This is a genomic window from Streptomyces sp. NPDC090119, assembly GCF_044747085.1.
Lineage (GTDB): Bacteria > Actinomycetota > Actinomycetes > Streptomycetales > Streptomycetaceae > Streptomyces.
The window spans coordinates 452,011-506,261 of record NZ_JBIVDK010000003.1; the positions used below are offsets into that span (position 1 = coordinate 452,011).

The window sequence follows — 54,251 nt, forward strand, 5'->3', positions numbered from 1 at the left end:
GCGCAGTTGACGACGACGCCGGGGTGCACGGCGTCCAGGAACCTGGTGAGCGCGCCGGGGCTGCCGGTGGCGAGGTCGAAGCGGACGTCTGCGTCGTCGCCCCGGCCGAGCACGGTGAGCTGCACGGCGGGGTCGGCGAGGAGGCGGTCGGCGACGAAGCGGCCGATGTACCCGTTGGCTCCGATCAGCAGGACCCTCATAGAGCGGCTCCCGAGGTGTGCGCCGCGGCTGCTCCCACGGGCCCGGCCACTGCGGTGACTCCGTGTCGGGAGGTGGTCATCTGGTGTTCTCCTTCTCAGGGATGAAGGTCTCAGGGATGAGGGGGGAGTGGGCGGGGCGGCGGTGGGGCGCCGGTGCCGTGGGGGAAGAGCGGGGCGCGCTGTGCCTCACTCCGGGCCCCCTACGGGCGCGTGGGCCGAGGCTCGGGTGAGGGTGCGCAGGGCGTGGGCCAGGAGGACCAGGGCCGCGCAGCCGCAGGTCAGGGTGGGGATCGCGGCCGCTCCCAGGGGGTCGACCAGGGTCGTCACCGGGACGGCGAGGAAGCCGCAGTCCGGGAGGCGTCCGCTCAGGACCAGCGCCGGGGCGGCCAGTTCGGCGGCCGCCGCCGCGCCCAGGACCACGGCCGGGGCGTGCCGGTGCCGGTGGGCGGTGAGGAGGCGGGCGAGGAACAGCAGGGCGCCCAGGGTGAGGGCCTGCGGGTAGGCGGGGTTCTCGCCCAGTACGGCGCCGGTCAGGGCGAGCAGGCCGGTCAGGGCGGCCAGGTACAGCGCGAGGACGCCGAGCAGCAGGGGGCGCGCGCCGGAGGTGAAGTCCTCCAGGCCCCGGCTGCCCGCGAGCCGTCGGCGGGCGCCGAGGTCGAGCAGGTGGGCGCACCAGGCGGCGGGGGCGCAGGCCAGCGCGAGGGCCAGTACGGGCGCGGTGGCGGCGGGCCAGGGGCCGTCCGGGGCGCCGGTGGGCAGCGCATCGGGGCCGCCGCTGACCACGGCGTCCAGGAGGCCGTCGCCGAGCAGGGCGTACCCGAGGAGGCAGACGGTCCACACGGGGGCGGAGGGCCTCGGGGCGGCGCCGGGGCGGGCCGCGAGGGGGCCCCGGGCGAGGGCGGCGCGTACGGCGAGGGCCAGGGCGAGCAGTCCGCCGAGGGCCACCAGGGGGCGGGCGGTGCCGTGGCCGAACCGCAGCCCCACCGCGGTGCCCGAGGCGACCGCGCCGGGCAGCAGGGTGAGCAGCACCCACCCGGTACGGATACGGGGGCCGGGGCCGGGCGTGGGCTCGGGGGACGGGTCCGCGTCGCGGGGCACGCGCGCGTACAGCTCCTCGGCGAGCGAGAACACGTCCCGGTGCCGGTACCGGGCGGCGGAGCGGTCGGTGAAGCCGTGCGACTCCAGCCCGGCCGCGATCTCCAGCGGGTCCACGGCCCGCTCGCACAGCTCCCGGTGCTGGTGCAGCAGTGCCTTCACGGGGTCGACGGCACCCCGGCGGGGGGCGCTGCCACGGGCGTCGCCCTCGGCTTCCGGGGTCCCGTCAGCACCGGGAGCGGTCCCCGGCGTCACCGTGCCGTTCACCGGCCCCGGCCCGGTTCTCTCCACGCCCCTCATCGCGCCCCCTCCGCACCGGCCCGGACCGGCGCCGGTGAGCCTCGCAGCAGGGTGGGGACGGTCCAGCGGCCGGGCACGTGGGCCTCGGCGGGGACGGCGAACGGCAGTGGCTCGCCCGCCTCGTCGACATCGACCCGGCGCACCGGACAGTGCGACATGATCTCCAGGTAAATGCCGTGAAATGCCGTGATGTTCTGTTCGACGCCGAACAGCTCCAGCGCGCGGGCCCGCGCCGCCGCCCCCAGGCGCGCGCGGCGCTCGGGGTCGCGCAGCAGCGTCACGCACGCCTCCGCGAGCGCCCGCGGGTTGCGCGGCGGTACGACGAGCCCGGTGCCGCCGATGACCTCGACCACCGCGCCCACGTCGGTGGACACCGTGGCCCGGCCGCAGAACATGGCCTCGGCCAGGCTGACCGGGAACCCCTCGACCACGCTGGACAGCACCACCACGGCCCCGGCGGCGTACGCGTCGGGCAGCGTCGGCGCCTCGGGCGCCCCCACCTCGGTGAACGACACGGGGTTGTCCCCCACGGCGTGCAGCCCCTCCGCCTCGTCCGGGAAGAGCTGGGCGGCCAGCGCCCGGCACTGCGCGAGGTACGCCTCCCCCTCGGCGCCCACGGGCCCGCCTACGATGCGCAGCCGCGCGTGCGGCTCCTCCTTGCGGACCTCGGTGAAGGCGTGCAGCAGCGAGACCAGGTCCCGGCCGGGCTCGATCCGGCCGACCCACACCAGCGTGTCCTCGTCGGCGCGGTCGGGTGCCTCGCCGACCTCGGCGAACCGGTCGGCGTCCATGCCCGGATGGACGGTGCGGATGCGCGCCCGGTCGGCGCCGCACCGCTCCTGCCAGCGGCGGGCGTGGCTGCTGCCAGGGGTGAGGAGCTCGGCGCGCCGGTAGACCTCGGCGGCGAGCCGCCCGTGGAAGGCGGCGAGGAGCGCGCGGACGGCAGGGGCGGCGGTGTCGGGGCCGAGCGCGAGGTAGTGGGCGCGGAGCTGGACGCCGTACTCGGTGACCAGCAGGGGGACGCCGGAGAAGTGCCGAGCGAGCAGGCCGGGCAGGGCGGCGGCGCCGCCGGAGGTGGCGTGACAGAGGTCGACGGCACCGAGGGCGTCCTCGCCGTACCAGTCGAGGGAGAGGGGGCGCAGGGCGCGGGCGAGGTGGTCGGTGACGGCCAGCAGGTCGGGGACGCGGGCCTCGTGCGCCGTGCGCGGCGCGCCGGGGGCGCGGCAGGCGCGCTCCAGGGCGGTCACGGCGTGGTCGGAGCGGAGCGCTCCGGTCAGCGCGCCGGTGTCGCGGGCGAGTTCGGCGAGGTTGTACAGCGCGTTGCCGAAACGGTCCGCCACTTCGGCGGCGGAGCCCTCCGGCGGGGCACAGACCGCGCCGAGCAGCTCGCCGTAGTACTCGGCGAACCGCTTGCGGGCGCGGCGGCCCAGCGTGCCGCCGTCCTCCCCGGCCGTCCACAGCCGGGCCGTGCGCACCCGCCTGACCTGCGGCGGAATCGGCACCCAGCCGTCGTCCTCCTGCTGTGGGCCGCGGCTGAGCGCGTAGACGTCGAACTCGTGCTGCCCGAGCCCGCGCACGAGCCGGTCGCACCAGAGCCCGGTGTCACCGCCGGCGTACGGATAACCACCCTCGGTAAGCAGTCCGATGCGCACGCGTGCACCCCCGATCTCCCGTGTGTGGGAGCCGCCGTCGTCCCGGCGGCTCGCAGCGGGACGAACGTACGCGGAGAGGGCGGTGGCGCGACGGACGGTTGTCCGTCGCACCACCAAAAGGGGTGAACGGTCGTAACTTTCGCGGGCGAGCCGCGTTCCGACACGCTAAGAGATCGCCTGGTGACGGTCCGCACGCGAAACGTTACGCCGGAGCGGGCTCCCGCCGCGCCGCCCGGCGCCGGGCGGCGACCTCGGGGTCCAGGGCCGGTACGGCGGCCAGGAGTTGGCGGGTGTAGGGGTCGCGCGGGTTCTCGTACACCTCGTCGGCGGGTCCGGTCTCGACGATCCGCCCGCCGCGCATGACGGCGACCCGGTCGCTGACCTGGCGGACCACGGCGAGGTCGTGCGCGACGAAGACGAGCGCGAGCCCGAGTTCCCGGCGCAACTCGTCGAGCAGGGCGACCACTTGGGCCTGAGTGGTGACGTCGAGGGCGGAGACGGGTTCGTCGCAGACGATGACGCGCGGGTCTGCGGCGAGGGCCCGTGCGATGCCGACGCGCTGGCGCTGTCCACCGCTGAACTCGTGCGGGTAGCGGTCGTGGTGGGCCGCTTCGAGGCCGACCCGCTCCAGCAGCCCGGTCACCCGTTCCCGTACGGCCTTGTCGTCCTTCATCCCCTTGGCGCGCAGCGGGTCGGCGATCGATTCGCCGATCGTGCGGCGGGGGTTGAGGGAGGAGGCGGGGTCCTGGAACACCATCTGCACGGACGGGTCGACCCCGCGGTGCACGCGTCCGGCGTACCGGATGACGCCCGAGGTGGGCTCCAGCAGGCCGACCAGCATGCGGCCCAGCGTGGTCTTGCCGCTGCCGCTCTCCCCCACGATCCCCAGGGTCTCGCCCCGGCACAGGGTCAGCGAGACGTCGTCCACGGCGGTGAACGCCCGCCTCCCGCGCCCGAACTCCTTCCGCAGCCCGGCTGCTTCGAGCACGGTCTCCCCCGCCTGCTCGGCGGACGCGGCACGGGATGCCTCCACGCGCGGTACGGCGGCGAGGAGTTCACGGGTGTACGGCTGCTCCGGCGCGGTCAACACCTGGCGCAGGGGCCCGTGTTCGACTGCGCGGCCGTGCCGCATCACCAGCACGTCCTCGGCGCTCTCGGCGGCAACGCCCACGTCGTGGGTGACGAGCAGCAGGCCGAGCCCGTTCTCCTGGCGCAGGGTGTGCAGCAGGTCGAGGATCTGGGCCTGCACGGTGACGTCGAGCGCGGTGGTCGGCTCGTCCGCGATGAGCAGCTCCGGTTCACACGCCAACGCCATGGCGATCAGCGCGCGTTGACGCATCCCCCCGCTGAACTCGTGCGGCCGGGACCGGGCGCGCCGGGCGGCGTCCGGGATGCCGACCCGGTCCAGCACCTCGACGGCACGCGCCCGTGCGGCGCGCCTGGAGGCACGGGTGTGGACGCGGTACACCTCGGCGATCTGGTCGCCCACCGCGTAGTACGGGTCGAGCGAGGACAGCGGGTCCTGGAACACCATGGCGGCCTTGGCCCCGCGCAGCTTCCGCAGCTCGGCGTCGGAGGCGGCGGCCACGTCGGTGCCCGCGACCAGCACCGAGCCGCCGAGCCGGGCCCCGGTGTCCCGGTGCAGCCCCAGCAGGGCACCGGCGACGGTGGACTTGCCGGAGCCGGACTCCCCCACGAGCGCCAGCGCGGCCCCCTTCTCCAGCGTGAAGGAGAGTCCGTCCACGGCGCGCAGGGCGCCGAACTCGACGGTGAGGTCGGTGACTTCGACCAGGCTCATGCGAGGACCACCCGGCGGTCGGCCAGCGCGTACAGGATGTCCGCGACGGCGTTGGCGATGACGACGAAGAAGGCGACGACCAGGACCATGCCGACGACCACGGGCAGGTCCACGACCTTGACCGCGTGCACCAGCTCCTGGCCGATGCCGGGCAGTCCGAACAGGGTCTCGGTGAGGACCGCGCCGCCGATGGAGGAGCCGACGTTGTTGGCGTTGAGGGCGATGACGGGGGCGAGCGCGCCGCGCAGGGCGTGCCGTCCGACGATGGCCCGCTCGCCGACGCCGTAGGCGCGGAAGGTGCGGATGTGGTCCTCGGCGAGGGTCTCCAGCATGGCCGAGCGGGTGAGCCGGGCGAACGCGGCCGCCTCGATCAGGGCCAGCGACAGCCAGGGCAGCACCAGGTTCCACGCCCACTGTTCGGGATCGTCGCCGAAGTCCACGTACTGCGGGAAGGGCAGCAGTTGCAGTTCGCCGCAGACCACGATCATCAGCACCAGGCCGAGCACGAACACGGGCGTGGCCCAGCCCGCGAGGGTGAGCACGGTCAGCACCCGCTCGGAGAACCGGCCGCGCCGCCAGGCGGAGAGGACGCCGGTGCCGACGCCGATGACCAGCCAGAGCACCATCGCGCCGACGACCAGCGAGAGGCTGACCGGCAGCTTGGCCAGCAGCAGGGTCATCACCTGCTGGTCGCTCTGGTAGGAGAGCCCGAGGCAGGGTGCCGCGCAGTGCTCGACCGAGGTGCCGGTGGAGTAGTCCTGGCCGGTGAACAGCCCCTGGAGGAAGTGGAAGTAGCGCAGGTAGAGCGGGTCGTCCAGGCGGAGCTGGGCCGCGACCTGGTGCACCTGTTCCGGGGAGCAGCGCGGGCCGCAGGTGATCTGGGCGACGTTGCCGGGGGTGGCGTAGAAGATCACGTAGACGAGGACCGAGATGGCGAGCAGGGTGAGGGCCGTGCCCGCCGCGCGGCGCAGCAGGAAGCCGCCGAAGCCGTTCACGCGGCGTCCTCCTTCCGGGTGCGGCCGGTGCCGACGCGCAGCCGGGAGGCGGCGCGGGGGTCGAGTGCGGTGCGGACGCCGTCGCCGAGGACGGTGAGGGCGAGCACGGTGGTGAACAGGGCGCCGGCCGGGAACAGCAGGTACTGCGGCGCGGCCTGGTACCAGACGTCGGCGGCGGTGATCATCTGTCCCCAGGAGGGCGTGGGCGGCTTCACCCCGACGCCGAGGAAAGACAGGGCGGCCTCGGCGGAGATGTTGGTGGGCACCAGCAGGGCGGCGTAGGTGATGACGGGCGCGGCGAGGCCGGGCAGCAGTTCGCGGCGGGCCACGCGCACGGCGCCCCACCCGCTGAGCCGGGCGGCGGCCACGTGGTCGAGCCCCTTGAGGGTGAGCGTCTGGGCGCGCACGATCTTGGCGACGTTGCCCCAGGCGATCAGCCCGATGACGAGCGCGACCAGGACCGGGCGGGGGAAGCTCGCGGGCACGATGGCCAGCAGCGCCAGCGCCATGATCATCAGCGGCAGGGCGACGATGATGTCGGTGATCCGGCTGAGGACCTGGTCCAGCCATCGGCTGCCCATGGCGGCGGCCACGCCGACGGTGACGCCGATGAGGACCTGGACGAGGGTGGCCGCGAAGGCGACGCCGAGCGAGACGCGGGCGCCCTCCACCAGCCGGGCGAACAGGTCGCGGCCGGTCTGCGGTTCGACGCCCAGCCAGTGTTCGGCGCTGATCCCGCCGAGCGAGCCGATGGGCACGCCGCCGCGCGCGGAGTCGACGAGGCCGGGGTGGTACGTGGTGGGGTCCTGCCCCTCGATCGCGGTGAGCAGCGGCGCGGCGAGCGCGACCAGGACGAGGAGCGCGACGACGGCCGCGGCGACCAGGGCGGCCCGCTGCGCGCGCAGCCGCCGCCAGAACTGACGGGCCCCCGAGGCCGCCGGGGCGGTGATGTCCGCCCCGGCGGCCTCGACGGCGACAAGTGCTTCGCTCACCGGGTCACTTCACCGCGACCTGGGAGATGTCCAGCACGCCGGTCCAGTCGCTGATCACGATGTTCTTGACGTCCGAGCCGTACAGGCGCTTGTAGACGGGGTGGAACAGCGGGACGACGAGGGCCTGTCCGGCGATCTTCTTGTCCAGCGCGCCCCAGCGGGCGGCGGCGGCGTTCAGGTCGGTCAGCTTGTTGATGGCGTCGATCTCGGTGTTGACGGACGTGTCGTCCAGCAGGCCGGTGTTGAAGTTCGCGCCGTCCTTGACGATCTGGCGGCCGTCGAAGATCGGGGCGAGGAAGGGGCCGCCGGAGGGCCAGTCGGCACCCCAGTGGGCGAGGAAGAAGCCGGGCTCGGTCTTGATGCCGTGGATCTTGTCCCGGTAGTCGTTGTCCTCCAAACCCTGGAGCTTGACCGTGATCCCGGCCTTCTTCAGGGCGTCCTGGAGGGCGGTGGCGATCTCCGGGCTGGTCTCGAAGTCCTTGCTGTTGGAGTGGGTGAGGGTGATGGTCAGGCCGTTCGGGTGCCCGGCCTCCTTCAGCAGTTCCTTCGCCTTGGCCGCGTTGCCGGACTTGCCCGCCGGGAACGGGTCGTGCGGGGTGTACCCGAAGGACTTCTGGTCGGGCAGGAAGGTGGTGGCCGCCTCGGCGAGCGCGGAACCGCCGGCCGCGTTGATCACCGAGGAGCGGTCGACGGCGTACGAGATCGCCTGGCGCACCTTGGGGTCGTCGAACGGCTTCACCTTCGGGTTGAAGGCGATGTAGTTCGTGTAGCCGAAGTGGCCGGTGCCGACGCGGGCGGCGAGGCCCTTGTCCCCGCTGACCCGGGCGAGTTCGGCCGGACCGAGGTTGGTGTCGGTGGTGACGGCCGCCTTGTCGGCACCCTGGGACGCGGCGAGCCGCTGGTTGATGACGGAGGAGTCCAGCCCGGAGCGCACGTCGACCTTGTCCGGGTACGCCTTGCGCTCGTCGTCACCGCTCCAGTGCGGGTTGCGCTCCAGCAGGACGCGCTCGCCGTCGTTCTGGTTGCTGACCACCTTGTACGGGCCCGAGGAGACCGGGTGCTGCTCGTACTTGGTGCCGGTGTCCTTGCCCTTCGGCACCGGCGCGAACTGCGTCTGGGTGGCGAGGAACGGGAACTCGCCCTCGGGCTTGTTCAGGTGGAAGACGATCGTGCGCGCGTCCGGCGTCGTGATCGCGGAGAGGCCCTTCTTGTCCTTGTAGGGCCCCTGGTAGTCGGCGGCACCGCTCAGCCAGTCCCGCAAGTAGGGTGCGCCACCGGAGAGTTCGGGGGCGAAGGACCGCTCGATGCCGTACTTGATGTCGGCCGACGTGATCGGCGTGCCGTCCTCGTACTTCAGCCCCTCCTTGAGGGTGTACGTCCACACGGTCGCGTCCTTGTTGGGGCGGCCGGTGTCGGTGGCGAGGTCGGGGACCACCTTGGCGCCCTCGGCGCCGTTCTCGCGGTTGCGCGTGGTGAGGGTGCGGAAGACCAGCGAGGGCACGTTGCCGCCGCCGGAGGTGTAGAGGCGGGCCGGGTCGAAGTCGGTCTGGGCCTCGGCGTTCAGCACCGTGAGCGTGCCGCCCTTGTGGGGCGTGGCGTCGGCGCCGGCGCTCTTGGCATCGTTGTCCTCGGGACCGCAGGCGGCGGCGCCCGCTGCCACGGCCAGGCTGACGGATGCCGCTGCCACGCGGCGCGCTATGACGGACGGTTGACGCATCGGAGATGACGACCTCTCGGGGAACCCGCCGGGATTTCCCGAGGGGTGAGACAGATGGACGAGGAGTGAGACACCTGCGGACAGGTGTCGGCCCCGGCGTCAGTCGTCGAGAGGGCGGCCCGCGACAGAGGTCACGGGCGGCAGGAGGAAAAGGGCACGCATCGACGCGGACGCCAGGGAGGCGGCGTCAGCGACAGTCGATGTCGGCCACGCAGAGAGCGGTCACGCCGATGAGCGCCAGCTCGATGGCGGCGCTGCGGAAGACGGCGTGACGGGACCACATGCGCAGAAATATGAACGAACTTGCGACTCATGTCAATGTGACGTGAGTGCGCTTCCGGCTACTGGTGCCTCAACTCTTCGGATAGGGCCAGGCGTTGGGCAGGCAGTGGATTCCGTCGTGGTCGAGGAACTTGGTCTGCTGCTGCATCACCGGAGCGATCGCGCCGTTCTTCTGGCAGGTGACGTGCCCGTGCCCGAGCCGGTGGCCGACCTCGTGGTTGATGAGCATCTGGCGGTAGGGGTAGATCTTGGCGTTCCCGTAGGTGACGCTGCCCTGGGCCCAGCGGTAGGCGTTGATCATCACGCGCTCGGTGGCCGCCGAGTCGCAGGAGACGTTGTCCTCGGTGGTGTCCAGGCCCGACTTGGCGCACCACTCGGCGGTGGTGCCGGGGCTGGCCAGCGTGATCACGAAGTCCGGCTTGCCGGAGGAGACCCGCTCGAAGGTGCGCTCCCCGCCGTGGGCCCAGCTCCGGTCGTCGTTGAGGGTGCGCTGCACGGCGTCGGCGAACAGCTGGCCGTCCAGGCCGAGTCCCTGCTCGACGTCGACCCGGTAGGTCATCCTGGTGCCCTTGCCGGGCGCCTTGGCCGAGCCGGGCACCGTGTCGAACTTCCCGGAACCCTTGAGGGTCGCCCCCAGGGGATAGAGACGGCCCATCTTCTGCGCGTACGTCAGCGGGACGGCGCTCGGCGCGCTGGAGGGGACGGCCTGGGCGCCGGCCGGCAGCCCGCCGGTGGCGGCCTGGGCCCGTGACTCGCCCTGGGCGCGACCGTCGGCCACCTGCCCGGCGACGACGATGGCGAGCACGGTGGTCACGGCGGCGGCCGCGACCCCGGTGAAGGCGCGCCCCTTGCCGCCGTGCCGGGGCGCGGGGTCGGCCGCCGGAGGCGTTCCGTCCTCGCCCGGCGCGGTCCTCGGCTCCGGCACCGCGGTGCGCGGGGGCGCCTCGGACGCGGCGCCCTCGGCGAACGCGTCCAGGTACTCCCGGCGGGGGCCCGGACCCACGTCCACGGGCTCCGCGCGCCGCTGCCGCGGGAAGGGGGCCGGTGCGGTGCGCCGGGCCGTGCCCTTGTCCTCGAACTCCCCCCAGCCGCCGCCCGCTTCACGCTGCTCGGGGTGACCGCCACGCGCCTGACCGGACCGCTCGGCGGCGGGGCGCCCGGCGCCCTCGCTCCGGTCCCGGCCCGGCGGGACATGCCGCCCGGCACCGCTCACGGTCGTGCCGAAGGCGCCCGGACCATGATGTCCGGCGCTCCACGACTCACCGCCCCGCGGACCCCGGCCACCCGGCCCGGTGCCCGAGGCGTCCTGACCGTCGCCCCGGGTGCGCCCCCGGACGGCGAAGTCACCCGTCCCGGTGACGCCCTCGGCGGTCCCGGTCGCCGGGTTCGTGCCCTCCCTGGCCGAGGCGTCCCCCTTGGGAGCCGGTCCTCGGCGGCTGTGTCGTCCCACCCCTGCCCTCAGTTCTCCGCGTTCGTGGCGCCCGACGCGGCGCTCTCCGCGAGAAGTTCGCGGAACGCCCTGGCCACCAGCTCCGGATATTCCATCATCGCCACGTGCCCGGCGTCCGGCAGGGACAGCAGACGTGAGTCCCTGAAGGAGCGGGCGGCCTTGGCGGCCATACGGAAGCCGACGAGTTGGTCACGGCCACCGTAGACCAGCAGGGTCGGCGCGAGTACCCGCTCGGCCTGCCGCCACAGCCCCTGCTGCCCGCCCAGGGTGTACGCGTCGACGATGCCGCGCGCCGAGCGGGTCATCGCGTCCCAGAAGTACGGCAGCCTCAGGCGCCGTTCCAGTTCCTCCACCGCGTACTGGACCGCCTCCGGCGACACGCTCGCGGGATCGCCGTAACAGAGGGCCATCACCCCGTGCACCCGCTGCTCGGCGGTCCACTCCCGGGTGAACCGGTTGAACAGCGCGGCCACGCCGGGCACGCCCAGCAGGGCGGTGGGGGCCGCGCTGCGCTGGATGCGCAGCTCCGGCAGGGCGGGCGAGACCAGCGTCAGGGTGCGGACGAGGTCCGGGCGCACGGCGGCCAGGCGCGTGGAGACCGCGCCGCCGAGGGAGTTGCCGAAGAGATGGACCGGGCCGCGTCCGGCCGCGTCGAGATACCGGATGACGGCGCGCGCGTGCCCGGTGACGGAGTAGTCGCCGTCGTCCGGCGGCGGGGAGTCGCCGAAGCCCGGCAGATCGACGGCCTCGCCGTCGACGACGCCGTCCAACTCGGCCATCAGCGCGGACCAGTTCTGCGAGGAACCGCCGAGGCCGTGCACGTACAGCGCGGGCTCCAGGCCGTCCCGCGCGGGCGGCCGGGACCGGACCGACAGGGTGACCCCCGGCAGCCGCACCGACCTCATCCGCTCGCCGTCGCCCACCCTTACGGGCGCGACCCGGGGGAGCACGCTCGCGGCCGGGACGGAAGGTGACTCGGTCGAAGACATGCGCCAATGTTACGAGACGATCACACCACAGCTCATGTGTTCGCCCTCACAGGACCTCACAGGGAACCGCACAGGGAGGGGACGGCGGGAACGGGGCCGCCCATGTCGCCGATGGCGTGGCGTCGCCCTGGGCAGTCTCCTAGGCTCGTATGACAGCGCACCCGCGGGGTACCCGCCCGAGCCAGAGGTTCCTGGACGGATGCTGGAAGGAAGGGAGGCCGTCATGGCCCACTACCCCACCGAGCCGGACGAGATCGAGAGCCCCGGCGACGGCGACGAGCCGCAGATCGCCGTGGAGGCCCCCGAGCACGACGCCGTCGAGCAGCGCGCCACCCTCACGGAGGAGCGGGACGAGCCGCTGAGCGAGGTGGACCCGGACCGGGGCAGCGAGGGCGATCTCATCGAACAGGCACGCGTGGTCACGACCGACGAGGACGATTACCGCTGACCGGTCGGGCACCGGGCCGAGGGCCATGGCTTTCGCCGTCGTCCGGTACGTGAAATTCTGCGCTCGCACCGCGCACACCGGGGTTACCGAAAAGTACGATGGCCGCGCGGCCGACACCGCACGAGTGGGACGACATTGGGAGGCGGCGTGACAGCCATCGAGCAAACAGAGGCAGCACGCCCGCGCGGCACCCGTCTGCCGCGCCGAGCCCGGCGCAACCAGTTGCTGGGCGCTGCCCAGGAGGTCTTCGTCGCCCAGGGCTATCACGCGGCCGCGATGGACGACATCGCCGAGCGCGCCGGAGTCAGCAAGCCGGTGCTCTACCAGCACTTCCCCGGCAAGCTCGACCTCTACCTCGCCCTGCTGGACCAGCACTGCGAGGCGCTGATCCAGGCCGTGCGCGCCGCGCTCGCCTCGACGACCGACAACAAGCAGCGCGTACGGGCGACCATGGACGCCTATTTCGCGTACATCGAGGACGACGGTGGTGCCTTCCGCCTGGTCTTCGAGTCGGACCTGACGAACGAGCCGGCCGTGCGCGAGCGCGTGGACAAGGTGACCACCGAGTGCGCCGAGGCGATCTGCGAGGTCATCGCGGAGGACACCGGCCTGTCCCGCGCGGAGTCCATGCTGCTCGCCTCCGGCCTCGGCGGACTCGCCCAGGTGGTGGCCCGTTCCTGGCTGCACAGCGACCGCAGCGTGCCCCGCGACCAGGCGGTGCGGCTGCTCGCCTCGCTGGCGTGGCGCGGCATCGCCGGTTTCCCGCTCCACGGCACCGACCACCACTGACGTCCGGCGCGCCGGAGGGGCGTGTTCGCTGATGGCGTTCCCGCCGGAGGCATGCGCGTCCCCTCACCGGGCTAATGTGTGCAGCGTACGGCGCGGCACATCGCGCACATCACTGACCGTCGGAGGGACATAGCCGTGGAGGTCAAGATCGGCGTGCAGCACGCGCCCCGCGAGATCGTTCTGGAGAGCGGTCAGAGCGCCGAGGAGGTCGAGCGCGTCGTCGCCGACGCCCTGGCCGGAAAGTCGCCGCTGCTGAGCCTCGAGGACGAGCGCGGCCGCAAGATCGTGGTCCCCGCCGACCGTCTGGCGTACGTCGAGATCGGCGCGCCGACCGCTCGCAAGGTGGGCTTCGGCACGCTGTAGGCGCGACACCCGTGAAGGGCCCGGTGGCATCGTGCCGCCGGGCCCTTCGGCGTGCCCGCCGCCGCACAGCTCGCGCACACACCGGGCACAGGGGAGGATTGCGACGCGCAGGTCACGGGTATGTCGGGCTGTGACCGATCGAGCACGCACACGTGGGAGGGACCCCTCGATGATCCTGGAAGTGCTCGGCTCGGCCGCGCTCGGCCTCGTCCTCGCCTTCGCGGCCGCGCGGCGCCTGCCGCACCGGCTGCCCACCCGCCCGCTGGTCTTCGCCACCGCGGTCGCGGGCGCCCTCTTCGGGGACTTCGTCACGCACAGCGCCCTGGGCCCGGCCCCGGTCCTGCTCACCCTGCTCGGCGCGGCCGTCGTGTCCGCCGCGTCCCTGTCGCTGCTGTTGCGCCCGGCCGGGCGGCTCCACAGGCGATCCGCGCCCGCGTAGCCGCCGCTGACCGGTAGTCAGGCCGCGAGGCCCAGTGCGGCCATCCGCTTGGTGTGCGCCTCGGTGATCCGGGTGAACATCCGGCCGACCTCCGCCAGATCGAAGCCGTCCGCGACCCCGCCGACCAGCATGGTGGAGAGCGCGTCCCGGTCCGCGACGACCCGCTGCGACTGCGACAGCGCCTCGCCCATCAGCCGCCGCGCCCACAGCGCGAGCCGTCCGCCCACGCGCGGGTCGGCGTCGATGGCCGCGCGGACCTTCTCCACCGCGAACTCCGCGTGCCCGGTGTCGTCCAGGACGGCGAGGACCAGCTCGCGGGTGTCGGTGTCGAGGCGGGCGGCGACCTCCCGGTAGAAGTCGCTGGCGATCGAGTCGCCGACGTACGCCTTCACCAGGCCCTCCAGCCAGTCCGAGGGCGCCGTCTGCTTGTGGAAGCTCTCCAGCGCGGCGACGAACGGGTCCATCGCGGCGGTGGGCTCGGCGCCGATCTCGGTCAGCCGGTCGCGCAGCCGCTCGAAGTGGTGGAACTCCGCCGACGCCATCTTGGCCAGCTCCGCCTTGTCCGCGAGGGTCGGCGCCAGCTTGGCGTCCTCGGCGAGCCGCTCGAACGCCGCCAGCTCGCCGTACGCGAGCGCGCCGAGCAGGTCCACGACAGCCGCGCGGTACTGCGGGTCCGCCGCGGCCTGCGCCCAGTCCTGGGCGGCGACACCGGTGGGGCCGTCGGTGGCGCCCGCGTTCTCGGGGTTCTCAGGCTTGTCAGAGCTAGTCATGAGGCGCACAATAGCCCGCTCACCCTGTCCCGGAAGCCCCTGGTCAACCACTGTGACCACGACTACGTGACCAATTCGGCCATCGCGTGTGCGCCGATCCGGGGTATGGTGGTATTGCGCCTGCTGAGTGCGCCGACGGTGTTCGGTGCGCTCAATGCCTTCTGGTAGCGGCGCACGCATGAGGATGCCCGGTCGGTGGCCCGATCGGCTCCGACCTGACAGCCCTTCCCGTCCGTACGGCACCACGCGTACGGCGAGCGGAGGGACATCCTTAGCGGTTCGAGCGCTAGAGCGTCGGCAGAGGTCCCGTGTCATACGGCTTGCCCCAGTTGGTTCGCCCGTACGGCGACCGACGTCCCCGGCACGGTCAGACATGATCCCCGCGCTCGCCTCGTGCCGCGCACACAGAAGAGGCAAAAACCCTGACTACGACATTTCGTGACCTCGGCATCCTTTCCGAGACCGCCGAGGCGCTGGAAGCCGTCGGCATCATCAACCCGTTCCCGATCCAGGAGCTGACCCTTCCGGTCGCCCTGTCGGGCAGCGACGTCATCGGCCAGGCCAAGACCGGCACGGGCAAGACCCTCGGTTTCGGCCTGCCGCTGCTGGAGCGCGTCGTCGTCCCCGCCGACGTCGAGGCCGGCCGTGCCGCCCCGGAGGCGCTGACCAGCGCGCCGCAGGCGCTCATCGTCGTGCCCACCCGCGAGCTGTGCACCCAGGTCACCAACGACCTGCTGACCGCGGGCAAGGTGCGCAACGTACGCGTACTCGCCATCTACGGCGGCCGCGCCTACGAGCCGCAGGTGGAGGCCCTGAACAAGGGCGTCGACGTCGTCGTCGGCACCCCCGGCCGACTGCTCGACCTCGCGGGCCAGAAGAAGCTGGACCTCAGCCACGTCAAGTGCCTGGTGCTGGACGAGGCCGACGAGATGCTCGACCTGGGCTTCCTGCCCGACGTCGAGAAGATCGTCAACATGCTGCCGGTCAAGCGCCAGACCATGCTGTTCTCGGCCACCATGCCGGGCGCGGTCATCGGTCTCGCCCGCCGCTACATGAACCGTCCCACCCACATCCGCGCCACCGCGCCGGACGACCAGGGCGCGACGGTCGCCAACATCAAGCAGTTCGTCTACCGCGGCCACTCCATGGACAAGCCGGAGATGATCGCGCGCATACTGCAGGCCGAGGGCCGCGGTCTGGCGATGATCTTCTGCCGTACCAAGCGCACCGCCGCCGACATCGCCGAGCAGCTCGAGCGCCGCGGCTTCGCCTCCGGCGCCGTGCACGGCGACCTCGGCCAGGGCGCCCGCGAGCAGGCGCTGCGCGCCTTCCGCAACGGCAAGGTCGACGTGCTGGTCTGCACCGACGTGGCCGCGCGCGGCATCGACGTCGGCGGCGTGACCCACGTCATCAACTACCAGTCCCCCGAGGACGAGAAGACGTACCTGCACCGCGTCGGCCGCACCGGCCGCGCGGGCAACAAGGGCACGGCGATCACGTTCGTCGACTGGGACGACATCCCGCGCTGGCAGCTCATCAACAAGGCGCTGGAGCTGGGCTTCAACGACCCGGTGGAGACGTACTCGACGTCCCCGCACCTGTTCTCCGACCTCAACATCCCGGCGGGCACCAAGGGTGTCCTGCCGCGCTCGGAGCGCACCCGCGCCGGGCTCGGCGCGGAGATGGTGGAGGACCTGGGCGAGACCGGGGGCCGTGGTGCGCGCGGCGGCCGGTCCGGCCGTGGCGGCCGTCCCGAGGCCGCGCCCGAGCGGGAGCGTTCGGAGCGCTCGGAGCGTTCTGAGCGCACCCCGCGCCGTCGTCGTCGCATGCGCGGCGGTGCCGCGGTGGAGGCCGGTGCCGCTCCCGCCGCCGCACCGGCGGAGACCACGTCCGTGGAGGAGCCGCAGGCGCCCCGCACCCCGCGCCGCCGTCGCCGTACGCGCTCCGGGGCGTCGGGCGAGCCGGCGGCTGCCGCGGTCGCCGCGGTGGAGACGGTGACGGCGCCGGAGGCCCCGGTGGTCGCGGACGCCCCGAAGCAGCCGCGTCGCCGTACCCGGAGCGGTGCGTCGGCCGAGGCCGCCGCCGTCACGCCGGAGGTCACCGAGGCCGTCGCCGAGGCTCCGGCCCAGCCGCGCCGTCGTACCCGTAAGCGCGCGGAGGCGGCTCCGGTCGTGGCCGAGGCCGTCGTCGAGGCGCCGGTCGCGGAGCCGGTCGTGGAGCCGGTCGCCGAGGCGCCCGCGCCGAAGCGCCGCACCCGCAAGGCGGCTGCCGCCGTCGAGGCGGTCGTGGACACCGTGGAGGCCGTCGTGGCCGAGACGAAGCCCCGCCGCACGCGGAAGACCGCCGCCGTCGAGACGGCCGAGGCGACGGAGACCAAGCCGCGCCGCACCCGCAAGGCCGCCGTCGCGGCGGAGCCGGTCGAGGCCCCCGAGGCCGAGGCCAAGCCGCGTCGCACCCGGAAGACCGCCGCCGCTGTCGTCGAGACGGCCGAGGTGGCGGAGGCCAAGCCGCGTCGTACGCGCAAGACGGCAGCCGTCGCCGAGGACGCCGCGGAGGCCAAGCCGCGCCGCACCCGCAAGGCCGCCGTGGCGACGGAGGCGGCCGACGCCCCCGAGGCCGAGGCCAAGCCCCGCCGCACCCGGAAGACGGCGGCCGCGAAGGCCGTGGCGACGGAGATCCCGGCGCAGGCCAGCGAGGAGCCGGAGGCCAAGCCGCGCCGCCGGACCCGCAAGGTCGCCGCCGTGGAGCCCTCCGAGGCGTAAGCACCACCGCTGAGGCCCGGCCCCCTGTCGAAGGGAGCCGGGCCTCAGTGCTGTCAGTACTGCGTCTGCAGGTGCTCCCAGAACCCGTCCCGCAGGGACCGGCGCAGGTCGGCCTGGCCGCGCAGGGAGTACTGGAGCAGCCCCTCCGCCTCCACCAGGAGGTCCTGGTCGACCGAGCCGGGCAGGTACGGGTGGCCGGGGAGGAGTTCCATCAGGCTGTCCCGGCCCCGGGAGACCAGCCACTTCGCCGCGATCTGGGCGCCGACGAACCGCACGTCGTCACGGGTCGGCCGGTTGCCGGGCGTGGCCTCGTAGGAGGCGGCGGTGCGGCGGGAGACGTACGGCTTGCAGAACTCCAGGTCGAAGGTGCGCTGGCTGTCGACCTCCCACAGCAGCGGCTCGGCCTGGTTGCGGCCCTCGGGCGCCTCGATGCCCCACAGGTGGACCCGCGCGCCGTACCCCTGTGCCGCCTCGACCGCCGACACCAGGTCCTCGTCGCCGCCGAGGAGGGCCGCGTCGCTGATCGCGCGGTGCCGGGCGAGGGACTCCAGGTCGGTGCGGATCAGGGAGTCGACGCCCTTCTGCTGGTTGTGGGCGTTGAGGTTGCCGAGGCGGACCTTGACGTCGGGCAGCTCGGCGATCGACTGCTGCTCGGCGGTGTGGATGCGGCGCCGGGCGCCGTCGTACCAGTACACGCGCAGCAGGCGGCTGTCGGCGAAGATCGAGCGGGCCTTGTCGATGAGCGCGTCGATCAGGCCCTCGGCGTCCAGGTCGAAGGCGCGGCGGTCCTCGGTACCGGCCACGAGCCGCCCGGCGGCCGCGTAGAGATAACCCGCGTCCACGAAGATCGCGTGCGTGGAGGGTGTTTTCGCCACCTCAGCGAGCATGCGTTGTAGCAGTTCGTTGGTGTGGTCGATGCGGGCACCCAGAGCCGCCAGGTCGTCGTTCATCGGGTCCATTGTCCCGGCCGTCACGCTGCGAACACAACCGGTCCCCGTCAGTCCCGTTGCGAGGTCTTTTTACCGGACAGTAATTAGCCCGTCAAAAAATTTCCTTAGCGTAGGGAATGTTTGCGGTAGGCCGCTCGTTGTCTACACATGTGACACCGCGACAACACGTCGCACACCAGTAGTTCTCCTCTGGAGGATGACCAGACGAAGGGAGAAGCCTTCATGCGCTTCGAAATCATGCGACTCGACGAGGTCGACGGTTCCACCGTGGACAGCACCGTCGTGGACGCCGCCTCCGTCAACCGGATCGTGCAGCAGGCGGCCGCCATCGGCCAGCGCCTGTGGATCCGCCCGGCCGACTGCTCGGCCTCGTAAGGCGTACGCACGACACTCAAGCCTTCCGGGGGAGCCGAGACCGCGTCTCAGCTCCCCCGGATCACCTGAGTGACCCCGTTGATGATCTGCTGCACGGCGATCGCGGAGAGCATCATGCCCGCGAGCCGTGTCACCAGGACGACACCGCCGTCCTTGATGACCTTGATGACTAGCAGCGAGTAACGCATCACCAGCCACAGCACCACATGGATGGCGAGGATCGCCGTCCAGACCGAGACCTGCGTGGCGACACTTCCGGCCTTCTGTACGGCCAGGATCACCGAGACGATCGCGCCGGGACCGGCGAGCAGCGGCATGCCCAGCGGGACGAGGGCGACATTGACGTCCTTGGTCTGCTTGGGCTCGTCGGTCTTGCCGGTGAGCAGGTCGAGCGCGATCAGCAGGAGCAGCAGCCCGCCCGCGATCATCAGCGCCGGGACCGAGACATGCAGGTAGTCGAGGATCTGGTGGCCGAGCAGACCGAAGACGGCGATGACCCCGCCCGCCACGCAGACGGCCTGGAAGGCCATCCGCTTCTGGACCTTGGCGGGCCGCCCGGCGGTGAGGGCGAGGAAGATCGGGGTGATCCCCGGCGGGTCCATGATGACGAAGAGGGTCAGGAACAGGGAGCCGAAGACGGCGAGGTCGAACATCGTGTGCCTTGCGTGCTGGAGCCACCGCCGCGGCACGCCCTGAGCCCCTGCGCGGGCAGGAGGCGGGCGCGCACGGCGGACGTGCGGGTGATCGGGTGGGGGGAAAAGCAGAGGGGTGGCGCTCGGCGGGGCTCAGGCCCCGCCGGTCCCCGGTACGGGGAAGGCGCCGGTCGCCCGGCGGATGATCTCCCCGTAGACCTCGGGGTCGGTGGTGTTCTCGCCGAGGGCGACGGTCTTCCGGGTGCCGTGGTAGTCCGAGGAGCCGGTGACCAGCAGGTCCAGGTCTCCGGCGAGACCGCGCAGCCGGGTCCGGGTGTCCTGGTCGTGCTCGGTGTGGTCGACCTCGATGCCGTCGAGCCCGGCGGCCGCCATCGCGGCGATCGCGTCCGGCGGCACCGTGCGGCCGCGCTTGGCGGCGGCGGGGTGCGCGAGGACGGCCACGCCGCCCGCGCTCTTCACCAGCCGGATCGCCTCGACGGGGTCGGTCTCGTGCTTGTCGACGAAGGCCCGGCCGCCGTCGGCCAGCCACTCGGGCGTGAACGCGTCGCTCACGGTCGGGACGACACCCAGCTCCACCAGCGCGGACGCCAGATGCGGGCGGCCCACCGTGCCCCCGGCGGCGATCCGCTCGACCTGCTCCCAGGTGACCGGTACGCCGAGCGCGTTCAGCTTGGCGATCATCGCGTGGGCACGCGGCACCCGGTCGTCCCGGACCAGCTCGCGCTCGGCGAGCAGGGCGGACTCCTCGGGGTCGAAGAGGTAGGCCAGCAGATGCAGGGAGACGCCGTCGGTCCGGCAGGAGAGTTCCGCGCCGGTGACCAGGGTGAGTCCCTCGGGGAGGGCGGCCCGTGCCTCGGCGTGTCCGCGGGTGGTGTCGTGGTCGGTGAGCGCAACCACGTCCAGCCCGGCACCGGCGGCCGCGCGCATCAGCTCGGCCGGGGTGTCGGTGCCGTCGGAGGCGGTGGAGTGGCAGTGCAGGTCGATGCGCACGGCTGCTCCAGACGGCTGACGGGACGGCGGGGACACCTAAGGATAGCCGCGCGAACGGCATGCCCTGTCACCCCCGCAGCCGGGGAGCGCCCCCTACACCCCCTACGGGTTCTCAGGGGCGCAGCAGCCGGGGCGAGAGCGCCCCGCAGGGGACCAGGTCGACCTCGGGGCCCGCGTCCCGCAGATCCGTCAGCACCAGTTCGTCGTACATCAGCAGGCCGGACTCCGTGGGCCAGGTGACCGCCCACAGCCAGACGCCGAGGGCCTCGCCCGCGAAGACGGCGCGGTCGTCCGGGGTGTCGGTGACATGCCAGAGCGGGGTGGGGCGGCCTGCGGCCAGCACCTTGGCCTGCGGCGGCTTCTCCATGTCCAGGTAGGGGCCGGGGTCGGGGCTGTCCAGCCCCGCGTACCGCGCGCCGAGGCCGACGCCCAGTTCCTCGGCGACGAGGATCAGCTCGCCCGGACCGCCGAGCGGGCTGGGTCCGGAGCAGGCCACGACGGTGGCCCGGCCGCCGCCGGGGGCGTCCCCCGCGTAGCCGACGCCGGTGAACAGCCAGCCGACCGGCAGCGGCCACGGCATCCACAGCGGGACGCGGGTGCGCTGCACCACGGCGGTGAGGGCCTCGACGCTGGGCGGGATCACGGGCTGCAGCGGGTACACCGCGCCGTGCGTGTCGCACTGCCACGTATCGGCGAAGAGGCCGGGAGCCCTGACCCGGCCACCACACCTCGGGCAACTGGGTTCGCCCCTCATAGAGCCCCACGGTCCTACCCCGGCCGCCGCACGTCAAGGACGATCACCCGTACGGCCCCGGCGCGATTCCGGGGTGTGGTCAACTCCGCGCTTCCACACGGCACTTGGTGAGGTTGCTCACTCCGGTGCCGGGGCGAGCGCCACGGAGGCGCGGGTGGGGTCGCGCAGGTCGGTGCCGTTCGCGAGCCAGCGCTCCTGGAGCGCCCCCGCGCCGTGCACCCGCTTCCAGGCGGCCTCGTTCGGTGTCATGGGCAGCAGCGGCAGGAAGCGCACCGGGTCCAGCGGGGCGTCCAGCTCCAGGTCCTCCACCAGTCCGCCCGGCTCCCCGACCAGCACCGAGGTGAAGGGCGCGCCGGGCCACAGCGGCTCCCCCACGTCCAGCGAGGCACCGGGTGCCACCACGACCCCCTCGACCTGCGGGGACGCGGCGAGCACGGCGAGCGGGCGGAGCACCGGGCCGGTGTCGACGACTCCGGCACGCACGGAGAGGAACAGCTCGGCGCGCGGCCCCTCGATGGGGTCGGCGACCATCGCCGTGGGGTCGCTCATGGGGTGCGCCGACATGCCCAGCGTGGCGTAGCGGACCACGTCCCCCTCCTGGAAGCGGAGCACCTCGATGCGGTCCGCGCCGAGGAAGGTGACCGAGGCACGCGCGTCCGGTGCGCCGAGCGCCGAGTTCAGCCGCGCCTCGACCAGAGGAAGAACATCAACCATGCGGTGAGCATAGAACTCGTCAGTGGCGGGCAAAGCCGCGCCTTGACATCTCGGGCTGCTGCTACGCTGAGCCGGTGGTTCGGGGCCGCGTGCACATGCTCGCCGTCGAGTCCCCGACGCCGATGAGACTCCCTTACGAGGGACCGGCCGGAGGAGGTGGGGCTGTCATGGATCGAAGTCGACCGTGCAGTACCACTCGCTCTTCCGGCTGTTGATGTCATTCCTGGCCGACCGCCACCTTTTCGTTCGCCTCGCCGTCCGGAAGAGCACTTCGTTTCGCTTTGCCTGATCTGCCTGATCTCACTCAGTCCTGCATCAGTAGCGAAGTCGCCACCGCGACGGTGCGGTGCTCCCCGCTTTGTGGACGTGCCAAACGCATGCAGTCCGAACGTCCCCATTCCGGGTAGTTCCACCCGTCGCAGGCGCACTTTCGTTGCCCGCCCGCGAAGGAGCCTGCCCATGTCGATGATCCGCGACCTGCGAGCCGTGGTCCGACCGTCCTCCCGCCCCGCCCCGCGCAAGGAGGCGGCGGCTCCTTGCGAGACCGACACCACCACGTCCTCGGCCGTGGTCGACTGCGCCGTCTACCGCGACGGCGCCCGCGTGGAGAGCGGACGCACCCTCAGCCCGCAGGAGGCGATGCGCGAGGTGCGCCGCGACGGCGGGTTCGTGTGGATCGGCCTGCACGAGCCGACCGAGGCCGAGTTCGCCGGTATCGCGAGCGCCTTCGGGCTCCACCCGCTGGCCGTGGAGGACGCGGTCCAGGCCCACCAGCGGCCGAAGCTGGAGCGGTACGACGACTCGCTGTTCACCGTGTTCAAGACCGTGCACTACGTCGAGCACGACCAGCTCACCGCCAGCAGCGAGGTCATCGACACCGGTGAGGTCATGTGCTTCACCGGCCGGGACTTCTTCATCACCGTGCGGCACGGCGGACAGGGCTCGCTGCGGGCGCTGCGCCACCGGCTGCAGGACGACCCCGAGCTGCTCGCCAAGGGCCCCTCGGCGGTGCTGCACGCCATCGCCGACCATGTGGTGGACGGCTACATCGCGGTCGCGGACTCGGTGCAGGACGACATCGACGAGGTGGAGACGGAGGTCTTCTCCCCCGGCCGCAACGGCGGTGTCTCGCGCGGTGTCGACTCGGCCCGGATCTACCAGCTCAAGCGCGAGGTACTGGAGTTCAAGCGCGCGGTCGCCCCGCTGCTGCGCCCGATGCAGCTGCTCAGCGAGCGGCCGATGCGGCTGATCGACCCCGACATCCAGAAGTACTTCCGTGACGTCGCCGACCACGTGGCCCGCGTCCACGAGCAGGTCATGGGCTTCGACGAGCTGCTGAACTCGATCCTCCAGGCCAACCTGGCGCAGGCGTCCGTCGCGCAGAACGAGGACATGCGCAAGATCACCGCCTGGGCCGCGATCATCGCCGTGCCCACCATGGTGTGCGGGGTGTACGGCATGAACTTCGACCACATGCCCGAGCTGCACTGGAAGTACGGCTACCCGGTGATCATGTGCGTCACGGTCGCCCTGTGTCTGGGCATCCACCGCACGCTGAAGCGCAACGGCTGGCTCTGAGCGCCGCTGGATAGGCTGGGCGCATGACCAGCGAGCCGCCCGCCCAGGCCCTCTTCGACCAGGCCCTCATCGAGGAGGCCACCAAGAAGTCCGGCCTGATCTGGGTCCGGGGTGCCGACGCGCCCGCCGCGCGCCCGGTGTGGCACGTCTGGCACGAGGGCGCCGCCGTGCTGGTCGGTGACGGTGGCGGTGAGCAGCCGCTGCCCGGTCTCACCGACGGCGGGGCGGCCGAGGTGGCGGTGCGCAGCAAGGACAAGGGCGGGCGGCTCGTCACCTGGTGGGCGACCGCGCACCGGCTGGACCCCGCCTCGCCCGAATGGGAGGCGGCGGTCGCGGAGTTGAAGGGCAAGCGGCTCAACGCCCCCGGCGCCGAGGAGATCCCGGCCCGCTGGGCCCGCGAGTGCACGGTGCTGCGTCTGGTCCCCACCGGGGCCGTGGCGCCGCCGCCCACCGGCAGCCTGGCCGAGCCCCCGCTGCCCACCCCGGCCACCACCCGCGTGCCCGTACCGGCCGCCCTGCCGAGGCTGCTGGCCCGGCGGCGCAAGCGGGGCTGAAGCGGAACGGGGTTCAGGAACCCGGCAGTTGGCCGCCGTAGTCGACCGTCTCGGACTTGGCGGGTTCGGCCGCGGGGAAGTCCTTGCCCCATTCGGCGAAGGTGAGGGTGCCCGCGCCGCCGCCGCGCACCAGGCGCAGGGGGTAGGGCTTGCCCTCCAGGGAGACGTCCAGGGTGCCGCCGGGGCCGCCGTCGCCGCTGACCCGGATCGTGCGGGTCCCGGCCTGTTCGTGGTGGCCCGCGGTGGCGAGCTTGCCGTGCAGGGTGAGCAGGGCGGGCAGCAGCACGTCCTTCTCGGTGAAGCCGCTGAACTTCTTGTACGCCGGGTCGTCCTGCGGGACCTTCACGTACTTGCCGGCCAGCTTGCCCCCGGCCGAGGTGTCCCCGCCGTGGTTCCAGAAGGCGGCGTCGGCCTTCAGATACAGCTCGTCGCCGACCCGCAGCAGTTTGAAGCTGGAGTTCTTCGAGGTCACCGAGCCGCTGCCACCGCCGGACTTCAGCCGCATGTCCAGCGTGAAGGTGACGCCGCCGGTGACCACGGTCCCGGCCAGGTGCACCGCGGGTGCCGCGTCGGCCGCCGCCCGGCTCTTCTCCTGGATCTTCCCCGCGGGCAGTCGGCCCACCCCGTTGGTCCCGGCGTCCGGGTCCTCCTCGCCGCATCCCGTCAGCATCGTCAGCGCCGACACGGCCAGCACGCACAGCGCGGTCACCCGCACGGTTCTGCGGTTGCGTGCCTGGGGAATCGCAGTCACAGGTGGGGCTGCCTCTCTGCCGGTGCCGAATGGGCGTACGGCAGCGTACCGGGGGCACGCGCCCCGGGCGGAGCCCGTCCGTCCGGACCGCTCGCCGGGGCGTTTCCGATCGGTACGGGCTAGCCTGAAGCGCACACGCGTGGCCATATCAGAGCGAATCCGCACCAATCCCGACGCATCCCGAGCACGGCAAAGGAAGCACAGATGGCAGCCGGTGTTCCCCGGATCTTCGTCTCGCACCTCGCCGGGGTCCCCGTCTTCGACCCGGCGGGCGACCAGGTCGGCCGGGTCCGCGACATCGTCGTCATGCTGCGCGTCGGCCGCCGCCCGCCGCGTGTGCTCGGGCTGGTGGTGGAGCTGTCCACCCGGCGCCGGATCTTCCTGCCCATGACCCGGGTGACCGGCATCGACTCCGGCCAGGTCATCTCCACCGGTGTGGTCAACGTCCGCCGCTTCGAGCAGCGGCCCACCGAGCGTCTGGTCTTCGGGGAGCTGCTGGACCGCCGGGTGAAGCTGGTGGAGACCGGCGAGGAGGTCACCGTCCTCGACCTCTCCGTGCAGCAACTGCCCGCGCGCCGCGAGTGGGAGGTGGACCGGGTCTTCGTCCGCAAGGGCAAGAAGGGCGGCGCCTTCCGGCGGGCCAAGGGCGAGACGCTGACCGTGGAGTGGTCGGCCGTCACCGGGTTCTCCCTGGAGGAGCACGGGCAGGGCGCGGAGAACCTGCTCGCCACCTTCGAGCAACTGCGCCCGGCCGACCTCGCCAACGTGCTCCACCACCTCTCCCCGAAGCGGCGCGCGGAGGTGGCCGCCGCCCTGGACGACGACCGGCTCGCGGACGTGCTGGAGGAGCTGCCGGAGGACGACCAGATCGAGATCCTCGGCAAGCTGAAGGAGGAGCGCGCCGCCGACGTCCTGGAGGCCATGGACCCCGACGACGCCGCCGACCTGCTGGGCGAGCTGCCGGAGGACGACAAGGAGCGCCTGCTGAGCCTGATGGAGCCCGAGGACGCGGCCGACATGCGGCGCCTGATGTCGTACGAGGAGCACACCGCGGGCGGGCTGATGACCACCGAGCCGATCGTGCTGCGCCCGGACGCCACGGTCGCCGACGCGCTCGCCCGGGTCCGCAACCCCGACCTCTCCCCCGCGCTCGCCGCCCAGGTCTACGTCTGCCGCCCGCCGGACGAGACCCCGACCGGCAAGTACCTGGGCACCGTGCACTTCCAGCGGCTGCTGCGCGACCCCCCGTACACCCTGGTCAGCTCGCTGCTCGACGACGACCTCCAGCCGCTGTCCCCGGACGCCACGCTGCCCGTCATCGCCGGGTTCTTCGCCACGTACGACATGGTCGCGGCCCCCGTGGTGGACGAGTCGGGTTCGCTGCTGGGCGCGGTGACCGTGGACGACGTACTGGACCACATGCTGCCCGACGACTGGCGCGAGACGGAGTTCCACCTGGACGAGCTGCCGGAGACCGGCGCCGGACGCGAAGCGGGTGCGCATGGCTGAGCGCGAGGGCGGCCGCGAGGGCCGCGACCGTTCCCCCGCGGGCGCCACGGCGACCCGACCACGTACGCCGCGACTGGACCAGCCGCGCCCGCCGCGCCGCAGGGTGCTGCCGGAGTGGGACCCGGAGGCGTTCGGCCGGCTGTCGGAGAAGATCGCCCGGTTCCTCGGCACAGGACGGTTCATCGTCTGGATGACGGTCGTCATCATCGTCTGGGTGGTGTGGAACATCGCCGCGCCGGACGTGGTGCGGTTCGACTCCTACCCGTTCATCTTCCTGACCCTGATGCTGTCCCTGCAGGCGTCCTACGCGGCCCCGCTGATCCTGCTCGCGCAGAACCGGCAGGACGACCGCGACCGGGTCAACCTGGAGCAGGACCGCAAGCAGAACGAGCGGTCGATCGCGGACACCGAGTACCTGACCCGCGAGATCGCCGCGCTCCGGGCGGGCCTCGGCGAGGTCGCCACCCGCGACTGGATCAGGTCCGAGCTGCAGGACCTCGTCCGGGAATTGGAGGTGGAACGGACAAGTCGCCCGCCGGGGCGTGACGCAGACGACCGCTGAGGCACTACCCGTCGGCCCCCACCGGCGCCGTACCATCGTCGTATGGCTACGGAAGACGCGGTGCGCGAGGCGCTGTCGACGGTGAACGACCCCGAGATCAACCGACCCATCACCGAACTCGGGATGGTCAAATCGGTGGAGATCGGCGCGGACGGAGCGGTCGCGGTCACGGTCTACCTGACGGTCTCCGGCTGCCCGATGCGCGAGACGATCACCCAGCGGGTGACCGACGCGGTGTCCGCCGTCGAGGGCGTGCCCCGGGTCGACGTCACGCTGGACGTGATGAGCGACGAGCAGCGCAAGGAGCTGGCCAACGCACTGCGCGGCGGGCAGGCGGACCGCGAGGTCCCGTTCGCCAAGCCCGGCAGCCTGACCCGCGTCTACGCGGTCGCCTCCGGCAAGGGCGGCGTCGGCAAGTCCTCGGTGACGGTGAACCTGGCGGCCGCGCTGGCCGCCGACGGTCTGAAGGTCGGTGTCGTGGACGCCGACATCTACGGGCACAGCGTGCCGCGCATGCTGGGCGCGGACGGCAAGCCCACCCAGGTCGAGAACATGATCATGCCGCCGTCGGCGAACGGCGTGAAGGTCATCTCCATCGGCATGTTCACCCCGGGCAACGCCCCGGTCGTCTGGCGCGGCCCGATGCTGCACCGGGCGCTCCAGCAGTTCCTGGCGGACGTGTACTGGGGCGACCTGGACGTGCTGCTGCTGGACCTGCCGCCGGGCACCGGTGACATCGCGATCTCGGTGGCGCAGCTGATCCCGAACGCGGAGATCCTGATCGTCACCACCCCGCAGCAGGCGGCGGCGGAGGTCGCCGAGCGCGCGGGCTCCATCGCGGTGCAGACGCACCAGAAGATCGTCGGTGTGGTCGAGAACATGTCCGGGCTGCCCTGCCCGCACTGCGACGAGATGGTGGACATCTTCGGCACCGGCGGCGGCCAGCTCGTCGCGGACGGCCTGACCCGCACCACGGGGGCCACGGTCCCGGTGCTCGGCAGCATCCCGATCGACGTCCGGCTGCGCGAGGGCGGCGACGAAGGCAAGCCGGTCGTGCTGACCGACCCCGACTCCCCGGCCGGCTCGGCCCTGCGTGCCATCGCGGGCAAGCTGGGCGGCCGTCAGCGTGGCCTGTCGGGGCTGTCGCTGGGCATCACCCCGCGCAACAAGTTCTGAGCCCGGACACGACGAGAGGGGCGCCCCGCGGATTTCGCGGGGCGCCCCTCTCGTCGTGTCTCAGGCGTAGGCGCCGATGTCCTTGACGACGGCGAAGCCGAGCCCGTAGGCGCTCATGCCCCGGCCGTACGCGCCGACATGGACGCCCGCCTCGGTGGCACCGGCGAGCACCCAGCCGAACTCCGACTCGCGGTAGTGGAAGGGCGTCGCCACACCGTCCACGGGCAGCGAGAGCCGGGACCACTCGGCGCCGTCGAGGTCGTCGGCCAGCGCCCAGGCGGCCTCGGTCTGCTGGTCCAGCCAGTCGTCGCGCAGGGTGTGGTCCATCTGGCCGGGCCAGGTGACGGACAGCAGCCCCACCCCGGCCAGCCAGGCCGCCGAGGAGACCGAGGTGGCCTCCAGCAGCCCGGTGCCGTCCGCGCTGCGGCGGGAGGGGTTCGCGGGCACGGTGACGACGACGGCGAACTTCTCCCTCGGCTCGTCCGAGGAGTTCGCGCTGTGCTCGTTGCGTACCGAGGGCTCGTCGCCGTGCCCGATCGAACCGTGCTCCACCGCCCCGTCGGCGGCCAGGCCGACCTGGAGCAGCCAGCGGTGGCCCGTGAACGCCTCGTCGAGGCCGTACCAGGGGAAAGGCGCCCGCAGATAGCCGTCGACCGTCCGGCCGACGAGGTGGCCGCGACGGCCGCTCTCGTTGGCCGGCGTCTGCGCGCTTACCCGACTCGTGGTCTCCATCTGCCCGGACGCCTCCTCGTTCTCGTCGGACCGGGGCGAAGGGCCCGCCCCCCTTCGGGCGTACGCGCCCGGTCCGCACAACAACTCGGCAGCATATCCACACCGCTGAGGGCAGCCGGGAAGGCGGCGGGCGCGTGGGGCGCCCGGGACGGCCGTTCACGCGATGTTCGGCAGGTGCGTGCGACGAAACCCGCCCGGTGGGGCGGGTTTCGTGGCGTGTCGTGATCTGTTCGGGCGGCGCGGGGCCGACCGGGTGAAGCCGCCCCCGGCGTCGGGTGGCTTCGGCGTCGGGTGGCTCGGCGTCAGGTGGCGTCGGCGTCGAAGGGCGGGCGTTCGTCCTTCGGGTCCTCGGGCTTCTTCGTCATGTCGACCCGGCCGCCGGACACGGCGGGAGCGGACGTGGGCCCCGGCAGCGCCGACGTGGTGTCGTGGCCGTTCACGGAGTCCGTCAGCTCGGCCATCTCGCGCTTGAGGTCGAAGGTGCTGCGGATGTCCTTGAGCCCCAGCTCGTCGTTGTCGAGCTGTTTGCGCAGGAACGCCTTGGGGTTGAGGTCCTCGAACTCGAAGTCCTTGAACTCCGGACCCAGCTCGCTGCGGATGTCGTGCTTGGCGTTGTCCGAGAACTCCCGGATCTTGCGCAGGGTGCGCGTCACGTCCTGGATGAACTTGGGGAGTTTGTCCGGACCGAAGACGAGCACGGCGAGGACGATGAGCGTGACCAGCTCAAGCGGCCCTATGTCATTGAACACCTGAAAGCTCCTTGCGTGTCCTCGGTCGCTCAACGGTACCCGGCACACCCGCGGGACCGGTACCGCCCCGAGGTGAGACTCGCGTCAGTTCTGTCCGGATGCCCCCAGCCTCAGCGTGACGGTCCGCTCGGCTCCGGCCCGCCCGACGGTGAGGCGGAGCCGGTCGCCGGGGCGGTGGGCGCGCACCTTGACGATGAGTTCCTCGCCGGAGTGCACGGGGTGCCCGTCGACTCCGGTGATCAGGTCACCCGGCTTCAGCCCGGCCCGGTCGCCGGGGCCGCCCGCCAGCACCGCGGGGTTGCCCGCACCGCCCTTGGCGTCGATACGGGCGCCGTCACCGGCGTAGTCCATGTCGAGGGTCACGCCGATCACGGGGTGGGTGGCGTGTCCGGTGCCGATCAGTTCCTCGGCGACCCGGCGGGCCTGGTTGACGGGGATGGCGAAGCCGAGGCCGACCGAGCCGGACCGGCCCTCGGTGGAGTCGGAGTCCCGGTCGGCGGAGCGGATGGCGGAGTTGACGCCGATCACCCGGCCCCGCGAGTCGAGCAGGGGGCCGCCGGAGTTGCCGGGGTTGATCGGCGCGTCGGTCTGGAGCGCGTCGACATAGCTGACGTCGCTGCCGTCGCCCTTCTCGCCGCCCGCCGTGATGGGGCGGTCCTTGGCGCTGACGATGCCCGAGGTGACGGTGTTGGCCAGGTCGAAGGGGGCGCCGATGGCCACCACCGGGTCACCGACCCGTACGCCGTCGGAGTTCCCGAGGGGCAGCGGGGTGAGGCCCTGGACGCCCTCGACCTGGACGACGGCCAGGTCGTAGCCGCTGTCCCGGCCGACGACCTCGGCCTTGACGGTCTCGCCGCCGCTGAAGGTGACGGTGATGGCGCCGTCTCCGGAGGCGGGGGCGACGACGTGGTTGTTGGTGAGGATGTGTCCCCGGCCGTCGAGCACGAAGCCGGTGCCCGTGCCCGCCTCGTCCGCGCCCCGGACGTGCAGCGTGACGACGCCGGGGAGCGCGCGGGCGGCGATCCCGGCGACGCTGTCCGGCGGCCGTCCGTCGGGCACGGCCCCGGCCTGCGGCAGCCGCACCTCGGTGCTCCCCTCCCGCTCGATCCAGGCCCCGGCGAACCCCCCGACCCCGCCCGCCAGGAGCGAGACGCCCAGCAAGACGGCGGCGAGCTTCTTCAGGGTCGGCCGCTCGCGCTGGTCGGTGCGGGCGGGGGCCGCGACCTGCTGGGAGGGGGGTGCGGGGTTCCAGGGGTCGTAGCGGGGGGTGGGGGGCTGCTGGAGCGCCGGGTCGTCGGCGGCTTCCGGCGAGCGGGCGGGGGCCGGGACGACGGGGTCCGCCGGGGCGGGCGCGGGGGCGTCCAGCACCGGGGTGCCGTGGGCCGGGGTCACCGTGGGGTGCTGGACGGGCGGCGCGGGGGCCCAGGGGCCCGGCCCGCCGTAGGGAGGGGTGCCGTAGGGGTCGGGGTCGTGCAGGGGCGTGGAGCGGCCGGTGACGGCGACCTCGGTACGCGGGTCGGCGGCACGGGCGCCGGTGCCGGGCGACCCCTCGTCCGGGCTCTCGTCCCGGGGGCCCGGAACGGTCGGCGGTGTGGCGTGGGTGGCGGGCTCCTGGGGCGGTGTGGCGGTGGGTTCGGTGTCGGGCGGGGGTGGGGGCGTCCCGTCCTCGGGGTGGCTCGTGTCGGCCGGGTCTCGCCGGTCGGCGGGCTCGGCGGCGCGGCCCGCCCCGGACCCGGCGAGGTCGGCGGGAGCCGGTTTCGCCAGTTCGAAGTCGCCGTCGGTCCCGGCCGGGGACGGGTCCGGCGTCGGGTTCCCCTCGTTCATGCTCTCCCCAGTCGCCTGTGTCGCGGCCGTGCGGGCACGGCCTCACCGGATTCAACCAGGGATCGGCGGGTCAGGGGGCCGAGGCGGAGGGGGAGTTCGTCGGTCCGGCCGCCGCCGTGGTCTCGGTGGCCGGTGGCGCGAGGGGCCAGGAGTCCAGGGTGAAGGGGGTGGTCTCGCCGAGCGGGCGTATCAGCGGGGAGACCGCGGCCGCACCGGCCATCACCGGCATGGCCAGGTCCCGCGCGGTGTCCTGCACCCGTGCGTCGACCGGGGCCGGGATGCCCGGCAGCAGGGGCGCGGAGGCGGAGACCGCCGCCGCCGGGGTGCGGCCCACCGCGCCGCCGCCCTGCGCGAGCAGCGGGGCGGCCGGACGGCGCCGCTGGCTGTCGGGGGTGGCCGTACCGGCGGCGGTGCCCGTGCCCGTGCCCGCGGAGCGGGACGGCGCGACATTGCTCCCGGTGCCGGAGCCGCCGCGGGCGTCGGTGGCGAGGTCGCCCGGCAGGGCGGTGGTGACGCCGCCGAGGGCGACGGCCGCGAGGGACACCGCTCCGGCGGCCGCGGCCGCGAACCGCAGCCCGCGCGAGGAGGGGCGGTCGGCGACCGGATGGATACGGAAGCCGCGCTGCTCGGGGGCGTGCGCGGCGGCGGCCGGGACATGGCCGAACGCGAACCGGTCGCCGTCGCGCACGCCGAAGACGCCGTCGCCGGAGCCGCGCCCGAAGGGGCCGCCGGGGACCGCCGGGCCGTCGGCGTCGCCGCCGGGGAGGCCCTGGAGGCGGGCGAGGAAGGACTCGGAGGGAGGGGGCGGGGCGGCCTCCGCGAACACGTTCTTCAGCCGCCGCTGCGCGTCGGCCTCGGCGCGGCACCGGCAGCAGGTGGCCAGGTGGGCGAGGACGCGGTCGCGCGACTCATGACCCAGTTCTCCGTCCACCAGGGCGGAGAGCCGGTCTCCCAGATGCTGTTCCGCGAGGCGCGCCTCCGCGGGGTCGGGTCGGGTTCCAGTCACGCCGGCGAGCCCCCTCCTCCCAGCGCGGGCACCCGGGGCATGAACGATCGGCGCTCGGCCTTGCGGGCCTCGGGAGAACGGTGGGCGAGGGCCTTGCGGAGCTGGGAACGGCCCCGGTGGATACGGGAGCGGACGGTGCCGAGCTTGACGCCGAGGGTCGCGGCGATCTCCTCGTACGACAGCCCCTCGATGTCGCACAGCACCACGGCGGCGCGGAACTCCGGCGCGAGGGTGTCCAGGGCCTGCTGGACGTCGGCGTCGAAGTGGGCGTCGTTGAAGACCTGCTGCGGGGACGGCTCACGGCTGGGCAGGCGCTCGGCCGCGTCGTCGCCCAGGGCGTCGAAGCGGATGCGCTGCTTGCGCCGGACCATGTCCAGGAACAGGTTGGTGGTGATGCGGTGCAGCCAGCCCTCGAAGGTGCCCGGCGAGTACGTCGACAGCGAGCGGAAGACGCGGACGAAGACCTCCTGGGTGAGGTCCTCGGCGTCGTGCTGGTTGCCCGTCAGACGGTAGGCGAGGCGGTAGACGCGGCCGCTGTGGGTGCTGACGATCTCCTCCCAGGTGGGCGGAGTCCACGCCTGCCCGTCCGCGTCGGTGGCGAAGGTCGCGGTCGGGGCCTCGCCTGCGGCGGGAGCGGCGGCGTGGTGGTCAGCAGCGGTGTCGGTCACGGATTTCGGCCTGCCCGACCCGAGGAAGCGCCGCAGCACTCCTCCTCGGTCCTCGGGTGCGGCCGCACCTCCCCTGTCGGCTCTGGTGGTGTCCAGTGGAGCCCCTACCATAGCCACCTCGCCCGTTAGCTCCGGATAAGCGGTTTTACGAAAATTTGACACGCGCTGAGCCGGCTCGTCCACCCGCGTCAGCATGTGCTCCACACCCTGCGTCACCCCTTACCCCCCGTCCCGTACCCACCGCGCCGCCCCGGCGTCGGCTCTCCCTTGTGAACGCTCGGTCCCATCAGCGGGTTCCCGGCGCAACGGATACAGTCACGCCGAGGCAAGTACGGGGACAGGAGAGGGTCATTACCGGCAACCGGCAGACGAGCTGGGCGTTCGCCGACGCCTTTGTCGCCGAGGACGAAGCGCTGCGCTGGGCCCGTGACCGTGCCCGTGACGCGGGGCTGCGCTCGGTGGCGCCCAGCACGGGCGCCGCGCTGCGACTGCTCGCCGCCTCCGTGGACGCCAAGGCGGTCGCGGAGATCGGCACCGGCTGCGGGGTGTCCGGAATCCATCTGCTGCACGGAATGCGCCCCGACGGCGTGCTGACCACCGTCGATCCGGAGCCGGAGCACCAGCAGTTCGCCCGGCAGGCGTTCCGCGCCTGCGGCTTCGCCAGCAACCGGGCCCGGTTCATCCCGGGCCCCGCCCTCGACGTACTCCCCCGCCTCGCGGACTCCGGCTACGACCTCGTCTTCTGCGACGGCGACCGGCTGGAGTACTCGGACTATCTCGCTGAATCGTTGCGCCTGCTGAGACCGGGCGGGCTGGTGGTCTTCGAGGGTGTCTTCGCCAGCGGCCGCACGGTCGACTCCGGTCCGCAGCCCACCGAGGTGGTCCGGCTGCGCGAACTGCTGCGCACGGTGCGGGAGAGCACGGAGCTGGTGACCTCGCTGCTGCCGGTGGGCGACGGCCTGCTCTGCGCCGTCAAACGCTGAACCCCTGCCCCTGTCACTGCCCCCGCCCGCGCGGCACCCGGCGCACCGGAAAGATCACCGGACACGCGACTGCCCCGGCACCTCGCGGGTACCGGGGCAGTCGGGAGGAAAAGATCGCTGCGCGTCAGACGACGACCTTCTTCAGGGCGTCGCCGAGTGCCTCTGCCTCGTCGGGGGTCAGCTCGACGACGAGTCGCCCGCCGCCTTCGAGCGGAACGCGCATGACGATGCCCCGCCCCTCCTTGGTCACCTCGAGCGGGCCATCACCCGTACGCGGCTTCATGGCCGCCATGCTCGTACCCCTTCCTGAAACCAGGCTCATCGTCTGCCGACGACCCCACGGAGGGCACCCGCGGTCCAGGAGGGACACGCGACACCGGCATCGAACACATTGCTTCCAAGCCATTATCCCGCATCTCAGGACCCGATGACCAACATCGGTCCGCATCGCTTGGGCAACGCACGCGAGCAAAACCACTCAATTCGGGGATGTGCCTGCGATACTGCGCCACCCCCGGCACCTCTCCCGGCCGCCTTCGTGCTGCTTTTGTTAGACGCAGGTCACACGCACGGTGCGACTGCCGGGCCGAGATCTCCGCCATGCTGTCCCCGGACAACGGCGTACCGACCGGTACGCCGTCAGCCGCTAAACGGAGGGGAAGCGCCATGGCCGACACCGTGCTCCACGAGGTGAACGACGGGCTCGCCACCATCACCCTGAACCGCCCGGAGGCGATGAACGCGCTGAACATCGCCACCAAGAACGCGCTGCGCGAGGCCGTCGAGGCCGCGGCGGCGGACGACGCGGTGCGGGCGATCCTGCTGACCGCGGCGGGCGACCGGGCGTTCTGCGTAGGCCAGGACCTCAAGGAGCACATCGGGCTGCTCGTCGCCGACCGCGAGGGCGGGGGCGGTGGCCAGACGATGAGCACCGTCAAGGAGCACTACAACCCGATCGCGCGGGCGCTGGCGGGTGCGAAGAAGCCGGTGATCGCCGCGGTCAACGGCGTGGCGGCCGGGGCGGGCTTCGGCTTCGCGCTGCTCGCGGACTACCGGCTGGTGGCGGACACCGCCGCGTTCAACACCTCGTTCACCGGCGTGGCGCTCAGCGCGGACTCCGGCCTCTCCTGGACGCTGCCCCGCGTGATCGGCACGAGCCGCGCCACCGACCTGCTGCTCTTCCCGCGCACCGTCAAGGCCCAGGAGGCGCTGGAGCTGGGCATCGCCAACCGGGTCGTCCCGGCCGCCGAACTGCGCGCCGAGGCGGAGAAGGTGGCACGCGCCCTGGCCGAGGGCCCGACGGTCGCGTACGCGGCGATCAAGGAGGCGGTGGCGTACGGGCTGACGCACTCGCTGGACGAGGCGCTGGAGAAGGAGGACGAGCTCCAGACCCGCGCGGGCGCCTCCGAGGACCACGTCATCGCCGTGCAGGCGTTCGTGCAGAAGGAGAAGCCCAAGTACGTGGGCCGCTGACCCCCCCGAACGGCCACGCGGCCGCCCGCCCCTCAGCCGCGGGTGGCCGCGCCCCGGCTGACGCAGGCCGCGAGGTGGTCGTCGACCAGGCCGCACGCCTGCATCAGCGCGTACGCCGTGGTGGGGCCGACGAACCTCAGGCCCCGCTTCTTCAGCGCCTTGGACAGCGCGGTGGACTCCGGGGTCACCGGCGCCACGTCGGCCAGCACCTTGGGCACGGGACGCCCGGCCGGGTCGGGCGCGTGGGACCAGATCAGCTCGTCCAGCTCGCCCTCGGACCATCCGGCGAGCACGCGCGCGTTGGCGAGCGTGGCGTCGACCTTGGCGCGGTTGCGGATGATGCCGGGGTCGGCGAGGAGGCGCTCGCGGTCCTCGTCGGTGAAGGCGGCGACCTTCTCGATCCGGAAGTCCGCGAAGGCGAGCCGGAAGGTGGGGCGGCGGCGCAGGATCGTGATCCAGGACAGCCCGGACTGGAACGCCTCCAGGCTGAGCCGTTCGAAGAGGGCGTCGTCGCCGTGCACCGGGCGGCCCCACTCGTCGTCGTGGTACGCGACGTAGTCCTCGGTGGAGAGCGCCCAGGGGCAGCGCAGCGCGCCGTCCGCCCCGGCGAGGGCCTCCCCGGTGCTCATCGGAGGTCCTCCGCGCCGGGCTCGTCCGGGCGAGGATGCGGGGCGCGGGCACCGGCGAGCGCGGTCTGCAGGTCGGCGATCCGGGCGTCCCGCTCACCGAGTTCGGCGGCGAGGCGGCTGAGCGCGTCGTCGACGTCGGCCATGCGGTAGCCGCGCGTGGCGAGGGGGAACCGCAGGTTCTCCACGTCGAAGCCGTGCAGCGGGCGGTCCGCGGGCAGCGGGTCCTGGAGCCGCTCGGGCGCGGCGTCCTGCAGCGGGGCGCTCTCGCCGCCGCCCACCACGGCGAGGGTCACCGCACCGACCACGACGGCCAGCGCGAGGACCAGGAACAAGAACATCAGCATCGCCAGGGTTCCCCAAGCTCGATGGGCCGGACGCCGGCCCTTGCGGACCCCGCGTCCGGAAGCCGGATGTGTCTGGGTCCGATCGTGCCATGCGAGGCTGACAGTCCGGGCCGCGAGGCGCCGGACGTGCGAGGTACGAGGAGAGGTCACGAGGGATGCTCAGGCTGGGCAAGCGGGAATTCGGGGCGCGTGAACCGGTGATCATGGCGATCGTGAACCGGACCCCGGACTCCTTCTACGACCGGGGGGCGACGTTCGCCGACGACGCCGCCCTCGCGCGCGTGGAGCGGGCGGTGGCCGAGGGCGCGGCCATCGTCGACATCGGCGGGGTGAAGGCCGGGCCGGGCGAGGAGGTCACCGCCGAGGAGGAGGCCCGGCGCACGGTCGGCTTCGTGGCGGAGGTCCGGCGCCGCTTCCCCGATGTGATCATCAGCGTGGACACCTGGCGGGCCGAGGTCGGCGAGGCGGTGTGCGAGGCGGGCGCGGACCTGCTGAACGACGCGTGGGGCGGGGTGGACCCCGGCCTGGCCGAGGTCGCGGCACGCTACGGAGCGGGCCTGGTGTGCACGCACGCCGGGCGCGCGGAGCCCCGTACCCGGCCGCACCGGGTGGCCTACGACGACGTGATGGCCGACATCCTGGACGTGACCGTGGGGCTGGCGGAGCGGGCGGTGGCGCTGGGGGTGCCGCGTGAGTCGGTGCTGATCGATCCGGGGCACGACTTCAACAAGAACACCCGGCACAGCCTGGAGGCGACCCGGCGGCTGGACGAGATGGTGGCGACGGGCTGGCCGGTGCTGGTGTCGCTGTCCAACAAGGACTTCGTCGGGGAGACGCTGGACCGCCCGGTGAAGGAGCGGCTGATCGGCACGCTGGCGACCACGGCGGTGTCGGCGTGGCTCGGGGCGCAGGTGTACCGGGTGCACGAGGTCGCGGAGACCCGGCAGGTGCTGGAGATGGTGGCGTCGATCGCGGGCCACCGGCCCCCGGCGACGGCCCGTAGGGGTCTCGCCTGACAGGGTCGCTCTGACGGGGTCGCCCTGACGGGGATTTCCCCTGGGGGGAGGCCGTGAGGGCCGTCCCCCAGGGGAACCGACCGGGTCCTACCGGGCCGCTTCCTTGGACACCAGCGCGACAGCCTCGTCCACGTCGTCCGTCACGTGGAACAGCATCAGGTCCTTCTCCGCCGCCTTGCCCTGGGCGACCAGGGTGTTCCGCAGCCAGTCCATCAGCCCGCCCCAGTACTCGCTGCCGAACAGCACGATCGGGAAGCGGGTCACCTTCTGGGTCTGCACCAGCGTGAGCGCCTCGAACAGCTCGTCCAGCGTGCCGAGGCCGCCGGGCAGCACCACGAAGCCCTGCGCGTACTTCACGAACATCATCTTGCGGACGAAGAAGTACCGGAAGTTCAGCCCGATGTCGACGTAGGGGTTCAGCCCCTGTTCGAAGGGCAGCTCGATGCCGAGGCCGACCGAGACGCCCCCGGCCTCCAGCGCGCCCTTGTTGGCCGCCTCCATGGCGCCCGGACCGCCGCCGGTGATCACCGCCCAGCCCGCCTCGACCAGACCGCGTCCGAGCCGCACACCCGCGTCGTACTCGGGCGAGTCCACCGGGGTCCGGGCCGAGCCGAACACGCTGATCGCGGGCGGGAGTTCGGCGAGGGTGCCGAAGCCCTCGATGAACTCCGACTGGATGCGCAGCACCCGCCAGGGGTCGGTGTGCACCCAGTCGGTGGGGGCACGCTCGTCCAGCAGCCGCTGGTCCGTGGTGCTGGCCTGGACCTGGCCCCGTCGCCGGAGTACCGGGCCGAGCCGCTGCTCGTCCGGTGGGCGCTTCTTCCCCTCGGGGTTTCCGGTAGCCATGTGCGCTCCCTCCGCTTGCCGGTGTTTCGTGCCTCAGCCTAGATCCGCATCCGTTACGGAGGGGGGACGTGAGCATGTCCGGAACGCGGCGCCGCGTGGTGCGGGCGTCACGCGGTGAGCCAGGCGCGCAGCCGCTCCTCGCCCGCGAGGACCTTGGCCACCTCGACCCGCTCGTCCCGCTTGTGCGCCAGATGCGGGTTGCCGGGGCCGTAGTTGACCGCCGGAATGCCGAGGGAGGCGAAGCGGGAGACGTCCGTCCAGCCGTACTTGGGCATCGGGGTGCCGCCGACCGCCTCGATGAAGGCCGCGGCGGCCGGGTGGGACAGGCCGGGCAGGGCGGCGCCGCTGTGGTCGTCGATCACGAACTCCTCGACGCCGCAGTCCGCGAACACCTCACGCACGTGCGCCACGGCCTCCTCCTCGGTGCGGTCGGGGGCGTAGCGGAAGTTGACCGTGACCACGCACTCGTCCGGGATGACGTTGCCGGCCACTCCCCCGCCGATCCGGACCGCGTTGAGCCCCTCGCGGTACTCCAGACCGTCGATCACCGGCCAGCGGGGCTCGTAGGAGGCGAGGCGGGCGAGGATCGGGGCGGCGGCGTGGATGGCGTTGGCGCCCATCCAGCCGCGCGCGGAGTGGGCCCGCTCGCCCTTGGTCCGCAGCAGCACCCGGAGCGTGCCCTGGCAGCCGCCCTCGACCTCGCCGTCGGAGGGCTCCAGCAGCACCGCGAAGTCGCCCCGCAGCCACTCGGGGCGGGCCTCGGCGAGGTGCTTGAGGCCGTTCAGCTCGGCGGCGACCTCCTCGTTGTCGTAGAAGACGAAGGTCAGGTCGCGGTTGGGCTCGGGGACGGTGGCCGCGATCCGGAGCTGGACCGCGACGCCCGCCTTCATGTCGCAGGTGCCGCAGCCCCACAGCAGGCCGTCCGCGTCGAGGCGGGAGGGCACGTTCTCCGCGATCGGGACGGTGTCGATGTGCCCGGCGAGGATGACGCGTTCCGCGCGGCCCAGGTCGGTGCGGGCGAGCACGTTGTTGCCGAAGCGCTCCACCGTGAGGTGGGGCAAAGCGCGCAGCGCGGCCTCGATCGCGTCCGCGAGGGGCTTCTCCGTGCCGCTCTCCGACGGGATGTCCACGAGCCGGGCGGTCAGCTCGGCGGCGTCCAGCGTGAGGTCAAGGGTGGTGTCGGCCATGCTGGTGACCCTAACGCCCGCCCGGCCGGGGGCCGCCGCACCACCGGGCGCGGGGCCGCGGCGAGGGCGATCACCGGCTCCAGTACCTTGTACGCGTGCCAGAGCCGTCCCCTCGCCCCCAGTCCCGCCCCAAGCGTCGCGGCCGTGTGCTCCGGATCGGTGCGGCCCTGCTGGTCCTCGCCGGTGTCGGCGGGTACCTCGTGGTGCAGTACGTCACCGGAGGCGTCGGCACGCGCGGCTGCACGGTGGTCTCCGCGCGGGACGACTCCCAGTCGTACGAGTTCACGCCCGAGCAGGCCGTGAACGCGGCCACCATCGCCGCCGTCGGCACCGGGCGCGGGATGCCCGAGCGGGCGGTGACCATCGCGCTCGCCACCGCGCTCCAGGAGTCGGGGCTGCGCAACATCGAGCACGGGGACCGGGATTCGCTGGGCCTGTTCCAGCAGCGGCCCTCGCAGGGTTGGGGCACCGAGCGGCAGATCATGGACCCGGCGTACTCGGCGGGCATCTTCTACGCCCATCTGGCCCGGGTGCCGGACTACTCCGCGCTCCCGCTCACCGTAGCGGCGCAGAAGGTGCAGCGCAGCGGCTTCCCGGAGGCGTACGCCAAGCACGAGCAGGACGCGGTACTGCTGGCCGCCGCCCTCACCGGCCACGCGGCGGCCACCCTGACCTGCGAGGGCCGCCCGTCACGCACCGCCGAGGCGACCGGCCCGGACGCGGTGCGGGAGGCGCTGGTACGGGACTTCGGCCGCGACGCGCTCCAGGAGACCGGCGCGGAGGTGGGCGGCCGGGCCGTCCCCTCGCCGTCTCCCTCCCCCAGCGTGACCGCCACCGCGCACGGGCGGACGGTGACCGTGCCGGTGCCACAGGGCACCCGGACGGACGCCGGCGGGCGCAGCGAGCGGCAGCGGGGCTGGCAGCTCGCCCAGTGGGCGGTGGCCAACTCCTCGGCGCTGCGCATCGCCCGGGTGACGTATGAGGGGCGGGAGTGGACCGCGTCCAACGGCGGCGGGGACTGGCATCCGGTGCCCGCCCCGGCGTCGGGGGCGGCCGGGGCGGAGTCGTCGCTGGCGGCCGTCCGGATCGTCGCGGGGCCCTGAGAGGGCGCCGGACGCTTGTGCGGGGGCACCCTCGTACGGGTTGCGGGGGTCGTCGGAGGGCGTGTTCGGGGGCAGCGGGCGCAGTACGCACCCGATCCCTTGCGCCTCAAGGGGTGTAAGGATTCTGCGGGCCCCCTCGGAGACGGTCTTTGCCCATTTTTATCCACACCCGATAATGCGATGCGTTATCGAGTCTTTACCTTCCGCGTCCGCAACCTTCGGCGGGTTCGAGCGGTAGTCACGGCGTCCGGGCTCGGACACCACACCGTTCTCTTCTGTCGAATGGAGCATCATGTCCCTCCCCCTGACTCGTCGGATCGCCCAGGCCGCGCTGCTCGTCGCCGCGGGGGCGGCCGCCGGGATCGGCGCCGCCGGCACCGCCGGTGCGGCCACCAACCAGCCCGCCGTGCCGGACCTCGGCGGTCTGACCAAGCTGGACGGCGCGACCCACGTGGACAAGACCGTGGGCGGGCTGGCGGGCAGCAAGGCGGTCAAGAAGGCCGTACCGGCGCCCGCGGCGGGCAAGGCGGCGGGGAACGTCCTGGGCGGCCTCCCGCTGAAGGGGCTCCCCCTCGGCTAGTCGCCGCATGACGAAGGGGCCCAGGGAGTTCCCTGGGCCCCTTCGTCATGCGGCTACGCGGTCAGACGCGCCACCGCCTGGTCGACGCGCTCGTCCGTGGCCGTCAGGGCCACGCGGACGAACCGCTCGCCCGCCTCGCCGTAGAAGTCACCCGGTGCCACCAGGATGCCGAGGTCGGCCAGGTGGGCGACGGTGTCCCAGCAGGACTCGTCCTTCGTGGCCCACAGGTAGAGGCTGGCCTCGCTGTGCTCGATGCGGAAGCCGTGGGCCAGCAGGGCGGCGCGGAGGCGGTCGCGGCGGGCGGCGTACCGCTCGCGCTGCACGCTCACGTGCTCGTCGTCGCCGAGGGCGGCCACCACCGCGGCCTGGGTCGGCGCGGAGGTCATCATGCCGCCGTGCTTGCGGATCTCCAGCAGCGGCATCAGCACCGCCGGGTCGCCCGCGAGGAAGGCGGCGCGGTACCCGGCCAGGTTGGACCGCTTGGAGAGGGAGTGGACGGCCACGATGCCGTCGTAGGAGCCGCCGTTGACGTCCGGGTGCAGGACCGAGACCGGGTCGGCCTCCCAGCCCAGCTCCAGGTAGCACTCGTCGGAGACGATCAGCACGCCGTGCTCGCGGGCCCAGGCGACGATCCCGGTCAGCTCCTCCTGGGAGAGGACCTTGCCGGTCGGGTTGGACGGCGAGTTGAGCCAGAGCAGCTTCAGGTTCGTCGGGTCCAGCTCGCGCGGGTCGTCGTAGACCACGTGGTCCGCGCGGGCGAGGCGGGCGCCGACCTCGTAGGTCGGGTAGGCCAGGCGCGGGTAGGCCACCTCGTCGCCGGGGCCGAGGCCCAGCTGGGTCGGCAGCCAGGCGACCAGTTCCTTGGAGCCGACGATCGGCAGGACGTGGCGGTCGGTGACCTCGCGGGCGCCGAGGCGGCGCTCCAACCAGCCGGTGATCGCGTCGCGCAGCGCCGGGGTGCCCCAGACCGTCGGATAGCCCGGCGAGTCGGCCGCGTCGACCAGCGCCTTCTGGATCAGCTCGGGGACCGGGTCGACCGGGGTGCCGACCGACAGGTCGACGATGCCGCCCGGGTGCGCGGCGGCGGTCTTCTTGTACGGCTCCAGCTTGTCCCAGGGGAAGGCGGGGAGCCGGTCGGAGACTGCGGACACGGGGCTTGCTCTCTCTTTCCTAGGGTGCGCGAAACACCTCGGTCCCGCACAGCCGGGGTGACCAGGCCGTACGGGACCGAGGCGGCGCGCTCATGCGGGCCGCTGGACCGTCGGGACGGTCACTCGCCCTGGGGCGGCAGCGCGGCGATGAAGGCGTGATCGCGCTCGATCAGGCCCAGCTTGCTGGCGCCGCCGGGGGAGCCCAGCTCGTCGAAGAACTCGACGTTCGCCTTGTAGTAGTCCTTCCACTCCTCCGGAGTGTCGTCCTCGTAGAAGATCGCCTCGACCGGGCAGACCGGCTCACAGGCACCACAGTCGACGCATTCGTCCGGGTGGATGTACAAGGACCGCTGGCCCTCGTAGATGCAGTCGACCGGGCACTCCTCGATGCACGCCTTGTCCTTGACGTCGACACAAGGCTGCGCGATGACGTAGGTCACGCTGTCGTTCCTCCTCGATAGGGCGCCGGCGGGCCTCCTCAGGCTCCGCCGCCTGGCGCGCGGGAGCGCGGCGTCGTCGATGCCCGCACCTAGTATCTCCGTTCCGGAGCGTGATCCGAACAGGAGGGGTGGAGCGACCCGTGGAAATCTCGGTGACAGGACTGCTCAAGGTCCTCATCACACCGGCAGATGTAGGCAAAAGGGTATCTGTACGGCAGTTGACGGGGTCGGGTGCGGCGGGCGAGAAGTTCACCGACACGGTAGGTGTTCTCACATCCTGGGACGACGACGGCGTGCTCATGATCACACGACGGGACGGCCGGGTGGTCAGGGTCGAGGCGTCGTCGCTGGTCGCGGGCAAGGTCGTGCCGTCCGCCCCGGCGCGTCGCCGGGGTCCGGCGGCGGGGTACGCGGAGCTGGCCCAGGTCGCCGCGCGGGCCTGGCCGCCGCTGGAGAGCGAGCGGCTCGGCGCGTGGGAACTGCGGGCGGCGGGCGGCTTCACCCGGCGCGCCAACAGCGTGCTGCCGCTCGGTGAGCCGGGGCTTCCGCTCGACGCGGCCCTGGCTTCCGTAAGAGGCTGGTACGGCGAGCGCGGACTGCCCGCCTACGTGCAGACCGCCACCGGTGCCGAGGGCACGCAGGAGCTGCTGTCGGCGGAGCTGGAGCGGCGCGGCTGGACGCGGGAGGTGACGGCGGAGCTGTGGACCGGGGCGCTGGCTCCGGTCGCGGACCGGGCCGAGGGCGCCGGGGTGCTGCTGTCCCGCGAGGCGGACGAGGCGTGGCTCGCGCGGTACCAGCGCGAGGGAGTGAGCGAGGTGGCCCTGCGGGTGCTCGGCGGCGGGCGGTCGGTGTGGTTCGCCCGCGTGCCCGGCGCGGACGGCTGGCCGCCCGTGGCCATCGGACGGTGCGTGGTGGACGGCCGCTGGGCCGGTTTCGCCGCCGTCGAGGTCGATCCGGTACGGCGGCGGCAGGGGCTGGCCACCGAGGTGATGGCCGCGCTGGCCCGCCGGGCGCTGGACGAGGGCGCCTCGGCGGCGTGGCTCCAGGTGGAGGAGGACAACGACGCCGCGCGGCGGCTGTACGACGGGCTCGGCCTCGCCCCGCATCACGCGTACCACCACTACCGGGAGCCGGACGAGACCGGCTCCGGGCGGCCGTAGGGGCCCGTCGTGAGTGCCCAGGAACCGGCCCGGCGACCCGCCTTCCCGCCCCCGTACCCGCCTCCGGCCGCGCGGTCGGTGGAGCTGCGGCGGCGGTTCGCCGAGGAGGCGCGGTCGCAGTGGCCCGACCTGTCCGCGCTGTGCCTACTGATCGGCGCGGAGGCGGACGGCTCGCTGGACGAGGCCGGGATCGACGCGGCCCAGATCGAGCTGGACGAGCTGGCCGGGCGGCTGCCGTACCGGCCGGGCGGGCCGCTGGCGTGGGCGCGGGCGGTGGGGCGGCTGCTGGGCGGCACGCAGGGCTTCCGGGGCACGGGCGGGGAGTACGAGCGGCTGGAGTCCTCGCTGCTGCACACGGTGCTGCGGCGGCGGCGCGGGCTGCCGATCCTGCTGTCGGTGGTGTGGATGGAGGTCGCCCGGCGGGCGGGCGCCCCGGTGTACGGGGTGGCGCTGCCGGGCCATTTCGTGGTCGGTTTCGGCACGGCGGGCGACCGGGTGCTGGCCGACCCCTTCGACGGCGGCCGGGTGCTCAGCGGCATGGACACCGAGCTGCTGGTGGCCGGTGCCACGGGCGCGCCGCTGGAGCCCTCGATGCTGGTCCCGGCCGCCCCGCTCCAGGTCATCCAGCGCATCCTGAACAACGTCCGCGCCTGGGCCGCCGCCCGCCCCGAGCGCTCCGACGTAGCCCTGTCGGCCGTCGAGCTGGCGATGCTCCTGCCGTCCCGCCCGGCCCACCTGCGCTACGAACGCGCCCGTCTGCTGGTGCAGCGCGGGGAGTTCACCGAGGGCGCGGCGGAGCTGGAGGCGTACGCGGAACTCGTCGCGGTGGTCGACCCGATGGCCGAGGAGAAGGCCCGCGCCCAGGCCCGCGCGGCACGAGCCCAGCTGAACTGAGCGACCGGCTCAGAGCCAGCCCTTCTCCCGCGCGATGCGGACCGCTTCCGCCCTGTTGCGGACCGCGAGCTTCTGGATCGCGGTCGAGAGGTAGTTGCGGACCGTGCCCTGGGAGAGGTGGAGGGTGCGGGCGAGTTCGGCGTTGGTGGAGCCGTCGGCGGCGGCGCGCAGGATCTCGCGTTCGCGGTCGGTGAGCGGGTTGGCGCCGTCGGCGAGGGCGGCGGCGGCCAGGGTGGGGTCGATGACGCGTTCGCCGGTGAGCACCTTGCGTACGGCGGCGGCGAGTTGGGCGGCGGGGGCGTCCTTGACGAGGAAGGCGTCGGCGCCCGCCTCCATGGCGCTGCGGAGGTAGCCGGGGCGGCCGAAGGTGGTGAGGACGACGAGCTTCACGCCGGGGTGCGCCCGGTGCACCTGGGCGGCGGCCTCGATGCCGGTGCAGCCGGGCATCTCGATGTCGAGCAGGGCCACGTCCACGCCGTGCTCCCCCACCGCGGCCAGCACCTCGTCCCCGCGCGCGACCTGCGCGACGACCTCGATGTCGTCCTCCAGCCCGAGCAGCGCGGCGAGCGCCTCGCGGACCATCGACTGGTCCTCGGCGAGGAGAACCTTGATCGTGCTCGTCATGACCCGGATACTACGTCCGCCACGACGGCCGACGGGACGCGGGCGACCACCCGGAAGCCCTTGCCGGACCGGCCCGCCTCCAGGGTGCCGCCGGTGTCGTGGAGGCGTTCCGCGAGGCCGGTGAGCCCGTTGCCGGGCCCCTTCCCCGGGCCGCCCGAGCCGTTGTCCTCGACGGACAGCTCCAGCACCGGCCCGTCCAGGGTGTGCCGGTGCAGCAGCTCGACCGCGCACCGCTCGGCCCCGCTGTGCCGGACCACGTTGGTGACGGCCTCCCGCAGCGTCCACGCGAGCGCGGCCTCGGCCTCCTCGGGCAGACCCGCGAGCTCGGGCTCGCCGGGAATCTCGGCGATGATCCCGGCGGCCGTCAACGCGACCTGGGCGCCCGCCAGTTCGGAGACCAGCCGGGGCCGCCGGTACCCGGTGACCGCCTCCCGTACATCGACCAGCGCCTGTCGGCTGACCCGCTCGATGTCCGCGACCTGCTGGGCGGCCTGCTCCGGCCGGTCCGGCAGCATCCGGCCCGCCAGCTCGCTCTTGAGCGTGATCAGGGACAGGGAGTGGCCCAGCAGGTCGTGCAGGTCACGGGCGAGCCGCAGCCGCTCCTCGTTGGCGGCGAGCTGCGCCACGGTGGCCCGCGCCTTGCGCAGCTCGATGGTGGTGCGGATGAGCTGCCGTACGCCCGTCATGGCGAAGCCGATCAGCACCACCAGCAGGATCAGGTTCCGTGCCTCCTCCTCGCCGGAGTGCAGCCCGACCAGGTACATCACGGCGGCCGAGGCCGGGATCGCCCAGTAGGTGGCCTTCGCGGGGAGGGTCGCCCCGCAGGCCACCGAGACGTAGACGAAGAGGCCGAGCCAGGCGCTGCCGAGGGTGTAGGCGAGGAGCGGCGCGAGGATGCCGAGGACCAGCAGGAGCAGGACGGCGGCCGGGCCGGAGAAGGGCCGGCCCATGTTGCGGAAGACCAGCCCCAGGTAGGCCGCGACGAACGCGGTGAGCCCGACCGCTCCGGCCCAGGTGGCCGCCGTGCCGTGGCCGCCGCTCACCAGGTCGTGGACGGGTGAGCTGAGGAAGACCAGCCAGACGCCGATCCACAGCAGCTTCACCCACAGCTCGCGGCGGTTCCGCGGCGGACGCCCCATGGGGCTGTCCGCGGCGGTTCCGGCGCACGGGTCCTCGGTCATCGCGTTCACGCCTTCAGCGTGTCCTTCCGGTACAGCCAGGCCGCGCCGCCCGCGAAGAGGACGAAGTACACGGCGAGGACGGCGACGTCCCGCGCCTGCGGGGCCTGGCTCTGCTCGACCGCGCGTCCCAGGGCAGCGTACGCGTACGTCGGCAGCCACTCGGCGATGTCCTGGAGCCACTTCGGGAACCCGGCCGAGGGCATCCACAGGCCGCCGAGGAGGGACAGCGCGAAGTAGACGATCATGGTGATGGGGCGTACCGCGTCGCCGGAGGCGAGGTAGCCGATGGCGACGCCGAGCGCGGCGAACACGAGGCTGCCCGCCCAGATGACGCCGGTGAGGGCGAGCCATTGCCAGGCGTCGAGCCGTACGTCCTTCACCACGGCGGCGACGATGAACACCATGACGATGGACGGCAGGCTCACCACGGCCGCGCTCGCGGTCTTGGCGAGGACGTACCCGTGGCCGGGCAGCGGGGTCAGCCGGAGCTGGCGCACCCAGCCGCTCTCCCGCTCCTTGGCGATGCGCTCGCTGTTGCCCATCAGCACGGCGGTCAGCGCGCCGAAGGAGGCCATGGAGACCATCAGGTAGGTGGCGACGGTCAGCCCGGTGCCGTCGACCTTCTCGTCGGTGCCCGAACTGCCCGCGAAGATCAGGAAGATGATCGAGGGATAGAGCACGGAGAAGAACAGGAACTTGCGGTTGCGCAGGGCGCGGGCGAGTTCCAGCTTGATCAGGGCCCGTGAGGCGAGGATGCCGGTCATGCGCGCTTGGCCTCCTCGGCCTCGGTGATGGCGACGAAAGCCTGCTCCAGGCCGAGCCCGGCGACTTCCAGGTTGCGGGGGTAGAGGCCGAGCCCGTACACGGCGTGCACGGTGGCGTCGGCGTCGGACGACTGGATGCGGACGGTCTGCCCGGAGACGTCCAGCGAGGTCAGCGCGGGCAGTCCGGCGAGCGCGGTCTCGTCGATGGCGCCGGTCAGGTCGAAGGAGACCCGGCGGGCACCCGCGCGGGCCTTGATCTCGGCGGCGGTGCCGTCTGCCAGCAGGCGGCCCCGGTGCAGGACGAGCACGCGGTCGGCGATGGCGTCGGCCTCTTCGAGGTAGTGCGTGGCGAAGAGGACGGTACGGCCCTGGTCGGCCTGCTCGCGCATGGTGGACCAGAACGCGTGCCGGGCGGAGACGTCCATGCCGGTGGTCGGCTCGTCCAGCACGATCAGGTCGCTGTCCCCGGCGGTCGCCAGGGCGAAGCGGACCCGCTGGGCCTGGCCGCCGGAGAGCTTGTTGACCTTGCGGTCGGCGATCTGCGTGATGCCCGCGCGGGCCAGCACCTCGGAGGCGGGGTACGAGCGGGGGTGCAACGAGCAGGCGAGGCCGACCAGTTCGGCGACCGTCACGTCCTCCATCAGCCCGCCGCTCTGCAGCATCGCGCCGACCCGCCCGGCGACGATGGCCTCGCGCGGGCTGGTCCCGAACACGGTGACCCGACCGGCGTCGGGCTGCTTCAGCCCGAGCAGCAGGTCGAGCGTGGTGGACTTGCCCGCGCCGTTCGGCCCGAGCAGGGCGACGGTCTCGCCGGGCCGCAGGGTGAGCGAGAGCCCGTCGACCGCGCGGACGCTGCCGTAGGTCTTGCTCACCTGGTCGAACCCGGCCACCACCGGCGCGGCGGTCGCGGGCGGTGCCGCTGTCGTTGTCATGCCGTCCATGCTGGCGGGCAGGGGGGTGGCGGCGGCAGTGCCGTCGGTCCTGAACGCCGGATGACAGATGTCATACGACGGCGATGTCATACGACGGCGAGGGCACCCGGAGCGTCTCCGGATGCCCTCGCCGTCACGTGCGTGGCTAGTTCGGCTTGGTGTCGATGGTGCCGACGCGCTCCGCCGCGGTCTTGCCGACCAGGGCCTTGCGCAGGGCCGCCACGACGTCCTGCGGGAGGATGTCGCGCTTGCCGGTCGCGCTCTCCACCTTCACACCGTCGAAGGTGGTGCCGTACGCCGCCTGGAGCGCCTGGAGGTTGTAGGTGTCGGTGAGCTTGCCGCCCACCGCCTTGAACCCGAGGATCTTCGGCAGCGACTTGGGCCCGAACTTGATGCTGTGCGCCGCGTCGACCTGGACGGTGACGATGTCCGACATCGCGGGCTCCGCGAACGCCTTCATCTCCCGGTCGACCTCGGCGTTCGGCACCGTCGGCTGCCGGGTGGCCGTGGGCACGGTGACCGGGGTCGCGGTGCCCGTCTCCACCAGGGTGCGGTACGCCTGCTCGACGGCCTTGGTGGAGCCGGCCGCGTCGATGGCCTTGCCGGGCTTGCCGTAGACCGCGACGACCTTGCCCGACTGGAAGGTGATGCCGCCCTCGACGACCGAGCCGGAACCGCCGCCCGCCTGCTGCAGCGCGACCTGGAGCTTCTCCTCGTCCACCGGGGTGACCGGCTGGACGACCCGCTTCTGCCCGAAGAGGGAGCCGATCACGGAGAGCGGGTTGTAGTCGCTCTTGGCGGCTTCGGCGACCGTGGCCTGGTAGTCGAACTGCAGGCCCGCCTTGTCCGGGGTGAGCGCCACGTCGCCGCCGCCCACGGAGAGCTGGAGCGGCTTGTTGACCCGGCCCCGGAAGGTGTCGTCGAGCTTCTTGACCGCGTCGTCACGGGTGCCGCCACCGATGTCCAGACCGAGCACGGTGGTGCCCTTGGGCACGTCGGTGCGGTTCATCAGCAGTCCGGCGCCGTAGGCACCGCCGACCACGACGACCACACCGGCGACCAGCAGCATCAGCTTGCTGCGGCCCTTCTTCTTGGGCCGCGGCGCGGCCTTCGCCTGCGGGGCGGGCGGCTTGGGCGCCGTGTACGCGGGGCGGTCCCCGGCGGGACCGAACGGGTCGGCGGCCTCGTCGCCCGGGAAGACCGGGATGCCGCTGGTGAGGGTGTGTCCGGAGACGCCGCCGTGCGGCGCGCGGCCGGGCACGCCGGGGGCGGTGCCGAGCTGCTGCGGGGTGAGGATCGCGGTGTCGTCGCTGAGCGCGCCACCGGCCTGCGGGGCGCCCTGGGGGCCCTGGGCGCTCTTGGACGGACCGCCGCCGGGGGCGCGGAACGCGGGCGGCCCGTCGAAGGGCTCGCCGGGGCCCATGCCCCGCATGCCGGGGGCAGGAGGGGCACCTTGGGCGCCGGGCGCGCCGGGCGCGTTGCCGGGCACGGGGCGGGTGGGCAGCGGGCCGTCGCCGGTGACCGGGCCGCCGGTCGGGCCCGCGGGTCCCTTCGGGCCGGGGACGCCCTGGCCGCCGGGTCCGTTGAAGCCGTTCGGACCGCCGGGGCCGCCACGGCCGTTGGCGCCGGGGGCACCGGGACCACCGGCCGGGGCGCCGCCGTTGTCGGAGAAGAACGGCAGGTCGTCACGGGCGGGTTCGCCGGTTCGGGCGCCGCCGCGCGGGCCCGGGGCCAGTGCCTCGGTGACGTCGAAGGACCCCGTACCGCCGCCGTGGCCCGGCGCGACCGGGCCACCGGTGGCGCCGGACATGCCGGAGCCGTTGGTGCCGCCGGGGCGGGGGGCGCCCGGTGCGGGGGTGCCGGGGGGCCGCATGGCGGAGGGGCCGGGGCCCAGCGCGGGGGCACCGGATCGCGGGGCGCCCGTACCGGCGGCCGAACCGCCTGGCATTCCGGCGCCGTTGGTCCCACCGCCGCCCGAACCGCCCTTGGGGGCGCCGGACTTGCGGGGAGCGAACCACTCGCTGGCCTTCTCCTCGGCCTGCGGGGCGGCCTCGGCGGCCGGTTCGGGGGCGGGCGCGGGCACGGGGGCGGCCTCGGGCCGCGCCTCGGCGGCAGGTTCACCCCCGGCGTTCTCGCTCTCCCCGACCGTCTTGCGCACGACGACCGGCGGAATGGGCCGCGATCCGGGGATGTTGATCCGGATGCGCGTGGTCAGCGTGGTCTCGGTCTTGCGGTCCTCGGGACGCGCGTCCGGAGCTCCCGCGCCGGTTCCGTCACCGGAAGCCATGGGGGTCCCGTACGGCGGGGTGCCGGAGGGGTACGCGGCTCCACCGCGCCCGTCGGGCCCGGAGGACGGAGTGTCAGTTTCACGACTCAAGGCAAGTTCTCCCGGTTGGCTCCGCCGCCCGTCACGACCTCAGCGGGCATCTCGGCGGCGCGCACCACCATACTGGCCACCTCTGGCGCGAATCCCACGACCGCCGGGAAACCCGCACCGGACCCGCACGAGGGTCACGCGAAGTGGTACGTCAGTTGCCAAGTCGGTTGGTGTCCCGCTCGGGTTGCCGTCCGGGGGCCAAGGTGGCGCAGATCACAGCGAGCGCCATGCCGCCGAGCAGGAAGACGTACGAGCCGCCGCCCGCGCCGAACAGGAAGTCACCTTCCGGGCGGCTGGCGGTGAGCAGGATGACGGCGATGATCCAGCCGAGCACGGGCGCGACCGCACCGGACCGGCCGCGCAGCGCGTATCCCCCGCCGAGGAACACCCCGCCCGCGCCCGCGAGGGCGAGCAGCAGGCCGAGCGGGAACCAGGCGGCCTGCACCAGCGCCCCGGCGACGCCGACGACCGCGCCGAGCACGCACAGCCCGAGCAGTGCGGCCATCCGGCCGGCGGAGGGGCGCCGCAGCGGCTGGGCCAGCATGGAGCCGCTCATGACGCCACCTCCACTCCGGCGAAGAGGTCGCTCTCGCCGGGCTCGGCACGGCCTTGGACCAACTCGTAGTACTCGGTGCTGAACAGCGGCTGGGCGAGGTCGTTGGAGAGCGCGAAGTACTCGCCCGCGACGGTGATCTGGGTGGCGTGTGCGCGCATCGCGGCGGCCTTGGCGGCGGCGTACGCGCTGCCGTCGACGGCGGTGGTGATCCGCTCGTCCGGGACCACGCCGGGCAGGTCGGCGATGTCGGCGCCGCTGCCGAACGGCAGGCCGGGCAGGTCGTCGGCGAGCCGCGCGAAGGCGTCCTCGACGACCGAGCGGGGCATGCGGTTCCAGTAGACCTTGGCGACGCGGTGCCCGCGTCCGGCGGCCAGCTCGACGGCGCGCATGGCGACGCGATGGGCCTGGATGTGGTCGGGGTGGCCGTATCCGCCGTTGTCGTCGTACGCGACGAGCACCTGCGGCCGGACCTCAAGGATGACGTCCGCGAGGGCCCCGGCGGCCTCGTCGAGGTCGGCCTGCCAGAAGGCGGCGGGGTCGTCGTTGTCCGCGAGCCCCATCATCCCGGAGTCCTGATGTCCGAGCACCCGCACGTCGGTGACGCCCAGCTCCGCCAGGGCGGCGTCCAGCTCGCCCCGCCGGTACGCCCCGAGCGCGGCCCCCTCCAGATGCCGCAGCTCGGGCGGGATGACCTCCCCCAGCTGCCCGAGTGTGCAGGTCACAAGGGTCACGTGCGCCCCTTCGGCCACGTACTTGGCCATGGTCGCGCCGTTGTTGATCGACTCGTCGTCGGGATGCGCGTGCACGAGCAGCAGACGCCGGGGGGGCAGTTCGGTCATGGGGTCCAGCGTACGAGGCGGGGCGGGCGGGGGTGCTCCCGGCAGTCCCGTCAGGGACCGTGCAGCTCGGTCTCCCACGCCTCGAACGGAGGCTCCACCTGATAGCCGGGGTCGTGACACTTCCGGATCCACTGAGCGACGCGGTACTGGGCGTCGCCGTCGTTGAGCGTCTCCCCGTGCTCGTCGATCTCGAGCACGTTGGTGTAGATCGCGAAGATCATCTCCAGGTCCGAGCCGAACTGGAGGAGGTGGGCGCGGTAGTCGATGCCGTCCAGCAGGTCTTCGTCCAGCGTGCCGTTGCCCAGGTAGAACGCGAAGAACCGCAGAGCGGCCCGTAGGTCTGTCGAAAGGTGCGCCATACGATCATCTTCCACGATCCGGCTTCGTCTCAGACGAGCGGGTGCTCCCGGCAGTCCCGGCAGGGACCCGGGTCAGGGGCGCGGAAGACTCGTTCGCAGCCGTCGCAGGTCTGGAAGGGGTGGCGCACGGGAGGCGGGGTGGCGGCCGACCGGGCGAACGGGGGCGGGGGTGGCAGCTGCGTGGTCAGCCGGTGGGCGAGCAGGGCGGCGGGGCGGTGCAGCGGCTCCATCGGCAGTCCGTCGATCAGTGCTCGGCGTACGGCGGCCGGGGAGACGTCCCGCTCCAGCCAGGCGGCGACGCCGGGGGCGAGGTGTGCCGTGTCGGTGGTGGAGAGCAGCAGGCGGGTGTCGTGGCGGCGCAGGTCCGCGAGGACGTCGGTGGCGGCCTGGAGGAGGGCGGGGGCGGTAGCGGAGGGGGACGGCACGGCGGGGAGGGCCTTGGCGCGCGCGGCGGGGGGACGGCGCGGGCGCCGCTCGGTCCCCTCGCGGCGGTGGCCGGGCTGGTTGCAGGAGATCGTGCGGGTGACGATGCGGCCGCCGGGGACCCGTTCGCGTACGCGACGCAGGTAACCGTGTTTCTCCAGCTCACGCAGGGCGGCGGCGATACGGGTCGCGCCTTCCGGAAACCGTGCCGCGAGGCTCTTGATGTCGATACGGGCCCCCGGCGGCAGCGACTGGATGTGCGTGCCGAGCCCGATCGCCAGCAGGGAGAGGTCCGCGTGCTGGGCGAGGTGGTTGCCGATCACCGTGAAGCGGGCGGTGTGGCGGGAGTTGTCGTGGAGGAGACCACCCCGGTTCGGGTGGTCGTGTCCCGCAATACGGGACCGGGCACGCGAGGGCGCGCTAGGGTTCTGGGTATCCATCGGGAAGGTCTGGGTTCTTCCTTGGTGGTCAGGCCCTCGCACTGGGAAGCCACTCCCGGCGGGGGCCGACGTATGTCTGCGGTTGTCTTGCGCTGAGCGTAGAGCCGCCGAGGGTGTCAATTGCCAGCGGAAACAGCGATGTTCACCCACCCGAGTGAGAGTGCCGCCGTGGGCGGGAGGGGTGGGGCTTGGTGGGGTGCTTTCCCCCGGTGTTCTTGGTCCTATTGACCGCCCGTTCCACCGGAGCACGGTGCCCCGGGTTCCGGTGCGGCGAGGCCCAGTTCGGCCCACACGATCTTGCGCGGAAACCGGTCCTCCGCCACGCCCCACCGGTCGGCGAGCGCAGCCACGAGCAGCAGTCCCCGCCCCGTCTCGTCCTCTGCGTTCGGCTCCCGGCGCACCGGGCGCCGGTCACCGCGCGTGTCCGTCACCTCGATACGGAGGGTGCTGCGCACGGCGTGCAGGGTGAGCCGGAAACTCCGCCCCGGCAAACGGCCGTGGGTGGCGGCATTGGCCGCCAGCTCCGCGACGACCTGCGTAGCCGCCTCCCACGGCAACCCCCAGCTCCGCAGCTGCTCAGCGGCGAGCAGCCGGGCGAGCCGGGCGCCTCGCGGCGTCGAGGAGAACAGCACGCTGAAGTCGCTTGCTCGGGCATCTAGTTGGGCCGCGGCCCCGGTGTTTTCCTGATTCACATCACCCAGGGTGTCCGCGCTGTCGGCAGGGGCAAGAAGGAGTGCGGATGTCGGTGGATGGCGAGGCGGTACGGCCCGAGTTGGCCGCAGACGAACCGGGTTGGGAGGTCGACCCGGATGACGACTGGGGCGTGGCCGTGATCGCCACGGTTGGTCGCCAGTTGAAGCTACGACGCGAGGCCGCAGGGTTGCGTGCGGCGGAGTTCGGCGCGGCGATCGGCTACGGGGAAGACCTCGTCTACAAGATCGTGAGCGGGAAGCGGATTCCCCGCCCCGAGTATCTGGACAAGGCCGACGAGTTACTGGAGGCGCACGGCCTCATCTCGGCGATGAAGGAGGACGTACGACGGGTTCGCTACCCGAAGAAGGTGCGGGATCTGGCGAAGCTGGAGACACAGGCGGCCGAGATCGCGGTTTACGTCGGCCTCAGCATCTACGGCTTGTTGCAGACACCGGAGCACGCACGCGCCCTCTTCGAGGCACGGCAGCCGCCTTACTCGCAGGAGGAGATCGAACGCCTGGTGTCCGCTCGCATGGCCCGCAAAGCGGTGCTGGAGAAGTCTCCGGCGACAGCGTTCAGCTTCGTCCAGGAAGAGGCGACGCTGCGACGCCTGGTCGGGGGCACAATGGGACGACAGCTACAGCTCGAACACCTGCTGGAAATAGCGCAGT

The 54,251-nt window shown here is 73.0% G+C and carries 58 protein-coding genes (2 of these 58 only partly in view); 19 read left to right on the forward strand and 39 right to left on the reverse strand.

Features of this window, described 5'->3' with window-relative positions:
• The 10 genes from ACIPPM_RS14715 to ACIPPM_RS14760 all read right to left on the reverse strand — a co-directional run.
• A protein-coding gene (locus ACIPPM_RS14715; RefSeq protein ID WP_388995810.1) for an NAD-dependent epimerase/dehydratase family protein crosses the window boundary here: on the reverse strand, positions 1–200 show its start. It extends 760 nt beyond the left edge of the window; only the first 200 of its 960 coding nucleotides appear in the window; the start codon lies at positions 198–200; its stop codon lies off the left edge, out of view.
• 186 nt (positions 201–386) lie between these two features.
• On the reverse strand, positions 387–1,457 hold the full coding sequence (locus ACIPPM_RS14720; RefSeq protein WP_401447314.1) for a hypothetical protein: 1,071 nt from the start codon (positions 1,455–1,457) through the stop codon (positions 387–389).
• Between the two features lie 134 nt (positions 1,458–1,591).
• Entirely contained in the window at positions 1,592–3,247 is a 1,656-nt protein-coding gene (locus ACIPPM_RS14725; protein WP_401447316.1) for a DUF3492 domain-containing protein, read from the reverse strand.
• 202 nt (positions 3,248–3,449) lie between these two features.
• The gene (locus ACIPPM_RS14730; RefSeq protein ID WP_401447319.1) at positions 3,450–5,045 is read right to left on the reverse strand and encodes a dipeptide ABC transporter ATP-binding protein; all 1,596 of its coding nucleotides are present in this window, start codon (positions 5,043–5,045) and stop codon (positions 3,450–3,452) included.
• A complete protein-coding gene (locus ACIPPM_RS14735; protein WP_401447322.1) occupies positions 5,042–6,040 on the reverse strand; it encodes an ABC transporter permease in 999 nt (332 codons plus the stop codon). Before ACIPPM_RS14735 ends, ACIPPM_RS14730 begins: the two co-directional genes overlap by 4 nt.
• Positions 6,037–7,032 (reverse strand): ABC transporter permease, encoded by a 996-nt coding sequence (locus ACIPPM_RS14740; protein WP_393596257.1) that lies wholly within the window; start codon positions 7,030–7,032, stop codon positions 6,037–6,039. Before ACIPPM_RS14740 ends, ACIPPM_RS14735 begins: the two co-directional genes overlap by 4 nt.
• Positions 7,033–7,036: 4 nt before the next feature.
• Entirely contained in the window at positions 7,037–8,749 is a 1,713-nt protein-coding gene (locus ACIPPM_RS14745; RefSeq protein WP_401447326.1) for an ABC transporter substrate-binding protein, read from the reverse strand.
• 187 nt (positions 8,750–8,936) lie between these two features.
• Positions 8,937–9,032 (reverse strand): Ms4533A family Cys-rich leader peptide, encoded by a 96-nt coding sequence (locus ACIPPM_RS14750; RefSeq protein ID WP_324608470.1) that lies wholly within the window; start codon positions 9,030–9,032, stop codon positions 8,937–8,939.
• Positions 9,033–9,101: 69 nt separating this feature from the next.
• Complete coding sequence (locus ACIPPM_RS14755) at positions 9,102–10,481, reverse strand: DUF3152 domain-containing protein (protein WP_401447329.1); 1,380 nt, start codon at positions 10,479–10,481, stop codon at positions 9,102–9,104.
• An 8-nt stretch (positions 10,482–10,489) separates the two neighbouring features.
• Positions 10,490–11,470: an alpha/beta fold hydrolase gene (locus ACIPPM_RS14760; RefSeq protein WP_401447332.1), complete on the reverse strand. Its 981-nt coding sequence runs from the start codon at positions 11,468–11,470 to the stop codon at positions 10,490–10,492.
• A 223-nt stretch (positions 11,471–11,693) separates the two neighbouring features.
• Between ACIPPM_RS14760 and ACIPPM_RS14765 the strand changes: the two genes are divergently transcribed.
• From ACIPPM_RS14765 to ACIPPM_RS14780, 4 genes are all read left to right on the forward strand, one after another.
• Entirely contained in the window at positions 11,694–11,918 is a 225-nt protein-coding gene (locus ACIPPM_RS14765; RefSeq protein ID WP_401447334.1) for a hypothetical protein, read from the forward strand.
• A 147-nt stretch (positions 11,919–12,065) separates the two neighbouring features.
• Positions 12,066–12,707, forward strand: coding sequence for a TetR/AcrR family transcriptional regulator (locus ACIPPM_RS14770; protein WP_393596262.1), 642 nt, complete (start codon positions 12,066–12,068; stop codon positions 12,705–12,707).
• 135 nt (positions 12,708–12,842) lie between these two features.
• The gene (locus ACIPPM_RS14775) at positions 12,843–13,070 is read left to right on the forward strand and encodes a DUF3107 domain-containing protein (RefSeq protein WP_388995842.1); all 228 of its coding nucleotides are present in this window, start codon (positions 12,843–12,845) and stop codon (positions 13,068–13,070) included.
• 169 nt (positions 13,071–13,239) lie between these two features.
• Positions 13,240–13,509 carry a hypothetical protein gene (locus ACIPPM_RS14780; RefSeq protein ID WP_401447337.1) on the forward strand — a complete coding sequence of 90 codons (270 nt, stop codon included), beginning with the start codon at positions 13,240–13,242 and terminating at the stop codon, positions 13,507–13,509.
• Between the two features lie 17 nt (positions 13,510–13,526).
• Here the strand turns inward: ACIPPM_RS14780 and ACIPPM_RS14785 are convergent, their stop codons facing one another.
• Entirely contained in the window at positions 13,527–14,279 is a 753-nt protein-coding gene (locus ACIPPM_RS14785; RefSeq protein ID WP_401447339.1) for a ferritin-like fold-containing protein, read from the reverse strand.
• A gap of 551 nt (positions 14,280–14,830) precedes the next feature.
• Between ACIPPM_RS14785 and ACIPPM_RS14790 the strand changes: the two genes are divergently transcribed.
• Positions 14,831–17,041, forward strand: a complete 2,211-nt coding sequence (locus ACIPPM_RS14790; RefSeq protein ID WP_401448481.1) for a DEAD/DEAH box helicase — start codon at positions 14,831–14,833, stop codon at positions 17,039–17,041.
• Positions 17,042–17,094: 53 nt separating this feature from the next.
• Here the strand turns inward: ACIPPM_RS14790 and ACIPPM_RS14795 are convergent, their stop codons facing one another.
• A complete protein-coding gene (locus tag ACIPPM_RS14795) occupies positions 17,095–17,991 on the reverse strand; it encodes an NYN domain-containing protein (RefSeq protein ID WP_401447341.1) in 897 nt (298 codons plus the stop codon).
• Positions 17,992–18,213: 222 nt separating this feature from the next.
• On the opposite strand from ACIPPM_RS14795, the gene ACIPPM_RS14800 reads away from it, so the two are divergent.
• Positions 18,214–18,366 (forward strand): hypothetical protein, encoded by a 153-nt coding sequence (locus tag ACIPPM_RS14800; protein ID WP_393596266.1) that lies wholly within the window; start codon positions 18,214–18,216, stop codon positions 18,364–18,366.
• Positions 18,367–18,413: 47 nt separating this feature from the next.
• Here the strand turns inward: ACIPPM_RS14800 and ACIPPM_RS14805 are convergent, their stop codons facing one another.
• The 4 genes from ACIPPM_RS14805 to ACIPPM_RS14820 all read right to left on the reverse strand — a co-directional run bounded on the left by ACIPPM_RS14805 (position 18,414) and on the right by ACIPPM_RS14820 (position 21,477).
• Entirely contained in the window at positions 18,414–19,019 is a 606-nt protein-coding gene (locus tag ACIPPM_RS14805; RefSeq protein WP_130332083.1) for a MarC family protein, read from the reverse strand.
• 132 nt (positions 19,020–19,151) lie between these two features.
• The gene (locus ACIPPM_RS14810; RefSeq protein WP_401447345.1) at positions 19,152–20,009 is read right to left on the reverse strand and encodes a PHP domain-containing protein; all 858 of its coding nucleotides are present in this window, start codon (positions 20,007–20,009) and stop codon (positions 19,152–19,154) included.
• A gap of 112 nt (positions 20,010–20,121) precedes the next feature.
• Complete coding sequence (locus ACIPPM_RS14815; RefSeq protein WP_401447347.1) at positions 20,122–20,763, reverse strand: DUF6758 family protein; 642 nt, start codon at positions 20,761–20,763, stop codon at positions 20,122–20,124.
• A 117-nt stretch (positions 20,764–20,880) separates the two neighbouring features.
• A complete protein-coding gene (locus ACIPPM_RS14820) occupies positions 20,881–21,477 on the reverse strand; it encodes a suppressor of fused domain protein (protein ID WP_401447349.1) in 597 nt (198 codons plus the stop codon).
• A 459-nt stretch (positions 21,478–21,936) separates the two neighbouring features.
• Between ACIPPM_RS14820 and ACIPPM_RS14825 the strand changes: the two genes are divergently transcribed.
• Positions 21,937–23,055 (forward strand): magnesium and cobalt transport protein CorA, encoded by a 1,119-nt coding sequence (locus ACIPPM_RS14825; protein ID WP_401447352.1) that lies wholly within the window; start codon positions 21,937–21,939, stop codon positions 23,053–23,055.
• Positions 23,056–23,078: 23 nt separating this feature from the next.
• The gene (locus tag ACIPPM_RS14830) at positions 23,079–23,609 is read left to right on the forward strand and encodes a hypothetical protein (protein ID WP_401447355.1); all 531 of its coding nucleotides are present in this window, start codon (positions 23,079–23,081) and stop codon (positions 23,607–23,609) included.
• Between the two features lie 13 nt (positions 23,610–23,622).
• Here ACIPPM_RS14830 and ACIPPM_RS14835 read toward each other — a convergent pair whose 3' ends face one another.
• Entirely contained in the window at positions 23,623–24,360 is a 738-nt protein-coding gene (locus ACIPPM_RS14835; protein ID WP_401447358.1) for a hypothetical protein, read from the reverse strand.
• Between the two features lie 204 nt (positions 24,361–24,564).
• Here ACIPPM_RS14835 and ACIPPM_RS14840 point away from each other — a divergent pair, with 204 nt between their 5' ends.
• The 3 genes from ACIPPM_RS14840 to ACIPPM_RS14850 are packed head-to-tail and all read left to right on the forward strand — an operon-like array spanning position 24,565 to position 27,607.
• Entirely contained in the window at positions 24,565–25,869 is a 1,305-nt protein-coding gene (locus tag ACIPPM_RS14840; protein ID WP_401447361.1) for a magnesium transporter MgtE N-terminal domain-containing protein, read from the forward strand.
• Positions 25,862–26,431, forward strand: a complete 570-nt coding sequence (locus ACIPPM_RS14845; RefSeq protein ID WP_401447364.1) for a DUF1003 domain-containing protein — start codon at positions 25,862–25,864, stop codon at positions 26,429–26,431. The genes ACIPPM_RS14840 and ACIPPM_RS14845 overlap by 8 nt, the downstream gene beginning before the upstream one ends.
• A 42-nt stretch (positions 26,432–26,473) precedes the next feature.
• The gene (locus tag ACIPPM_RS14850; RefSeq protein WP_401447366.1) at positions 26,474–27,607 is read left to right on the forward strand and encodes an Mrp/NBP35 family ATP-binding protein; all 1,134 of its coding nucleotides are present in this window, start codon (positions 26,474–26,476) and stop codon (positions 27,605–27,607) included.
• A gap of 60 nt (positions 27,608–27,667) precedes the next feature.
• On the opposite strand, the gene ACIPPM_RS14855 is transcribed toward ACIPPM_RS14850, so the two are convergent.
• From ACIPPM_RS14855 to sigE, 5 genes are all read right to left on the reverse strand, one after another.
• Entirely contained in the window at positions 27,668–28,339 is a 672-nt protein-coding gene (locus tag ACIPPM_RS14855) for a hypothetical protein (protein ID WP_393915883.1), read from the reverse strand.
• Positions 28,340–28,641: 302 nt separating this feature from the next.
• Positions 28,642–29,088 (reverse strand): sec-independent translocase, encoded by a 447-nt coding sequence (locus ACIPPM_RS14860; protein ID WP_401447368.1) that lies wholly within the window; start codon positions 29,086–29,088, stop codon positions 28,642–28,644.
• 84 nt (positions 29,089–29,172) lie between these two features.
• Positions 29,173–30,912, reverse strand: a complete 1,740-nt coding sequence (locus ACIPPM_RS14865) for a trypsin-like peptidase domain-containing protein (RefSeq protein WP_401447371.1) — start codon at positions 30,910–30,912, stop codon at positions 29,173–29,175.
• 70 nt (positions 30,913–30,982) lie between these two features.
• Positions 30,983–31,918: an anti-sigma factor family protein gene (locus tag ACIPPM_RS14870; protein ID WP_401447373.1), complete on the reverse strand. Its 936-nt coding sequence runs from the start codon at positions 31,916–31,918 to the stop codon at positions 30,983–30,985.
• The gene (gene sigE / locus ACIPPM_RS14875; RefSeq protein ID WP_388995898.1) at positions 31,915–32,697 is read right to left on the reverse strand and encodes an RNA polymerase sigma factor SigE; all 783 of its coding nucleotides are present in this window, start codon (positions 32,695–32,697) and stop codon (positions 31,915–31,917) included. The genes ACIPPM_RS14870 and sigE overlap by 4 nt, the downstream gene beginning before the upstream one ends.
• Before the next feature lie 158 nt (positions 32,698–32,855).
• On the opposite strand from sigE, the gene ACIPPM_RS14880 reads away from it, so the two are divergent.
• On the forward strand, positions 32,856–33,569 hold the full coding sequence (locus tag ACIPPM_RS14880; protein ID WP_401447375.1) for an O-methyltransferase: 714 nt from the start codon (positions 32,856–32,858) through the stop codon (positions 33,567–33,569).
• A 124-nt stretch (positions 33,570–33,693) separates the two neighbouring features.
• On the opposite strand, the gene ACIPPM_RS14885 is transcribed toward ACIPPM_RS14880, so the two are convergent.
• Positions 33,694–33,861 (reverse strand): DUF3117 domain-containing protein, encoded by a 168-nt coding sequence (locus tag ACIPPM_RS14885; protein WP_018544333.1) that lies wholly within the window; start codon positions 33,859–33,861, stop codon positions 33,694–33,696.
• Between the two features lie 374 nt (positions 33,862–34,235).
• Between ACIPPM_RS14885 and ACIPPM_RS14890 the strand changes: the two genes are divergently transcribed.
• Positions 34,236–35,042: an enoyl-CoA hydratase/isomerase family protein gene (locus tag ACIPPM_RS14890; protein ID WP_401447377.1), complete on the forward strand. Its 807-nt coding sequence runs from the start codon at positions 34,236–34,238 to the stop codon at positions 35,040–35,042.
• A gap of 32 nt (positions 35,043–35,074) precedes the next feature.
• Here the strand turns inward: ACIPPM_RS14890 and ACIPPM_RS14895 are convergent, their stop codons facing one another.
• Together ACIPPM_RS14895 and ACIPPM_RS14900 are read right to left on the reverse strand one after the other, a co-directional pair.
• Complete coding sequence (locus ACIPPM_RS14895; RefSeq protein ID WP_401447379.1) at positions 35,075–35,671, reverse strand: DNA-3-methyladenine glycosylase I; 597 nt, start codon at positions 35,669–35,671, stop codon at positions 35,075–35,077.
• Positions 35,668–36,015 carry a DivIVA domain-containing protein gene (locus ACIPPM_RS14900; RefSeq protein ID WP_401447381.1) on the reverse strand — a complete coding sequence of 116 codons (348 nt, stop codon included), beginning with the start codon at positions 36,013–36,015 and terminating at the stop codon, positions 35,668–35,670. Before ACIPPM_RS14900 ends, ACIPPM_RS14895 begins: the two co-directional genes overlap by 4 nt.
• 155 nt (positions 36,016–36,170) lie before the next feature.
• Here ACIPPM_RS14900 and folP point away from each other — a divergent pair, with 155 nt between their 5' ends.
• On the forward strand, positions 36,171–37,031 hold the full coding sequence (gene folP / locus ACIPPM_RS14905) for a dihydropteroate synthase (RefSeq protein WP_401447383.1): 861 nt from the start codon (positions 36,171–36,173) through the stop codon (positions 37,029–37,031).
• 87 nt (positions 37,032–37,118) lie between these two features.
• On the opposite strand, the gene ACIPPM_RS14910 is transcribed toward folP, so the two are convergent.
• Both ACIPPM_RS14910 and dapE read right to left on the reverse strand, forming a co-directional pair.
• A complete protein-coding gene (locus ACIPPM_RS14910) occupies positions 37,119–37,877 on the reverse strand; it encodes a TIGR00730 family Rossman fold protein (protein ID WP_161187064.1) in 759 nt (252 codons plus the stop codon).
• Between the two features lie 107 nt (positions 37,878–37,984).
• A complete protein-coding gene (gene dapE / locus ACIPPM_RS14915) occupies positions 37,985–39,064 on the reverse strand; it encodes a succinyl-diaminopimelate desuccinylase (protein WP_401447385.1) in 1,080 nt (359 codons plus the stop codon).
• Positions 39,065–39,159: 95 nt separating this feature from the next.
• Here dapE and ACIPPM_RS14920 point away from each other — a divergent pair, with 95 nt between their 5' ends.
• Entirely contained in the window at positions 39,160–40,167 is a 1,008-nt protein-coding gene (locus tag ACIPPM_RS14920; RefSeq protein ID WP_401447387.1) for a heavy metal transporter, read from the forward strand.
• A gap of 292 nt (positions 40,168–40,459) precedes the next feature.
• A complete protein-coding gene (locus tag ACIPPM_RS14925) occupies positions 40,460–40,747 on the forward strand; it encodes a hypothetical protein (protein ID WP_393595380.1) in 288 nt (95 codons plus the stop codon).
• A gap of 53 nt (positions 40,748–40,800) precedes the next feature.
• Here the strand turns inward: ACIPPM_RS14925 and ACIPPM_RS14930 are convergent, their stop codons facing one another.
• Complete coding sequence (locus ACIPPM_RS14930; RefSeq protein WP_401447389.1) at positions 40,801–41,898, reverse strand: bifunctional succinyldiaminopimelate transaminase/glutamate-prephenate aminotransferase; 1,098 nt, start codon at positions 41,896–41,898, stop codon at positions 40,801–40,803.
• A 119-nt stretch (positions 41,899–42,017) separates the two neighbouring features.
• Complete coding sequence (fdxA, locus tag ACIPPM_RS14935; RefSeq protein WP_384363569.1) at positions 42,018–42,338, reverse strand: ferredoxin; 321 nt, start codon at positions 42,336–42,338, stop codon at positions 42,018–42,020.
• 140 nt (positions 42,339–42,478) lie between these two features.
• Between fdxA and ACIPPM_RS14940 the strand changes: the two genes are divergently transcribed.
• Positions 42,479–43,498 (forward strand): GNAT family N-acetyltransferase, encoded by a 1,020-nt coding sequence (locus tag ACIPPM_RS14940; protein WP_401447393.1) that lies wholly within the window; start codon positions 42,479–42,481, stop codon positions 43,496–43,498.
• Positions 43,499–43,507: 9 nt separating this feature from the next.
• Positions 43,508–44,392, forward strand: a complete 885-nt coding sequence (locus ACIPPM_RS14945) for a tetratricopeptide repeat protein (protein ID WP_401447395.1) — start codon at positions 43,508–43,510, stop codon at positions 44,390–44,392.
• A 9-nt stretch (positions 44,393–44,401) separates the two neighbouring features.
• Here ACIPPM_RS14945 and ACIPPM_RS14950 read toward each other — a convergent pair whose 3' ends face one another.
• The 10 genes from ACIPPM_RS14950 to ACIPPM_RS14995 form a co-directional block, all read right to left on the reverse strand.
• Positions 44,402–45,016, reverse strand: a complete 615-nt coding sequence (locus tag ACIPPM_RS14950) for a response regulator (RefSeq protein WP_401447397.1) — start codon at positions 45,014–45,016, stop codon at positions 44,402–44,404.
• On the reverse strand, positions 45,013–46,197 hold the full coding sequence (locus ACIPPM_RS14955) for a sensor histidine kinase (RefSeq protein ID WP_401448483.1): 1,185 nt from the start codon (positions 46,195–46,197) through the stop codon (positions 45,013–45,015). Before ACIPPM_RS14955 ends, ACIPPM_RS14950 begins: the two co-directional genes overlap by 4 nt.
• A 5-nt stretch (positions 46,198–46,202) precedes the next feature.
• Positions 46,203–46,961: an ABC transporter permease gene (locus ACIPPM_RS14960; protein WP_401447399.1), complete on the reverse strand. Its 759-nt coding sequence runs from the start codon at positions 46,959–46,961 to the stop codon at positions 46,203–46,205.
• Positions 46,958–47,893 (reverse strand): ABC transporter ATP-binding protein, encoded by a 936-nt coding sequence (locus ACIPPM_RS14965; protein WP_401447402.1) that lies wholly within the window; start codon positions 47,891–47,893, stop codon positions 46,958–46,960. Before ACIPPM_RS14965 ends, ACIPPM_RS14960 begins: the two co-directional genes overlap by 4 nt.
• 145 nt (positions 47,894–48,038) lie before the next feature.
• Positions 48,039–50,270: a hypothetical protein gene (locus tag ACIPPM_RS14970; protein ID WP_401447405.1), complete on the reverse strand. Its 2,232-nt coding sequence runs from the start codon at positions 50,268–50,270 to the stop codon at positions 48,039–48,041.
• 151 nt (positions 50,271–50,421) lie between these two features.
• Complete coding sequence (locus ACIPPM_RS14975) at positions 50,422–50,826, reverse strand: DUF6113 family protein (RefSeq protein ID WP_401447407.1); 405 nt, start codon at positions 50,824–50,826, stop codon at positions 50,422–50,424.
• Positions 50,823–51,665, reverse strand: coding sequence for an N-acetyl-1-D-myo-inositol-2-amino-2-deoxy-alpha-D-glucopyranoside deacetylase (mshB, locus tag ACIPPM_RS14980; RefSeq protein ID WP_401447410.1), 843 nt, complete (start codon positions 51,663–51,665; stop codon positions 50,823–50,825). Before mshB ends, ACIPPM_RS14975 begins: the two co-directional genes overlap by 4 nt.
• 50 nt (positions 51,666–51,715) lie before the next feature.
• Complete coding sequence (locus tag ACIPPM_RS14985) at positions 51,716–52,024, reverse strand: hypothetical protein (RefSeq protein WP_401447412.1); 309 nt, start codon at positions 52,022–52,024, stop codon at positions 51,716–51,718.
• 29 nt (positions 52,025–52,053) lie between these two features.
• Positions 52,054–52,887 carry a helix-turn-helix domain-containing protein gene (locus ACIPPM_RS14990; RefSeq protein WP_401447415.1) on the reverse strand — a complete coding sequence of 278 codons (834 nt, stop codon included), beginning with the start codon at positions 52,885–52,887 and terminating at the stop codon, positions 52,054–52,056.
• 221 nt (positions 52,888–53,108) lie between these two features.
• Complete coding sequence (locus ACIPPM_RS14995) at positions 53,109–53,579, reverse strand: ATP-binding protein (protein WP_401447417.1); 471 nt, start codon at positions 53,577–53,579, stop codon at positions 53,109–53,111.
• A 47-nt stretch (positions 53,580–53,626) separates the two neighbouring features.
• Between ACIPPM_RS14995 and ACIPPM_RS15000 the strand changes: the two genes are divergently transcribed.
• A protein-coding gene (locus ACIPPM_RS15000; RefSeq protein WP_401447420.1) for a helix-turn-helix domain-containing protein crosses the window boundary here: on the forward strand, positions 53,627–54,251 show its 5' portion. 251 nt of this gene lie beyond the right edge of the window; the window shows 625 of its 876 coding nt (coding positions 1–625); the start codon lies at positions 53,627–53,629; its stop codon lies beyond the right edge, outside the window.

Coding starts and splice junctions, on each gene's coding strand:
- ACIPPM_RS14960 (WP_401447399.1), bottom strand. CDS start 46,961: ATGACCGGCATCCTCGCCTCACGGGCCCTGATCAAGCTGGAACTCGCC.
- sigE (WP_388995898.1), bottom strand. CDS start 32,697: ATGGTAGGGGCTCCACTGGACACCACCAGAGCCGACAGGGGAGGTGCG.
- ACIPPM_RS14745 (WP_401447326.1), bottom strand. CDS start 8,749: ATGCGTCAACCGTCCGTCATAGCGCGCCGCGTGGCAGCGGCATCCGTC.
- ACIPPM_RS14955 (WP_401448483.1), bottom strand. CDS start 46,197: ATGACCGAGGACCCGTGCGCCGGAACCGCCGCGGACAGCCCCATGGGG.
- ACIPPM_RS14850 (WP_401447366.1), top strand. CDS start 26,474: ATGGCTACGGAAGACGCGGTGCGCGAGGCGCTGTCGACGGTGAACGAC.
- ACIPPM_RS14865 (WP_401447371.1), bottom strand. CDS start 30,912: ATGAACGAGGGGAACCCGACGCCGGACCCGTCCCCGGCCGGGACCGAC.
- ACIPPM_RS14785 (WP_401447339.1), bottom strand. CDS start 14,279: ATGACTAGCTCTGACAAGCCTGAGAACCCCGAGAACGCGGGCGCCACC.
- ACIPPM_RS14890 (WP_401447377.1), top strand. CDS start 34,236: ATGGCCGACACCGTGCTCCACGAGGTGAACGACGGGCTCGCCACCATC.
- ACIPPM_RS14975 (WP_401447407.1), bottom strand. CDS start 50,826: ATGAGCGGCTCCATGCTGGCCCAGCCGCTGCGGCGCCCCTCCGCCGGC.
- ACIPPM_RS14795 (WP_401447341.1), bottom strand. CDS start 17,991: ATGAACGACGACCTGGCGGCTCTGGGTGCCCGCATCGACCACACCAAC.
- ACIPPM_RS14900 (WP_401447381.1), bottom strand. CDS start 36,015: ATGCTGATGTTCTTGTTCCTGGTCCTCGCGCTGGCCGTCGTGGTCGGT.
- dapE (WP_401447385.1), bottom strand. CDS start 39,064: ATGGCCGACACCACCCTTGACCTCACGCTGGACGCCGCCGAGCTGACC.
- ACIPPM_RS14750 (WP_324608470.1), bottom strand. CDS start 9,032: ATGTGGTCCCGTCACGCCGTCTTCCGCAGCGCCGCCATCGAGCTGGCG.
- ACIPPM_RS14990 (WP_401447415.1), bottom strand. CDS start 52,887: ATGGATACCCAGAACCCTAGCGCGCCCTCGCGTGCCCGGTCCCGTATT.
- ACIPPM_RS14895 (WP_401447379.1), bottom strand. CDS start 35,671: ATGAGCACCGGGGAGGCCCTCGCCGGGGCGGACGGCGCGCTGCGCTGC.
- ACIPPM_RS14780 (WP_401447337.1), top strand. CDS start 13,240: ATGATCCTGGAAGTGCTCGGCTCGGCCGCGCTCGGCCTCGTCCTCGCC.
- ACIPPM_RS14965 (WP_401447402.1), bottom strand. CDS start 47,893: ATGACAACGACAGCGGCACCGCCCGCGACCGCCGCGCCGGTGGTGGCC.
- ACIPPM_RS14885 (WP_018544333.1), bottom strand. CDS start 33,861: ATGGCGGCCATGAAGCCGCGTACGGGTGATGGCCCGCTCGAGGTGACC.
- ACIPPM_RS14830 (WP_401447355.1), top strand. CDS start 23,079: ATGACCAGCGAGCCGCCCGCCCAGGCCCTCTTCGACCAGGCCCTCATC.
- ACIPPM_RS14760 (WP_401447332.1), bottom strand. CDS start 11,470: ATGTCTTCGACCGAGTCACCTTCCGTCCCGGCCGCGAGCGTGCTCCCC.
- ACIPPM_RS14925 (WP_393595380.1), top strand. CDS start 40,460: ATGTCCCTCCCCCTGACTCGTCGGATCGCCCAGGCCGCGCTGCTCGTC.
- folP (WP_401447383.1), top strand. CDS start 36,171: ATGCTCAGGCTGGGCAAGCGGGAATTCGGGGCGCGTGAACCGGTGATC.
- ACIPPM_RS14765 (WP_401447334.1), top strand. CDS start 11,694: ATGGCCCACTACCCCACCGAGCCGGACGAGATCGAGAGCCCCGGCGAC.
- ACIPPM_RS14910 (WP_161187064.1), bottom strand. CDS start 37,877: ATGGCTACCGGAAACCCCGAGGGGAAGAAGCGCCCACCGGACGAGCAG.
- ACIPPM_RS14985 (WP_401447412.1), bottom strand. CDS start 52,024: ATGGCGCACCTTTCGACAGACCTACGGGCCGCTCTGCGGTTCTTCGCG.
- ACIPPM_RS14805 (WP_130332083.1), bottom strand. CDS start 19,019: ATGTTCGACCTCGCCGTCTTCGGCTCCCTGTTCCTGACCCTCTTCGTC.
- ACIPPM_RS14845 (WP_401447364.1), top strand. CDS start 25,862: ATGGCTGAGCGCGAGGGCGGCCGCGAGGGCCGCGACCGTTCCCCCGCG.
- ACIPPM_RS14730 (WP_401447319.1), bottom strand. CDS start 5,045: ATGAGCCTGGTCGAAGTCACCGACCTCACCGTCGAGTTCGGCGCCCTG.
- ACIPPM_RS14950 (WP_401447397.1), bottom strand. CDS start 45,016: ATGACGAGCACGATCAAGGTTCTCCTCGCCGAGGACCAGTCGATGGTC.
- ACIPPM_RS14815 (WP_401447347.1), bottom strand. CDS start 20,763: ATGAGGGGCGAACCCAGTTGCCCGAGGTGTGGTGGCCGGGTCAGGGCT.
- ACIPPM_RS14840 (WP_401447361.1), top strand. CDS start 24,565: ATGGCAGCCGGTGTTCCCCGGATCTTCGTCTCGCACCTCGCCGGGGTC.
- ACIPPM_RS14800 (WP_393596266.1), top strand. CDS start 18,214: ATGCGCTTCGAAATCATGCGACTCGACGAGGTCGACGGTTCCACCGTG.
- ACIPPM_RS14855 (WP_393915883.1), bottom strand. CDS start 28,339: ATGGAGACCACGAGTCGGGTAAGCGCGCAGACGCCGGCCAACGAGAGC.
- mshB (WP_401447410.1), bottom strand. CDS start 51,665: ATGACCGAACTGCCCCCCCGGCGTCTGCTGCTCGTGCACGCGCATCCC.
- ACIPPM_RS14820 (WP_401447349.1), bottom strand. CDS start 21,477: ATGGTTGATGTTCTTCCTCTGGTCGAGGCGCGGCTGAACTCGGCGCTC.
- ACIPPM_RS14825 (WP_401447352.1), top strand. CDS start 21,937: ATGTCGATGATCCGCGACCTGCGAGCCGTGGTCCGACCGTCCTCCCGC.